Raw genomic sequence first — 57,260 nt, 5'->3', positions numbered from 1 at the left:
GTTCGAGGCTGCTGAGCAACTCAAACATAGGGTCTTTAGATTCCATTTTGGACTCCTAATCACACAGCGGGATCGTGAACGTCTAAGAAGCTTCTTAATCATAGTTCGGAAAAAACCAAACCGCGGGCAGCGTAATCAAAGATTTTGCGCTTGTTGACTGGCGAGCGCCGGTGTTGGCCGTTCGATGGTGGAATATAGCGTGATAACGCTTTGATATTAGGATTAATCTCAGGAAAGTATAGTTTTGTAAAAGATCCCCGTGCGATCCTGTAGCCTGTGAAGGATCACAGGATGTGCCAGGCATTTCAGAACGCGCATAGCACTGTTCAGACGCTCGCCTACACGGCGCCCGGCTGCTTCTGGGAAAGCGCCCATGTCGGTTTCTGAAAAGCACCGAATCACGTTCTGGCAGGTTAAAAAGGCGGCGTAGAATGACCCCGGCGCTTGAGGCTTTTTGCCTCCGGCAACCGGCAGTGTTACCGCTATGGCGGATGGCAGAAAGAAGAAAGCCCCGAAGGTCAATTTTCATTAACCAACGAGGCTGTCTCCATACCAAACATATGCAGATTAGCCTCTTACCCGTCGCAAGACAAGGAAAAGAAGCTGATGAAACTACCGCGAAATGCGCTTATCTGGTGCGTATTAATCGTCTGTATCACACTATTAATATTCACGCTCCTTATACGAAAATCGCTGTGCGAAATTCGTTATAAGGACAGATATCGGGAGGCCGCTGCGTTTCTGGCTTACGAATCCGGTAAGTAGCGTCTGGAGGGCGGGGGAAACCCCGCCTTTTCAGGCCTGGTGAGGCTGTGTGTTGGTAGGGTTGCGAGCGTCTTTATTAAGGGTCGTCAGCGCAGGCTGGCGGCCCTTTTTTACGTACGGCGCATCGCCTTTCGCATAATCGCTTTTGCAGCGCAATAAAGGGTATCCTGCGCGACGCGTCTGAACTATCCTTGTGGGCGTTGAAGCACACTGGCAGTGGTGTGCGCGTTGATGAGTGAAAGGAGCAAAAAAATGGCGACAGGTAAGTCCTGCTCTCGCTGGTTCGCGCCGCTGGCGGCGTTGTTAATGGTATTCAGCCTGAGCGGGTGTTTTGATAAAGAGGGCGACCAGCGCAAAGCGTTCGTCGATTTTCTGCAAAACACGGTGATGCGTAGCGGCGAACGTCTGCCAACGCTGACCGCCGATCAGAAAAAACAGTTCGGTCCGTTTGTTTCCGACTATGCCATCCTTTACAGCTACTCTCAGCAGGTGAACCAGGCGATGGACGCCGGTATCCGCCCGGTAGTGGATAGCGTAAATAGCATTCGCGTACCGCAGGATTATATGACCCAGCGTGAAGCGCTGCGCCAGGCCAACGGCTCGCTGGGTGTGATGAGCCAGCAGTTGCAGAACGCGAAAATGCAGGCGGACAGTTCTCACGCGTCGCTGAAGCAGGCGGATGATCTGAAGCCGGTATTTGATAAAGCCTATGAAAAAGTGGTGACCGGCCCGGCCAATGCGCTGCAACCGCTGATCCCGGCCGCGCAGACGTTCACGCAGCAGCTGGTGCAGGTGGGCGATTTTATCGCGCAGCAGGGCACGCAGGTGGGCTTTGCGGCCAATGGCATTCAGTTCCCGACCTCGCAGCAGGCCAGCCAGTATAACGCGCTGATAGGTCCGCTCGCCGAGCAACATAAAGCCTTCACCCAGGCTTACACCGCCGCGACCAACGCGATGCAGTGAAAAAAAACGGCTCTGACGAGCCGTTTTTTATTGTCATCCCTGAACCACCTCCAGAAGAGGTGGTTTTTTATTTAACCGCTTGCGGATTCACACAGTTTTGCGACACGTCGCCATTGAGCGCGTTGATAAGATTATCCACCGCGCAGGCGGCCATGTTATAGCGCGTCTCGTGGGTGGCGGAGCCGATATGCGGCAGCGCCACCACGTTCTTCAGCGTCAGCAGCGGAGAGTCTTTCGCCAGCGGCTCCTGTTCAAATACATCCAGTCCTGCCGCGTGGATCTCGCCGCTTTGCAGGGCGGCGATTAGCGCATTTTCGTCCACCACTGGGCCGCGACCCGCGTTGATGAAAATCGCGGATTTTTTCATTTTGCGGAACTGCTCTTCGCCAATCATGTGATGCGTCTCGTCGGTCAGCGGCAGAATGATGCAGACGAAATCGGATTCGGCGAGCAGGGTATCCAGATCGCAGTAGCGCGCGTTGAAGCGCGTTTCCGCCTCGCTGTGATGACGGCGCGCGTTGTAGAGAATCGGCATGTTAAAGCCGAAATGCGCGCGCTGCGCCAGCGCCAGGCCAATGCGGCCCATGCCGACGATGCCCAGCGTTTTGTGGTGGACGTCGCAACCGAACCAGTCCGGGCCAATGCTGCCGGTCCATTCGCCCGCTTTGACCCGCTCGGCCACTTCCAGCGCGCGGCGCGCGGTCGTCAGCACCAGCGTCATCAGCGTATCAGCGACCGTTTCGGTCAGCACGGTAGGCGTGTGCATCAGCGCTATCTTTTTCGCGCTCAGCGCGTCCACGTCGAAATTGTCATACCCCACAGAAACCGTCGAGGCCGCGCGAAGCGCGGGCATTTTCTCGAGCAGCGCGGCGTCCACTTTTTCACTCGAACCCAGCAGCCCTTGCGCCTCGCTAAATGCGCTGGCGTGAGCTGTGACGGTCTCCGGGCTCAGGTCTGACACGCGGGTCACGTTAAAGTGGCTCTCCAGGCGGGCAAGCAAATCATCGGGCAGGGATTTGTAGAGAATGATGGACGGCTTCATGCAGGTCTCCAGCGTTGAACAAAAGAGAAAGAATAGACAAGCGGACGGCATCACGCCGCCCGCCGGGCGTTACGCGTGGCGCGCCCCCACCGGCAGTTGCTGGTTGGTGGTCGGTTTGACTATCAAAGTGAGCCACACGGAGGCGAAAAGCGCCACCCCCATAAAAATGTACGAGGCGGACGGGTTGCCGGTCGCGCCGTTGAGATAGCCGACCACCCACGAACCGACAAACGAGCCGAGCGCGCCCATGCTGTTGATAAGCGCCATCGCGCCGCCCGCCACGTTCTTCGGCAGCATCTCCGGGATAATCGCAAAGAACGGGCCATACGGGGCGTACATCGCCGCGCCGGCAATCACTAGCAGGGTGTAAGAGAGCCAGAAGTGGTTCGCGCCGAGCGCCCAGGAGCCGATAAATGCCAGCCCGCCAATCAACAGCAGCGGCCAGACGAACAGTTTGCGGTTCTGCATTTTATCGGAAGCCCAGGAGACGATAATCATGGCGATGGTCGCGGCCAGGTACGGTACGGCGGAGAGCCAGCCCACTTCTACCATCCCCATATTTTCGCTGCCGCTGCGGATGATTGACGGCAGCCACAGCACAAAGCCATAAACGCCGATGCTCCATGCGAAATATTGCGCGCACAGCAGGATAACGTTGCGCGAGCGAAAGGCTTCGCCGTAATTGCGTACCGCTTTGATACCTTCCTGCTCTTTATTCAGTTGCGCCTGGAGCGCCGCTTTTTCGTCATCCGCCAGCCACTTCACCTGCGACGGTTTATCTTTCACCAGCGCCCACCAGCAGAAGGCCCAGATAACCGCCGGAATACCTTCGAAGATGAACATTTCACGCCAGCCGAACGCCTGGATGAGGTAGCCGGAAACCACCGACATCCACAGCACCGTGGCCGGATTACCCAGGATCAGGAACGTGTTGGCGCGCGAGCGTTCCGACTTCGTAAACCAGTTACTGATGTAAATCAGCATGGCGGGCATCACGGCGGCTTCCACCACGCCAAGGATAAAGCGGATCGCCGCCAGCATCGGGATATTACTGACCACGCCGGTCAGCGAGGCGCAGCCGCCCCAGAGAATAAGGCAGATGAAAATGAGCTTACGCACGCTGCGGCGCTCGGCATAAATGGCGCCGGGGATCTGGAAAAAGAAGTAGCCGAGAAAGAACAGGGCGCCGAGCAGCGACGAGATGCCTTTGGTAATGCCGAGATCGTCATTGATACCGGCCGCTGAGGCGAAACTGAAGTTTGCGCGATCGAGGTACGCCAGGCTGTACGTGATAAACACGACCGGCATGATGTACCACCAGCGTTTTGGAGCGTTAGTCGGACTTTTCATCGTATTCCCTCTATGGTTGAGGTGGATGCGTCTCGTCGGTGTAGGGGACGACGGAAGCTGTTCATACTGTTTGTTCGGGGTCAGGTTTTACCCTTCACCCTGTGCTTTTCCCGGCGGGGAAAGGCGTAAAAACCTTGTCTTGTTATAAATCTCCCTGAAACCACCGGGCTTTTCTTTAAGAATAGGACTGGGGCGAGGAAGACTACTCGCCCAGTTGTTCGCGGGTCGGTAGCCCTTCACTGTCGCCCTGCACCTGGATCGCCAGCGCGCCAATCTTGTTACCGCGGGTCGCCGCCTGGTGCAGCGTTTTGCCTTCCAGCAGCGCGCTTATCACGCCTACCGCAAACCCATCGCCCGCACCCACCGTATCGACCACGTTTTCGACTTTCACGGCCGCCACCGTACCCTGCTCGCCGCTGGCGCTCTGATACCAGGCGCCATCGGCACCCGTTTTGATAACGACCGCTTTCACACCGCGCGTCAGGTAGAAATCGGCAATACCTTCCGGGCTCTGCTGGCCGGTCAGGATCTGGCCCTCTTTCAGGCCCGGCAGCACCCAGTCCGCCATACAGGCGAGCTGGTTGAGTTTCTCTGTCATCTCCGCCTCGCTTTTCCACAGCACCGGGCGCAGGTTCGGATCGAAGGAGATCGTCTTGCCCTGGGTTTTCATGGCGCGCGCGGCGTGATCCAGAAGTTCATACGACGTCGCGGAAAGCGCCGCCGCCACACCGCTCAGATGCAGGTGACGGGCGCTGTAAAACAGCGGCGCGTTAAAATCTTCGCCGCTCAGATGGCTCGCGGCGGAGCCTTTGCGGAAATACTCCACGCTGGGATCGGTTCCATCGACAACCTTCGATTTCATCTGAAAACCGGTTGGATAACGGTCGTCGATCGTCACGCCGCGCGTAGCGATGCCTTCTTTTTCAAGCTGGCTCAGCACGAAGCGGCCAAACGAATCGTTGCCGACGCGGCTTACCCAGCTCACGTTGAGACCGAGGCGCGCCAGGCCGGTGGCGACATTCAGCTCCGCCCCCGCGACGCGTTTAAAAAAATGCTCCACCTGCGCCAGGTCGCCGGGCTCGGTCGCGACAAACATCGCCATCGCTTCGCCGATGGTAATCACATCCAGTGGCTGTTCCATGTTCACTCCTCGCGCAGCAGGTTGACGTAATGACGGGTCACGGCGGTCAAATCGCGCCCTTCCAGCGGAAACTCAATGCCGCGCGGCGCGTCCGGCGGCAGCATCTCCAGCAGCGTACGCCAGCGCGGCCCGGCGTCATCCAGTGCGATGGCGCGATAGTGGTAGTGGTGCGCGGTGGCGGCTTTGACATGGATATAGCTGACGCCTGTGCGAAGCGCGCGGGCGGCCTCTTCCGGCGCATCGTCCACCCACAGCCAGTTGGCCATGTCGAAGGTCAGACGAATGGGGAGATTGAGCGTTTTGCTGGCGGCGAGGAAACGGCGCATCGGTTCAAGACGCCCGCAGTCGGTCTGATCGTTTTCCACGACCAGCGCGACGTCGCTAAGCGCCAGCAGCCCGGCGAGCGGTTCCGCCTGGTGTGGATGACTGAAGTGCCCGAGCGAGAGTTTCAGCCAGCGGGCATTAAGTTCATGGGCTTCGGCCAGCAGCGAAGGCAGGCGGGCATTGATTTTGCCGTCGTGTTCAAACAGCGGCTCGGGCGCGGAATAACAGGCCTTCAAATGGTGATCTGCAATGGCCTGCGCCAGCGCGGGCAGGGCGTCGATCTCTGCGGGATCGAGCAGCTCGCGGCGGATCTCCACGCCGTCGGCGCCCGCGCCGGCGATGATCGGCAGCACGGCCTGCTGGCCGCCGAGGGCTTTGATTTTGTCGATACCGTAAGCGGCGGTGACGACGATAATTTCTCTCTCCATTGATTTCTCCGGAGTGATTACATCTGCATAACATAGTTAATACGCTAGATGGAACCGGTTCCAAAGAGAAGTCCAGGATGGCGAATTTATGATCGGGGTCACGAACCGTCGTTCAGCGCGCCGTCGAGCCGCGCACGATCAGTTCACCGGAGAAAACCTGCTCCCGCACCGCCTGCGACTGGCCTTCGATACGCTTCACGACTTGCTCCAGCGCGGCGTAGCCAATCTGCCAGGTGGGCTGTTTGAGCGTCGTAATGCCCACCCCCGCCAGTTCCGCCCACTCCAGCTCGTCAAAGCCGAGCAGGCCGATATCGGCGCCCCAGTTAAGCCCGATGCGTTTGAGCGAGCGCGCCACCTGAAGCGTCAGCGCGCCGTTGGCGGAGATCACCGCTTTGCGCATTCCGCGAAAACGGGTGTGGAAGTGGCGCAGGGTATTATCGAGACGATCGGCCTCGTGTAACGGCGTTTCAGCGTTTTCGGCGACGACGCCGGAATACCGGGCGGCGGTGGCGCGAAAGGCGGTCAGGCGCTCGCGGCGGGTGTTGACCGTTCCGAGTGGCTCGCTTAAAAACAGCAGCGCCTCAAAACCCTGTTCGATGAGGTGCTCCGTGGCGGTGGTGGCCGCCTGGGTGTTATCGAGCCCCACTACGTCGCAGGCGAAATCCGGGATTTTACGGTCGATGAGCACCATCGGCAGCGCCGACTGTTGCAGCCGGTTCAGCCCCTCTTCGCGCATGCCGACCGCGTTCACCACGATGCCTTCCACCTGATAGCTGCGCAGGAGATCCAGATAATGTAGCTCCTGGTCGAGCTCGTTATTGGTGTTACAGACCAGCGGCGTAAAGCCTTTCTCCCGACAGGCGGCCTCTATGCCGCTTAATACATTGACCGAATAGGGGTTAGTGATATCGGCGATGATAAGGCCGATTAACCGGGTGCGCCCCCGCTTCAGGCCGCGCGCCATCTGGTTAGGACGGTAATCGAGCTGGGCTATCGCCTGCTCGATGCGCGCCAGCAGATCCCCTGAAAGCAGGTGTTTTTCGCCGTTCAGATAGCGGGAAACGCTGGTTTTACCGGTTTTCGCGGCGCGGGCGACGTCGCTGATGGTCGGGCGTGAGGCTTTGATGGTCATGAGGCTTCCTTCTCAGGCTTAAACGCCGGTGGGGCAGGTGACTGTTTTTATTATTAGATTATTTCGGTGGCTGTCGTAAAGCAGACGTTTGCCTGACGGGCATTATCGTCGCCCGTAATCTTTTCCCTGTCTCAATGTGTGGCGCTGTTTTTAATTATGTTATAACGTATCAATTGATGACTAACGCGTACACAGGAGAGTGACAGAAATGAAGAAGTTAGCCTTATTACTGGGAATGGGGCTGCTGCTGGCAAGCGCTCAAAGCGCGGCGCACGGGCATCATCACGGCAAGCCGTTGACCGAGGCGGAGCGGCAGGCCAGCGAAGGGGTATTTAACGACAGCGACGTCAAAGACCGCGAGCTTAGCGACTGGGACGGCGTCTGGCAGTCGATTTATCCGTACCTTCTTAATGGCGATCTCGATCCGGTGCTGGCGAAAAAAGCGAAAGCAGCCGGTAAAACCGTGGAGGAATATCGCGCCTACTACCAAAAAGGGTATGCCACGGATGTTGAGATGATTGGCATTGAAAACAACGTGATGGAGTTTCACGTCGGGCAAACTGTGAATGCCTGCGCGTATAAATATAACGGGTTTAAGATTTTGCAGTACGCCTCCGGCAAGAAGGGCGTGCGCTACCTGTTTGAGTGCACCGACAGCGCGTCAAAAGCGCCGAAATTCGTGCAGTTCAGCGATCACACCATCGCGCCGCGCAAGTCCGCGCATTACCACATTTTTATGGGCAATACCTCGCATGAGGCGCTGCTGAAAGAGATGGATAACTGGCCGACCTACTATCCGTACCAGTTAAGCAAAGCGCAGGTGGTGGAGGAGATGTTGCATCACTAAAGCCTGATGCTGCCTCATCGGGATCGCGCCCGATGAGGCAATCGCCCGTTACTGTAACGGACTCAGCGTGATTTCCACGCGACGGTTCTGCGCTTTACCCTCTTCGGTGCTGTTGCTGGCAACCGGGTTCGCCGGGCCCATGCCGCTGGTGCGGATGCGGTTAGCGGCCACGCCCTGGGTGATGAGCGCGCTGGCGACGCTTTCCGCGCGCTGCTGCGACAGCTTCATGTTCAGCGCCTGTCCGCCGGTGCTGTCGGTGTAGCCCACCACGTTCACCGCGGTTTTCGGGTACTCTTTCAGGACCATCGCCACGCCGGTCAGGGTGTTGGCGCCCGCCGGTTTCAGGTTCGCCTGGCTGCTGTCGAAGGTCACGTTATTCGGCATATTCAGGATGATGTTATCGCCGCTGCGGGTGACGCTCACGCCGGTGCCCTGCATTTTCTGGCGCAGTTTCGCTTCCTGCACGTCCATGTAGTAACCCACGCCGCCGCCGAGCGCCGCGCCCGCCGCCGCGCCAATCAGCGCGCCTTTGCCGCGATCCTTTTTCGAGGAAGAAAGCACGCCGACGCCCGCGCCGACCAGCGAGCCAATGCCCGCGCCAATGCCTGATTTACCCGCTTCGCGTTCGCCGGTGTAGGGATTCGTGGTGCAGCCTGAAAGGGCCAGTGCGCCGCTGACGATAGCGGCGACAAAAATGATGCGTTTTTTCATCGCATATCCTTATTCAATTTAATTCTGGTTCGCCTGGAGTGGCGGAGGTTGATTATGACGGGGGAATGTGATGAAAATTCCGGGAAGTGTTCTGATTTTTTATCCATAACGAATCGAGCGGCGACAAAGTAGCCATACTCACGCCGCCTCATCTGCAAACGCCAGTCAGGAGCCCGTTTTGGCTAACCCATCTGCTTTAAAACGCATCGTTACCGCCGCCCACTGGGGGCCAATGGTTGTCGAGACCGACGGTGAAACCGTTTTGTCCTCTCAGGGCGCGCTGCCGACGCGCCACCCGAACTCGCTGCAAACCGCCGTCCCGGACCAGGTGCATAGCAAAGCGCGCGTGCGCTACCCGATGGCGCGTAAGGGGTTTCTCGCCTCGCCGGACCGCCCGCAGGGCGTGCGCGGGCAGGATGAGTTCGTGCGTATCAGCTGGGATGACGCGCTGCGCCTGATTGACCAGCAGCACCGGCGCATTCGTGAAAGCTATGGCCCGTCGTCGATTTTCGCCGGCTCCTACGGCTGGCGCTCCAACGGCGTGCTGCATAAAGCCGCCACGCTCCTGCAACGCTACATGAGTCTCGCGGGCGGCTACACCGGCCATCTGGGCGATTACTCAACGGGCGCCGCGCAGGTGATCATGCCCTACGTGGTGGGCGGCAACGAAGTCTATCAGCAGCAGACCAGCTGGCCGCTGGTGCTGGAGCACAGCGACGTGGTGGTGCTGTGGAGCGCCAACCCGCTCAATACGCTGAAAATCGCCTGGAACGCCTCTGACGAACAAGGCATCGGCTATTTCGAGAAGCTCAAAGAGAGCGGTAAAAAGCTTATCTGCATCAACCCGATGCGCCCGGAAACCGCCGATTTCTTTGGCGAGCGCATGGAATGGATAGCCCCGCACATGGGCACCGACGTGGCGCTGATGCTCGGCATCGCCCATACGCTGGTGGAAAACGGCTGGCAGGATAACGACTTCCTCAACGCCTGCACGCACGGCTATGCGCAGTTTGCGGCCTACCTGACCGGCGAGCGCGACGGCACGCCGAAAGACGCCGACTGGGCGGCAGCGATTTGCGGCGTCGACGCGACCACTATCCGCGAGCTGGCCCGCCTGTTCAGCCAGAACCGCACCATACTGATGGCGGGCTGGGGCATGCAGCGCCAGCAGTATGGCGAGCAGAAACACTGGATGCTGGTGACGCTCGCGGCCATGCTTGGCCAGATTGGCCTGCCGGGCGGCGGTTTCGGGCTCTCTTATCACTTCGCCAACGGCGGCAACCCGACGCGCCGCGCGGCTGTGCTGGCCTCGATGCAGGGCAGTGTGGAAGGCGGCATTGATGCCGTCGATAAAATCCCGGTGGCGCGCATTGTCGAGGCGCTGGAAAACCCTGGCGGCGAATACCCGCACAATGGTCAGCAGCGCATTTTCCCGGATATTCGTTTTATCTGGTGGGCGGGCGGCGCCAACTTTACGCATCATCAGGAGACGCACCGCCTGATTAAGGCGTGGCAGAAGCCAGAGCTGGTGGTGATTTCGGAATGCTTCTGGACGGCGGCGGCCAGGCACGCCGATATCGTGCTGCCGGTGACCACGTCATTCGAGCGCAATGACATGACCATGACCGGCGACTACAGCAACCAGCATATGGTGCCGATGAAACAGGTCGTGCCGCCGCAGTATGAAGCGCGTAATGACTTCGATATTTTCGCCGAGCTGTCGGAGCGCTGGGAAGCCGGCGGACAGGTGCGTTTCACCGAAGGCAAAAGCGAGCTGGAGTGGCTGGAAACCTTCTATAACATCGCCCGCGAGCGCGGCGCGGCGCAGCAGGTAACGCTGCCGGATTTCGCCGATTTCTGGGCAGCGAATGAGATAATCGAGATGCCGGAGAACCCGAAAAACGCCGAATTTGTTCGCTTTGGCGCGTTTCGCGACGATCCGGCGGCCAACCCGCTCAGCACGCCGAGCGGTAAAATCGAGATCTACTCAGAGCGCATTGCCCGCTTCGGCTATGCCGACTGCCCGCCGCACCCGACCTGGCTTGAGCCGGACGAGTGGCACGGCAACGCGCAGCCGGACGAGCTGCAACTGCTCTCGTCGCACCCGGCGCACCGCCTGCACAGCCAGCTTAACTATTCCACGCTTCGCGAGCGCTACGCGGTAGCCGGGCGTGAGCCGGTGACGCTGCACCCGGACGATGCCCGTAAACGCGGCATCGCCCACGGCGATCTGGTGCGGGTGTGGAACGCGCGCGGCCAGGTGCTGGCAGGCGCCGTGGTGACGGAGGGCATTAAGCCGGGCGTGATTTGCCTGCATCAGGGCGCATGGCCTGATTTCGACTGGGGCCAGCAGGGGCTTTGCAAAAACGGCGCGGTGAACGTGCTGACGCGCGATATCCCCACGTCCCGGCTTGGCAACGGCTGCGCGGCGAACTCGTCGCTGGTGCGCGTGGAGAAGTACAGCGGGCCCGCGCCGGACGTTACGGCGTTTGATCCGCCTGCCAGCGCATAATCCAGGTCGGGTGGCCGGTCTCTTCCTGCCACGCGCTCTCTTCAATACGGAAACCCCGGGCGTGATAGAAATTCACCGCCCGGGTGTTTTTCTGATAGACCTCAAGATTCAGGGTATCGTACTGCGACTGCACCTGCGTCAGCAGCGCGGTGCCGATGCCTTGTCCCTCGCAATCAGGCGCCACGAACAGTGCGCCGATAAAATTTTCATGCATAACGCTGATAAACCCGCGCAACGCGCCGTCGTTTTCCTCCACCCACGTACAGGCGCCGGGCAGATAGACATCGCGCACTATCGGCAGGCTGGCGCGCCAGTAGTCAGGCTGAATGAACGGATGCCCGGCGGTGGTGCTGGCAAGCCACAGCGTCAGGATAGATTCGCGGTCAGAAGGCCGCTGCGCGCGGATCACGGGTGATTCTCCGGGTGGCAGCCGCAGCCAGTGAGATGATCGTTCACCAGCCCGCAGGCCTGCATAAAAGAGTAACAAATCGTCGGGCCGACAAACTTAAAGCCGCGTTTTTTCAATGCTTTTGAGAGCGCCTGCGCCTCCGGCGTTGTTACCGGCACCTGCGCGAGCGTCTGTGGGGAATTCACTTTTGGCTCGCCGCCCACGAACGACCAGACAAACGCTGAAAAATCTTCGCCCTGCGCCTGCATGGCGAGATACGCCCGCGCGTTAGCGATAATCGCCTCGATTTTGCCGCGATGGCGAATAATGCCCGGCTCAAGCACCAGCGCGTCGATTTCTTCCGGCCCCATCTGCGCCACGGCATGGGGATCGAACCCGTGGAAACAGCGGCGGTAGTGCGCGCGTTTTTTGAGTACGGTTATCCATGACAGGCCCGCCTGCTGGCCTTCGAGACAGATCATTTCAAACAGCTTGTGGTTGTCTTTCTGAGGTTCGCCCCACTCTTCGTCATGGTAGGCGAGATAAAGCGGGTCCTGGGTGACCCATCCGCAACGTTCCATCCTGCATTCCCTCATTGTAATAAACACCCTGGCGATTTTCCGAAGCGGCTTGACGTTGCGAATAAAGAGACAATAGTTAATTCAGGGTTACTCGCCCATCCGCTAATAACGTCAATAAAAACTGCCGGAACCGGCTCTCTTCTGGAGTCGCTTGATGATGATAACTATCTCTGGACGCCATGCGTTGCGACGCGCGGCGGTGCTGTTGTGGTCTCTGGTTTTTACGCAGGCGGCGCACGCCTGGCAACAGGAATATATCGCTGTTGACCCACAAAGTAACACCTCTGAACGTTATACGTGGGATAGCGATCGCACACCGAGTTATGACGAGATCCTGGCCGAGCGCGTGGCGCAGACGCAGCGCGACGAGGCGGCGATGTCTGTAATGCCCGCAGGCCTGAGTCTGTCATGGCCGTTGCCCGTGGTCGCGCGCCCGGTGGCGGGCTGGCGGCGTGAAGCAAGCGGCCTCCCTTTGCAGGAGAACGGCGTCAGCACGGACGACGCGTACTGGCATGCGAGCGTCGGCTCGCTGGGCTGGCGGCTTGATTCGCGTCTCGGCGCTGTCCGTCCGTGGGCGCAGGTGAGCTATAACCAGCAGCACGGCGATCCTCTGTGGAATATGCAGCCGCTGCTGCCCGGTAGCCAGTACGGCTCGTGGATGGATGTCTCGTTCGGCGCGGATATGCCGATTAACAAGCATCTCGCGGCATGGGCGTCGTTCTCGCAGGCGGAAGGGCGGCTTAGCGAAAACGACGCGCAAATGTACAACCTCGGCGTCAGCGCGACATTTTAGGGCGCGTCATTCGCGCCCGTTCAAGGCCATCCATGCCTTCGCAGCGGCAGTTCATTCCGCGCCTGCGGCATCTCATGCCGTTTTCCCCCGAAAAAGTAGGGGCTTCGCTATCGTTGCAGGTAGTGAAGCTTTCTTCTTATCAGTGGGACAACAACCATGAATACCTCCATTCAACAGCGTACCCGGTGGCTCACCCTGGTGGGCACCATTGTTACCCAGTTCGCGCTGGGCTCGGTGTATACCTGGAGCCTGTTTAACGGCGCCCTGTCGCAGAAACTCGACGAGCCGGTCAGCCAGGTGGCGTTTTCCTTCGGGCTGCTGAGCCTGGGACTGGCGCTGTCATCATCGGTCGCCGGGAAATTGCAGGAGCGTTTCGGCGTTAAACGCGTGACGATCGCCTCTGGCGTGCTGCTGGGGTTAGGGCTGGTGTTAACGTCCCACGCCAGCAACCTGATGATGCTCTGGCTGAGCGCTGGCCTGCTGGTGGGGCTCGCGGACGGCGCCGGTTATCTGCTGACGCTCTCTAACTGCGTAAAGTGGTTCCCGGAGCGTAAAGGGCTTATCTCCGCGTTTTCAATCGGCGCGTATGGTCTTGGCAGCCTCGGTTTTAAATTTATCGACAGTCATCTGCTGGCGTCCGTCGGGCTTGAGCGCACATTCATTATCTGGGGCGGCATGGTGATGGTGATGATCATCGGCGGCGCGCTGCTGATGAAAGACGCGCCGAATCAGCCTGCGCGTACCGGCAACAGCGCTGGCGAAGGCGATTACAGCCTCGCCGAATCGATGCGTAAACCGCAGTACTGGATGCTGGCGCTGATGTTCCTGACCGCCTGCATGAGCGGTTTGTATGTGATTGGCGTGGCGAAAGATATCGCCCAGGGCATGGTGCGCCTCGACGCCGCCACCGCCGCCAACGCCGTCACCGTGATTTCCATCGCGAACCTGACGGGCCGCCTGGTGCTCGGCATTCTCTCCGATAAAATGCCGCGCATCCGCGTGATTACGTTCGGGCAGGTGGTGTCGCTGGTCGGCATGGCCGCGCTGCTCTTCGCGCCGCTCAATGAAATGACCTTTTTTGCCGCCATCGCCTGCGTGGCGTTTAACTTCGGCGGTACCATTACGGTCTATCCGTCGCTGGTCAGCGATTTCTTCGGCCTTAACAATCTTGCGAAAAACTATGGCGTGATTTATCTGGGCTTTGGGATCGGCAGCATCTGCGGGTCTATTATCGCCTCGCTGTTCGGCGGCTTTTACGTCACCTTCTGCGTTATCTTCGCGCTGCTGATTGTCTCGCTGGCTATCTCCACCACTATTCGCCAGCCGCGCCGCGAATCCTGGGAACACGCCCGCGCCTGATGCCGGATTGTCGCTTCGCCGTCGCTTTCTGCGGCGGCGCTTTTCCCCCGAATGTTCTCACTTTCTCCCCAGTTCGCTCAGACGTTCTATGCTTACTAGCTGTGATTGCCAACACAAAGGAGAACAAGATGTCCTTAGAAAAAGTGGTTTATCGCGCAAAAGCGAAAGCGACTGGCGGCCGTGATGGCCGTGCGACTTCCGATGACGGCGTGCTGGACGTGAAACTGGGCGTGCCGAAAGAGATGGGCGGCCAGGGCGGTCAGGTGACCAACCCGGAACAGCTCTTCGCGGCGGGCTACTCTGCCTGCTTCCTGGGTGCGCTGAAACATGTCGCCTCTCAGGAGAAAAAGAAAGTGCCGCAGGAAGCCTTTATCGAAGGTCAGGTGGGGATTGGGCCGCTGCCGACCGGTTTTGGTATCGAAGCGCAGCTGGATATCCATCTGCCGGGCATGGACCGTGCAGAAGCCGAAGAACTGGTGCAGAAAGCGCACATCGTCTGCCCGTACTCCAACGCCACGCGCGGCAACATTGACGTTAAGCTGAACGTTATCACCGACTAACGGGTTATCCCGCTTCGTAAAATGCGGTACCGGCCTCATATTTTTGTAAATACGAGCCGGACCGCCCTAAAAGCCCGCACTTTTTCTTATCCCTGTGGTCTACTACTCCGCGTCTGAGTTAAGAATCTCCTGATTCCCTCGTATTGCTACGTATACACTCTTTTTTCATTTTTGTGGGTAAAGGGTTTTAGTCCTTGTTTTGCCTGGGCGGCTTGCATGAAATACATTCTCTCGATGACCCAGCAGAAACTGAGCGTTCTGCTGGCGGTCTACATCGGCCTCTTTTTTAACTGCGCGGTTTTATATCGTCGCTTTGACGGATACGCGCAGAACCTCTCCTGGGTTAACGCCGTGTCGATGGTTGTTGAACTGGCGGCCACGGTTCTCGTCACATTCTTCCTGTTTCGCGTCCTGTCGCTGTTAGGGCGACGCGTCTGGCGCGTGCTGGCATCGCTGGTGGTGGTGTTCTCCGCCGCGGCCAGCTATTACATGACGTTTATGAACGTGGTGATCGGCTACGGGATTATCGCCTCGGTGATGACCACCGATATCGATCTCTCCAAAGAAGTGGTGGGCTGGGAGTTCATCGCATGGATGGTGCTGGTGTGCATCGTGCCGCTGACGCTTATCTGGGGCAACCGCTGCCGCGATACGCTGCTGCGCCAGCTGCGCACCCGCGATCAGCGCCTGAAAAGCGCGGCGGTGGTGATCGTGGCGGGGCTGCTGGTCTGGGCGCCGATTCGACTGCTGGATTTGCAGCAGAAGAATGAAGAGCGCACCTCCGGCGTCGATATGCCAAGTTACGGCGGCGTGGTGGCGAACTCTTATCTGCCGTCTAACTGGCTCTCCGCCCTGGGGCTGTACGCCTGGGCGCAGGTGGATGAGTCGAGCGATAATAAATCGCTGCTGAACCCGGCCAAAAAATTTACCTGGCAGGCGCCGCAGGGCATTGATGACACTTACGTGGTGTTTATCATCGGCGAAACCACGCGCTGGGACCATATGGGCCTGCTCGGCTACGACCGCAATACCACCCCGAAACTCGCGCAGGAGAAAAACCTGGCGGCGTTCCGTGGCGAGTCGTGCGATACGGCGACCAAACTCTCGCTGCGCTGCATGTTTGTGCGCGAAGGCGGCGCCGACGATAACCCGCAGCGTACTCTGAAAGAGCAGAACGTCTTCGCGGTGCTTAAACAGCTGGGCTTTAGCTCAGATCTGTACGCGATGCAGAGCGAAATGTGGTTCTACAGCAACACGATGGCGGACAACATTGCCTACCGCGAGCAGATTGGCGCCGAGCCGCGCAACCGCGGCAAGCAGGTGGACGACATGCTGCTGGTTGATGAGATGAAAAACTCGCTGGCGGGGCACGATAAGGGCAAGCACCTCATCATTCTGCATACCAAAGGCTCGCACTATAACTATGTGCAGCGTTATCCGAGAAGCTTTGCGCGCTGGCAGCCGGAGTGTATGGGCGTCGATTCTGACTGTAGCCGTCAGGAACTGATTAACGCGTATGATAACTCGGTACTGTACGTCGACAGCTTTATCTCCGATGTGATTGATCAGGTGCGCAATAAGAAAGCGATTGTGTTCTACGCGGCGGATCATGGCGAATCGATCAACGAGAAGGAGCATCTGCACGGCACGCCGCGCAATATCGCGCCGCCGGAGCAGTTCCGCGTGCCGATGATGGTCTGGATGTCCGACAGCTATCTGGCGGACCCGCAGCACGCGCAGGCGTTCGCGCAGCTTAAACTGCAGGCGCAGCAGAAGCGCCCGCATCGTCACGTTGAGCTGTTCGACACCATTATGGGCTGCCTCGGTTATCAGTCGCCGGACGGCGGTATTAACCAGAATAACAACTGGTGTCATGTTCCTTCTGCCGCAAAATAGCCATATCGCTGGCTTTTCAGCCGATCGACAGGCTTTTTTAAAGTAAGGGATTGACGAGGATTAGGGTGCGCAGTAATATGCGCCCCGCATTCGGTGATTGGCGCAGCCTGGTAGCGCACTTCGTTCGGGACGAAGGGGTCGGAGGTTCGAATCCTCTATCACCGACCAAATTCTAAAAAGCCCTGCTCAACGAGCAGGGCTTTTTGCTTTCCGGCATTCGCGCTTTAAGGTTGCACCTGCGCCATTAATGCGTTCAGCTCGTCGATACGCGCCTTATTCATATTGATTTCGCACTGGGTGGATAGAACCCAATAGTTGGGGGTTTTAGCACTGATCTGGGAACTGGCCACCTGACAAAACAGGGCCTTATGTTTTTCCCATGCCGCCTGATCGTTTTTCAGCGCATTGGCCGTATCTACAACGATTTGTGAATCTTCATCCTCGTAATCCGCATTAGCCTCCAGCCAGTCTTCCGACTCTACCTGCTTCAGCGCCGCCGCCAGCGTCTGTTGTAGCGCCTGCTCCGTTTGCTTGCGCTGCCTCTCAAGACATCGCGTTCCGGCGGCATAATCCGCACTCTTCGCACACATCTTTGCTGCCTCTCCATAAATGACGGACGAGGCAGCAACGCAGGTGGTCGGTAGCAACAGAAAGGGCAGAAAAAAAACTAACTTATAACCCATTGATATATTGCAACCTTTTTAAGTTTCTTCCGTGCGAGTTCATCTGTGCGCGATCTGTTTTCAGATATAAACGCACCGATTTCAGATCGTCGAGTAAAATCAACCGGGCAAATTCACCTGCTGACTCACATCCCTGATACAAACTATCGATGTATATATCTTTTAATCTGACACGCATCTTTTCCCAGCTTATGGCAGACATCATTTTCGCTTTGCGTCCATTAAAGATCCTTTTCGCCTCGGAAATATAAAATTGTATAGCAATTTCAAACAGTCTTATCTGTTGCTGGTGCGTAATCTCACCGAAAAGCGGCCCATAAACTTTCACGAAACAGGCAGCATCTCGTCCTTTCAGAAAAGCAGCTTTAGATGCCAGAATGGCTTTGTATTCTTCTATTCCCGCTTGTCTTAGTGTCGCAAAAATCTCACCTGAGCTTCGCCTTCCCATATCGTAGCCACGTCCAAGCGTAACACCAGAAGCAGCAGAATGAGGCCAGTGTAAGATGCGTGAGAACCACGGATAAGGGTGCGGACGGAAAGGATTTGTAGCTGTAATATAATCAGTCCCTTCATTGTCAAAAGTAAATTGCGCTTCCCGTACATGTAGCGGCCCGGAAGTCATCCGTGGACACCACTCGGGTTGGCTGGCATTTTTTAATGTTTCAATGAACCATTGATCAAATGGCTGTACCAGGCCTGATCGGGACAGTGTTAACAAACGTTGATACCAGATAATGGCTTCTTTGGTTTCGTTGTTGCAAACGCCGTCCACTTTTAAGGAACGCCCTGTCGCTGTCTGATAGCCAGCTTTCATCATCAATTCTTGTAGCGCTTTTACGTCATCAGCATAATTTACGCCGCAAACGCCTACCGATGACTGCAAGCGCAGCACGCGTGGCTCATGAAAATTCCTTTTCATATACCTCAATACCTTTTGTCAGTTCGTAAGGGTTTCCATTTTTTGTCGACATGGCAGAGAAGATAGCGAACCCCTCAGGCGTGACGCGTTACAGAAACCAGAGCTGAAATCGTATTAAAGAGGCCCTCCATAAAACCGTAAGCAGCCAGAGGTTATTGCTTTTCACTCCCCACATTCAGACTCTGTTCCAGGGAATACCTGAACGGACGTATTCACCCGCTTAATTCGTTAGTCTTATTTAGCTTCGATTTTCTCGCGCGAACGCGATTCTGTGACATATTTCATTGAAAATAGTTATGAAACATCCCGCATACTTTCCGCTCTGCTTATATATCGCCTCAGCATTTTTTGCTGCAGGGTTAACAAATCGCGCCATAAACCGTTCATAAGTTCGCCACAAGCCCAGAAATTTTGCATTAAGCGGATAAAACATAAGCGCTGGATGTTACAAAATATCAAGATGATTATTCTGCGACTGGGGGCGTAGCATAAATTTCCGTGCTGAAAACATGTCCATGAGGTTTTTTTAATCTTTGTTTGCCGTTTCTCACCCCGGTTGTAAATCCCGGATAGCTGTATTGACGTTTGCGTGTTCTGTTGACAGATTGTAGGGCGTGAGGGTCATTTTACGGACAATCTGTACTGCAACTCAGTCTCCCTTGCGAAAGGAATCCCCAGCCTCACATTTACCGATCGGACCGGGCAAAAAATAAAAAAGGTCTGACGGAATAACACAACACCTATCACATTGGAGCAGAAGAATGAGTATTTCCTTGAAGAAGTCAGGGATGCTGAAGTTTGGTCTGAGCCTGGTGGCTATGACCTGCGCCGCAAGCGTACAGGCCAAAACCCTGGTTTACTGTTCAGAAGGCTCGCCGGAAGGCTTTAACCCACAGCTCTTCACCTCTGGCACCACTTATGACGCAAGCTCTGTGCCTATCTACAACCGCCTGGTCGAATTTAAAATCGGCACCACGGAAATTATTCCAGGCCTCGCGGAGAAGTGGGACGTCAGCGACGATGGTAAAACCTATACTTTCCATCTGCGTAAAGGCGTGAAATGGCAGGACAATAAAGAATTTAAACCGACGCGCGAATTTAACGCCGATGACGTCGTGTTCTCGTTTGATCGTCAGAAAAATGCGCAAAACCCGTACCATAAAGTTTCTGGCGGCAGCTACGAATACTTTGAAGGCATGGGCCTGCCGACGCTGATTAGCGAAGTGAAAAAAGTCGACGACCATACCGTGCAGTTCGTACTGACGCGCCCGGAAGCGCCGTTCCTCGCGGATATGGCCATGGACTTCGCGTCGATTCTTTCCAAAGAATACGCCGACAACATGCTGAAAGCGGGCACGCCGGAGAAAGTCGACCTGAACCCGATCGGCACCGGGCCGTTCCAGCTTCAGCAATACCAGAAAGATTCCCGCATTCTGTATAAAGCGTTCCCGGGCTTCTGGGGCACTAAACCGAAGATTGACCGTCTGGTCTTCTCCATTACGCCGGATGCGTCCGTTCGTTATGCCAAACTGCAGAAAAACGAGTGTCAGGTGATGCCGTACCCGAACCCGGCAGACATCGCGCGTATGAAGCAGGACAAGAGCATCAACCTGATGGAGCAAGCGGGCCTGAACGTGGGCTACCTCTCTTTCAACACCGAGAAGAAGCCGTTTGACGACGTGAAAGTGCGCCAGGCGCTGACCTACGCGGTGAATAAAGAGGCTATCATCAAAGCGGTTTACCAGGGCGCCGGCGTTGCCGCGAAAAACCTGATCCCGCCGACCATGTGGGGCTATAACGACGACGTGAAGGATTACACCTACGACGTCGAGAAAGCCAAAGCGCTGCTGAAAGAGGCGGGTCAGGATAAAGGCTTCACCGTTGAGCTGTGGGCGATGCCGGTACAGCGTCCGTATAACCCGAACGCGCGCCGCATGGCCGAGATGATCCAGGCTGACTGGGCGAAAATCGGCGTTCAGGCGAAAATCGTGACCTACGAGTGGGGCGAATACCTGAAGCGCGCCAAAGCGGGCGAACACCAGGCGGTGATGATGGGCTGGACCGGCGACAACGGGGATCCGGATAACTTCTTCGCCACCCTGTTTAGCTGCGATGCCGCGAAAGATGGCTCCAACTACTCCCGCTGGTGCTACAAGCCGTTTGAGGATCTGATCCAACCGGCGCGTGCGACCGATGACCACAACAAACGTATCGAGCTTTACAAACAGGCTCAGGTCGTGATGCACGATCAGGCGCCAGCGCTTATCGTCGCGCACTCCACCGTCTATGAGCCGGTGCGTAAAGAAGTCAAAGGCTACGTGGTCGATCCGCTGGGCAAACACCACTTCGAAAACGTCTCCGTTGAATAATTAAAACCATCAGGGGCGTGTGAGCGCCCCATGTCCGGCGACGCTGCGCTTATATCGGTCTACACTTCCAGACCGGGCAAGCGCAGCGCACCCGGCAGCAGTGCTTTATTCCCTCGCTGAAAGGGGAGGGAATGAGATTTGTGAGCAATACAGACCACATCCCCTGGTTGTGCGTCACTACAGAGAATCCGGGTTATGTTGCAGTTCATCCTCCGACGTCTGGGGCTTGTTATCCCGACGTTTATCGGTATCACCCTTCTCACTTTTGCCTTCGTTCATATGATCCCCGGCGACCCGGTGATGATCATGGCGGGCGAACGTGGTATTTCCCCTGAGCGTCACGCGCAGCTGCTGGCCGAGCTGGGTCTCGATAAGCCGCTGTGGGAGCAGTATCTCCACTATATCTGGGGTGTCCTGCATGGCGATTTAGGCCTGTCGCTCAAAAGCCGCCTCCCGGTCTGGGACGAGTTCGTGCCGCGCTTTAAAGCTACGCTGGAACTGGGCATCTGCGCGATGATTTTCGCGGTCGCCGTCGGCATTCCGGTCGGCGTGCTGGCTGCTGTAAAACGCGGCTCTATCTTCGATCACACGGCGGTAGGCCTGGCGCTGACCGGCTACTCCATGCCTATCTTCTGGTGGGGCATGATGCTGATCATGCTGGTGTCGGTGCAGTGGAACCTGACGCCGGTGTCCGGGCGCGTCAGCGACATGGTGTTCCTTGACGATACCAATCCGCTCACCGGCTTTATGCTTATCGACACCGCCATCTGGGGCGAAGAGGGCAACTTTATCGATGCGCTGGCGCATATGATTCTGCCCGCCGTGGTGCTCGGCACCATCCCGCTGGCGGTCATTGTGCGTATGACCCGCTCGGCGATGCTGGAAGTGCTCGGCGAAGATTACATCCGTACCGCGCGCGCCAAGGGCCTGACCCGTATGCGCGTCATCATTGTTCACGCGCTGCGTAACGCCATGCTGCCGGTCGTGACGGTGATTGGTCTTCAGGTGGGCACGCTGCTGGCGGGCGCCATCCTGACGGAAACCATCTTCTCCTGGCCGGGCCTGGGCCGCTGGCTCATCGACGCGCTGCAGCGCCGCGATTATCCGGTCGTGCAGGGCGGCGTGCTGCTGGTGGCGACGATGATTATTCTCGTCAACCTGCTGGTCGATCTGCTCTATGGCGTGGTGAACCCGCGTATTCGTCATAAGAAATAAGGGGCCATCATGACGCAAATGACTGAAAACAAAGTGGTGGCCGCACCGGTGCCGATGACGCCGCTGCAGGAGTTCTGGCACTACTTCAAACGTAACAAAGGCGCGGTCGTCGGGCTGGTGTATGTCGTCATCATGATCCTGATTGCGGTCTTCGCGAACGTCGTCGCGCCGCATAACCCGGCGGAGCAGTTCCGCGATGCGCTGCTGGCCCCGCCGGTCTGGCAGGATGGCGGCAGCTGGGCGCATATTCTCGGCACCGATGACGTGGGCCGCGATGTGATGTCGCGCCTGATGTACGGCGCGCGCCTGTCGCTGCTGGTCGGCTGTCTGGTGGTGGTGCTGTCGCTGGTGATGGGCATTGTGCTCGGCCTGGTGGCGGGCTATTTCGGCGGTATTGTCGATACCATTATCATGCGTGTCGTCGATATCATGCTGGCGCTGCCGAGCCTGCTGCTGGCGCTGGTGCTGGTGGCGATTTTCGGCCCGTCTATCGTTAACGCCTCGCTGGCGCTCACCTTCGTGGCGCTGCCGCACTACGTGCGCTTAACCCGCGCGGCGGTGCTGGTGGAAGTGAGCCGCGATTACGTCACCGCCTCCCGCGTGGCGGGTGCCGGCGCGATGCGCCAGATGTTCGTGAACATTTTCCCTAACTGCCTTGCGCCGCTGATAGTCCAGGCGTCGCTCGGTTTCTCGAATGCCATTCTCGATATGGCCGCACTGGGCTTTCTCGGCATGGGCGCGCAGCCGCCAACACCGGAGTGGGGCACCATGCTCTCCGACGTGTTGCAGTTCGCGCAAAGTGCCTGGTGGGTCGTGACCTTCCCTGGTCTCGCTATCCTGCTGACGGTGCTGGCATTTAACCTGATGGGTGACGGCCTGCGTGACGCGCTCGACCCCAAACTCAAGCAGTAAAGAGGCACGAGATGGCGTTACTGAATGTAGATAAATTATCGGTGCACTTCGGCGACGAAGGCACCCCGTTCCGCGCCGTAGACCGCGTGAGCTACAGCGTGAATCAGGGCGAAGTGGTCGGCATCGTGGGGGAATCAGGTTCCGGTAAATCGGTCAGCTCGCTGGCGATTATGGGCCTTATCGATTACCCGGGCCGTGTGATGGCGGACAAACTGGAATTCAACGGCCAGGATTTACAGCGTATTTCGGAAAAAGATCGCCGTAATCTGGTGGGCGCCGAAGTGGCGATGATCTTCCAGGATCCGATGACCAGTCTGAACCCCTGCTACACCGTGGGGTTCCAGATTATGGAAGCGATCAAAGTGCACCAGGGCGGCAATAAAAAGACCCGCCGCCAGCGCGCGATTGACCTGCTCAATCTGGTGGGTATTCCGGATCCGGCGTCGCGTCTCGATGTCTACCCGCATCAACTCTCCGGCGGGATGAGCCAGCGCGTGATGATCGCGATGGCCATCGCCTGTCGTCCGAAGCTGCTGATTGCCGATGAACCGACGACCGCGCTCGATGTCACCATCCAGGCGCAAATTATTGAACTGCTGCTGGAGCTTCAGCAAAAAGAGAACATGGCGCTGATCCTTATCACCCATGACCTCGCGCTGGTGGCCGAAGCGGCGCACAAAATCATCGTGATGTACGCAGGCCAGGTGGTGGAAACCGGCGAAGCGCGGGATATCTTCCGCGCGCCGCGTCACCCTTATACTCAGGCGCTGCTGCGCGCTCTGCCGGAATTCGCGCAGGATAAGGCCCGTCTGGCGTCGCTGCCGGGCGTGGTGCCGGGGAAATATGACCGCCCGACGGGCTGTCTGCTCAACCCGCGCTGCCCCTATGCGACCGAGCGCTGTCGCGCAGAAGAACCGGCGTTAAATCTGGTGGACAACGGCCGCCAGTCGAAATGCCATTACCCCCTCGATGATGCCGGGAGGCCAACCAATTATGAGCACGCATGAGGCCGCCACGCAGCAACCGCTGTTACAGGCTATCGACCTGAAAAAACATTACCCGGTGAAGAAGGGCTTCTTCGCGCCGGAGCGTCTGGTGAAAGCGCTGGACGGCGTCTCGTTTACGCTGGAGCGCGGCAAAACGCTGGCGGTGGTGGGCGAATCGGGCTGTGGGAAATCCACGCTGGGCCGCCTGCTCACCATGATAGAAACGCCGACCGGCGGCGAGCTCTACTATCAGGGCCAGGATCTGCTGAAACCGGATGAAACGGCGGAGAAACTACGCCGTCAGAAAATCCAGATCGTGTTCCAGAACCCGTATGGTTCGCTGAACCCGCGCAAAAAAGTGGGGCAAATCCTTGAGGAGCCGCTGCTGATTAACAGCTCGCTCAACAAAGAGGCGCGCCGCGAGAAAGCGCTGGCGATGATGGCGAAAGTGGGGCTGAAAACCGAGCACTACGACCGTTATCCGCATATGTTCTCTGGCGGCCAGCGCCAGCGTATCGCCATCGCGCGCGGGCTGATGCTTGACCCGGACGTGGTGATCGCCGATGAACCGGTCTCCGCGCTGGACGTCTCGGTGCGCGCGCAGGTGCTGAACCTGATGATGGATCTGCAGCAGGATATGGGGCTTTCGTATGTGTTTATCTCCCACGATTTGTCGGTGGTGGAACACATCGCCGATGAAGTGATGGTGATGTATCTCGGCCGCTGCGTGGAGAAAGGCACGAAAGACCAGATTTTCTCGAATCCGCGTCATCCGTATACCCAGGCGCTGCTCTCCGCGACGCCGCGCCTGAACCCGGACGACCGCCGCGAGCGTATTAAGCTCACCGGCGAGCTGCCGAGCCCGCTGAATCCGCCGCCGGGGTGCGCCTTTAGCGCCCGCTGCCGTCGCCGCTTCGGCCCGTGTACGCAGATCCAGCCGCAGCTTAAGGAATATAACGGCCAGCTGGTCGCCTGTTTCGCCGTCGATCAGGATGAAACCGGCGAGCCGCGCATTCCTTAACGCGCGCGCCACGTAAAAAGCCGACGCCATGCGTCGGCTTTTTTATGGGCCTAGCGGTGCAATGCGGTGGATGCGCTGCGCTTATCCACCCTACAAAATATGCGGCCTGTGTAGGGCGGGTAAGCTTTGCGCACCCGCCGGGTGGCCGGTGGTGGATGAGGTTTGTGTAGGGCGGGTAAGCCTGCGCACCCGCCGTGCGAAAAAGAAAAAGCCGACGCTTACGCATCGGCTTTTTTATCGCGGCCTGAACACTTATTGCGGGTAAGGCACCCAGTCGCCGCCGCTTAAGCGCACCCACGGTTTGCCCTGATACTGCACCACCACGGCGTTGGCGTTCTCGGAGACCGGCGCGCTCTGCGGCAGGTTACTGGTCAGCCCCTGCCAGTCCACGTTATCGGCCACAAAATTCTTACCATCCAGCATCCGCACTACCAGCTCGGAAATCGCCAGGAAGCTGCTCGGCTGGTCGATATCGATAGCCGCGCCCTGATGCGGCGCTTTCATACCGATAAACTTAATGCCGACCGGCACATGGGTGATAGACGGGCTTGGGATATCGCGCAGGCCGGACACCTGCATTCTGTCGCCCTGCAGCGCCGCGCCGTGTTCCGGCACCATCACCACCATCACTCTGCGGTTCTCTTTCTCAAGCTGCGTCAGGAACGCATCCAGCTCGTCAAACAGCTTCTGCGCGCGCGCTTTGTAATCGGCGGTTTTGCTGTTGCCCGGATAGTGGTTGCCGTCATGCAGCGGCAGCAGGTTAAAGAACGTGGCGCTGCGCTCGCCGCCCTCGCTCTTCACGGTTTGCTGCCAGCGGTTGAGCACCGCCGTATCGTCATATACCGGCGAGCCATCAAACGACAGCAGATTCACCGGCAGCCCGGACTGATCCATCAGCGGCTCCTGCATATTGCCGTTTTCGCGCACTTCTTTAAGGAAGTTACCGAACTCGCCGTTATGGTCCATCATCAGGTGGCGCTTAAAGCCGAGCTTCGCCAGGTTATCAAACAGATAGCACTGTTCACCGGCAGGCTGGTACAGGTTTTTATGCGACGGCTGACCGCAGCTTGCGCGCAGCAGGCGAATTGCCGCCGGGCCGCTGTACGATGTGCCGGAGTTAAAGTTCTTAAACACGATGTCGAAATGCGACCACAGCGGGTGCGACATCAGGCCGGTGGCGTCTACATCAGACCAGGCCAGCGAACAGATGTTAATTACCAGCAGATCGAACGGCTGCGCATCCGCCGGCAGGCTCGCCGGGAAAGGCGTCTGGCGTTTGGATTCGCTGGTATAGAAGCTGTTCAGCCAGTCGTTAATGCTCTGGTTGTTCGCAGGCGCGGTTTGCAGCGGAATATCGCCCGCCACCACCGTACCCGCGGCGTTCGCGACGGTTGGTGCCGCGCCGCCGCCGGTCGTGGTGACCGTCGCCGCCGTGGTATTGCCGGCAGGCCACAGCGAGACGACCGGGCCGGTCACGGTCAGCACGTTAAGCCAGACCATAATCGCCACCACAAACACCGTCACCCGCACCCACTGGGAGAGGAACATCCACGCGACCAGCAGCACAAAAGCGGCGCCAATCATCTGCCAGTTAATAAAGCGCGTCACGAGATCCAGCACATAATCGGTGCTGAAGCCCGCCACCTGCGAGCCCTGACTCATAATGCTTTCAGGGCCAGGCAACCAGGTGTCGTGCCAGAACAGGCCGATGCCGACAGGAATCGCTATCCAGTGGCGCAGGCGATGCAGGCGCAGGTTCGGAATAGGGAACAGCAGAAACGCCATAAACACCAGGTTGGCGAGCGGGTGGAAATTCAGATAGCCCGTCCAGAGCAAGCCGAATTTCAGCAAAAAATAGTAGTTCCAGCCGGAAAGACCGCGCCAGTTTTGCCAGCCCGAGCGGGCAAGGGGAGCGGAATGAACGTGATTAGTCATGTTTTACATTTGCCTTGACGGTGGAGCGGCGGCGCAGCGTACCAGCGGGTTTAACAAATCGGGGGCGAAACAGCAGCGGGCGCAGCGCTTTCATCATGCGACGCTTGCCCACGCACAGCGCGTATCCCAGCGGGATAAAAATCAGCGCGCACAGGGCGATAAGCTGAAGAATATCGCTAATCGACATCATAACGCGCGCTCCTGTGCGGTGTCGTTAAGCAGCGTAATGGGCGTCGGCACCTGGCGCGCGCGCGTTTTCGGCGCGTCGGCGAGCAGCGCGGCCGTCTCGCTGGCCTTGCGGGTCATCTCAAGCGGCGCGGCCCACTGTTCCGGGCGCATCGCGCTCATTTGCAGGATCTCTGCCGCTATCTGTTTATCTTCATGCCACACCATACGGTTGGAAAACAGCTCGCTTATCGGCAGCGGGAAAATATGGCTCAGCGCGGTGTCGAGATCGGTGATACGGCAGAACGATAAAAACAGCACCAGCCGGTTTTCGCCAAGCGTCACGATATCGCCCATGCGGCCCGGACGACAGAGCGTCAGCGCCTGTTCGACGCGAATGCCCGGCACCGGGCGCAGCGCCACCAGAATTCCTTTGTTATCCTGCGGGATAAGCACGTTGTTCATCAGCGCGCCGACGGCGTTGCAGAACATATCCCACGGCTGATAGCCGCGCATTTTCAGCGGCTGCATCGCCTCCAGCAGCATATTCACATCTTCCGGCACAAAGCGGGTGAACTGCTGGTTCTGCACGCTTTCAATCAGCGTCAGGCAGCGGGAGAGCGGGGCGTTCCAGGGGATCACCATATTCGCGCCGCAGCCCAGCAGCAGCCGTTCGTCGGTAGCGCGCACGCTGGCTTTGTTTTCACGCACGATGATTTTCAGCGCGCTGCCGCGCTGGCGGCGTAGCGCGTGCACGTGACGCGCCAGTCCTTCTATCTGACTGTTTTGCGAAAGCGAGAAAATCACCGTCGCGGCCTGCGCCTGGCGCGCCTCGTTAAACAGCGCGTCGTTACTTTCAAAGAGCGTCCAGTTTTCAGAAAGCGGCGGCGCGCCTTCGAGCACGGCGATATGGCTCAGCACGCGGCGTTCGTCGCTGCGCGCCTGTAACGACACTTCCTGGCGCGGCACCAGCGAAAGGCGCTCGTTAATGAATGTCACCGGCAACTGCTGGCGCGCGCTGACGCCTTTATCGTTAAACCAGAACGCCACGTCATACAGCCAGGCGTCGCCCTGATAGCGTAAGGTGGCAAGCCCGGAGAGCTGCTGATATTCGGTCATCAGCATCGAGGTTTGCTGGTCAGCCTGCGCGCCGGAGTTAATAATCAGCAATGTGCATCGATGTTCCTGCGCCCAGCTTTGGCTTTTTCTTATCCAGGCTTTAATATGAGCGGGCGCTACGCCTTGCCAGGCGTTTTCCGCACACAGCAGCACAATGAAATAATGTTCAGGTTCAAAACTGCAAAGCAAATCGTGATGCAGACGATGAAAGGCATTCTGGCTTTTCGGCATGGTAAACAGGCGTACTTCATTCGGGCCTTGCGGCGCGGCCGGAAGCGGCGCAATCACGGTTTCTGGCGCGGCGTCCATGGTAATGACAGCCACTTTTGTCTCGGGTGTTTGCGCAAGAAGCGTTTGATTGACGAACGTAATTGCATCGCTGTGGCGGTCGCAATTTATCCAGCCTGTTCCGCCTGCCGAAATATGGCGCAGTTCATCCCAGAGCGAATCAATGCCAATTGAAAAAACAAGAGCCATGGCGCCCTCAATATATAAAGAGTATGACTGTCAGTTTACTAGCGAAAGCCAGGAAATAAACCTAACATTGAAATTAAAGAACATGATCATTAGCATGCAAACCGGGATTGCGCAGGTTCACGGTTTTTCGTTTGCTGGCTTTAGTGATATTGCTCTAAGGAAAAATAGAATATATGCCTGAGAATGACGCTAAGGCCGCACGCCAGCCCGATCGTGGCTATACCTTCCAGAATGATTTTGAAGCGCTCAGCCGGGTGTTTTCACTTCCAGATCTCGACTACACCGATATATCGCAACGTGAACAACTCGCGACGGCAATTGCACGCTGGCCGTTGCTGGCGGAATTAGCGCGTCGTGACGCAGGAGCGCAAGGATGACCGTTCTGGCATTACAGGGCGTACGTGGCGGCGTAGGGACCACCTCCTTAACGGCGGCGCTCGGTTGGGCGCTGCATCAGCTGGGCGAAACGGTGCTGGTGATTGACGCCTCGCCGGATAACCTGTTGCGCCTCTCTTTTAATATTGATTTCGACCACGCCGATGGCTGGGCGCGCGCGCTGCTGGACGATAAACCCTGGCAGTCCACCGCCTGGCGTTACGCGCCAGGGCTGGACGTTCTGCCATACGGCGCGCTGCGTCAGGCGGAGCGAGAAAATGATGTGTCGCCTGCGCTCGGCGCGTTCGCGCAGCATCTTCAAACGCTAAAAGCGAGCGGCCACTGGCGCTGGGTACTGCTCGATCTGCCATGCGGTTTTGACGCCGTGACCCGCAGCCTGTTGCAGGTGGCCGACCGCACGCTCTGCGTGGTGCAGCCCGACGCCAACTGTCACGCGCGATTACATCAGCAGGCGCTGCCCAACGGCTGCGATCTGCTGGCCAATTTCCGCCTGATTTCAAGCCAGGTGCAGAACGACATCTGGCAGCTCTGGCTGCAAACGCAGCGCCATCTGGTGCCGGTCGCGGTGCATCGCGACGAGGCGATGATGGAGAGCTTCGCCGCGAAACAGCCGGTGGGCGAATACCGCCCGGATTCGCTGGTGGCGGAAGAGATTGTCACGCTGGCGAACTGGTGTTTGCTGCATTACGGGAGTGAAGGCGCATGATAAGCCTCTCCGCGCTGGTGCTCGCGCCGCCGGTTCGCGCGCGGCTGCGCGAGCGTTATATTACCTATCGCCGCAATGGCGCGCCGCCGTTCAGCGCGGCGCTGGGCTGTCTGTGGCTGACGCTCGCCTGGCTGCTGCTGCCGCTGGAAAACCCGCGCTGGCAGGCCATCCGCGCGCAGCACGCGCTGCTGTTCCCGCATATTCATCCTGACCGTCCGCGTCCGCTGGATACGGTGCGTTATCTGCTGCAGGCGTTATGGCTGGTAGCGCTGCGTCCCTGGCGCGCCGTCGGTGCGCCGCGCTGGCGGCCCGTCTCGGCGCTGCAAATCTGGCGCGAGCGCTTTAACCTCTGGCTGGAGTCGCTCCCGCAGCGCTTCAGCGATGAAACCGACCACCTGAACGAGCAGAAAGAGCTGGGCCATATTAATGAGCGCCTGCGGCGCGTCGTGCTTGGCGTGGTGGTCTTTTTCTCGCTGGTGCTGGCGCTCCTGTGCGTGACGCAGCCGTTTAACCCGCTGTCGCAGTTTATTTTCCTGATGCTGCTCTGGGGCGTGGCGCTGCTGGTGCGCCGCCTGCCGGGCCGTTTCTCGGCGCTGATGCTGATTGTGCTGTCGCTGACCGTCTCCTGCCGCTACATCTGGTGGCGCTACACCTCGACGCTGAACTGGAACGATCCGGTAAGCCTGGTGTGCGGCCTGGTGCTGCTGGTGGCGGAAACCTACGCGTGGGTGGTGCTGGTGCTCGGCTACTTCCAGGTGATCTGGCCGCTCAACCGCCAGCCGGTGCCGCTGCCAAAAGATCTGAAAACGTGGCCGTCGGTCGATATTTTCGTGCCGACCTATAACGAAGATCTACACGTGGTGAAAAACACCATTTACGCCTCGCTTGGCATCGACTGGCCGAAAGACAAACTCAAAATCTGGATCCTCGATGACGGCAACCGCGAGGAGTTTCGCCGCTTCGCCGAATCGGTCGGCGTGGAGTATGTGGCGCGGCCAACCCACGAGCACGCCAAAGCGGGCAATATCAACAACGCGCTGAAGCTCGCGAAAGGCGATTTCGTGTCGATTTTCGACTGCGATCACGTCCCGACGCGCTCGTTCCTGCAACTCACGCTGGGCTGGTTCCTGAAAGACAAAAAGCTCGCGATGATGCAGACCCCGCACCACTTCTTCTCGCCGGACCCGTTTGAGCGCAACCTTGGACGTTTTCGTAAAACGCCGAACGAAGGGACGCTGTTCTACGGGCTGGTGCAGGACGGCAACGACATGTGGGACGCGACCTTTTTCTGCGGCTCCTGCGCCGTCATTCGCCGCGGCCCGCTGGATGAGATCGGCGGCATCGCCGTGGAAACCGTCACCGAAGACGCCCATACCTCGCTGCGTCTGCACCGGCGCGGCTACACCTCCGCCTATATGCGTATCCCGCAGGCGGCGGGGCTGGCCACCGAAAGCCTCTCGGCGCATATCGGCCAGCGTATCCGCTGGGCGCGCGGCATGGTGCAGATTTTCCGTCTCGATAACCCGCTTTTTGGCAAAGGGCTCAAGCTCGGCCAGCGCCTGTGCTACGTCAACGCGATGCTGCACTTCCTCTCCGGCGTGCCGCGGCTTATCTTCCTGACCGCGCCGCTGGCGTTCCTGCTGCTGCACGCCTACATCATCTACGCCCCGGCGCTGATGATTGCGCTGTTCGTGTTGCCGCACATGGCGCACGCCAGCCTGACCAACTCCAAAATCCAGGGCAAATATCGCCACTCGTTCTGGAGCGAAATCTACGAAACGGTGCTCGCCTGGTACATTACGCGGCCTACCATGGTGGCGCTGTTCAACCCGCACAAAGGGAAGTTCAACGTCACCGCCAAAGGCGGGCTGGTGGAAGAAGAGTATGTCGACTGGGTGATTTCGCGCCCGTACCTGATGCTGGTGTTGATTAACCTGCTCGGCGTGCTGGTCGGCGTCTGGCGCTACTTCTACGGTCCGGCTAACGAGATGCTGACGGTTATCGTCAGTATCGTCTGGGTCTTCTACAACCTGATTATCCTCGGCGGCGCGGTGGCGGTGTCGGTGGAGAGCAAACAGGTGCGTCGCGCCCATCGCGTGGAGATGGTGATGCCGGCGGCTATCGCCCGCGAAGACGGTCATCTCTTCTCCTGTACGGTGCAGGATTACTCCGACGGCGGCCTTGGCATTAAAATGCATGGCGGCGCGCAACTGTTGCAGGGGCAGAAGGTGAACCTGCTGATGAAACGCGGCGCGCAGGAGTATGTCTTCCCGGCGAAAGTCGTGCGCGTCTTCGGCGACGAAATCGGCCTCAACCTCGACGGTCTGACCACGCGCCAGCATATCGATTTTGTACAATGTACCTTCGCGCGCGCCGACACCTGGGCGCTCTGGCAGGACAGTTTCCCGGAAGACAAACCGCTGGAAAGCATGCTCGATATCCTCAAGCTCGGCTTCAGAGGGTATCGCCACCTGGCGGAATTCGCGCCAGCATCACTAAAAATTGTCTTTCGCACCCTTACCACGCTGGTTTCCTGGATAGTGTCGTTTATCCCCCGTCGTCCGGACAGGACGGCTTTGGGGGAGCGTGCGCTCCCGGTTATGGCTCAACAATGATGAATATGCGATGAAAAGAAAACTCTCCTGGATGTGCGCTGTGGCGGTTGGAATGAGCCTGTTGCCTGGCGCCTACGGCGCGCCTGAAGCCACCGACGATCCCAACGCCACCGCCGCGCCGACCGCGCCGGTCGTCGCCCCTGCGACACAAGGCGTGATGACCGCTACCCCTGCGCGCACCGAGGCGTTAACGCCCGCCACGCCGCCTGTCGCGGGCACCGAGCCTGCGCCTGCGACGGAAGGCGCGGTACTCGGCCAGGTGATGCCGGGCGTGGAAGGCGCTGGCGCGCCCGTCGTTCAGGATGGCGCGCCTGCGCGCAACGTCACGCTGAGTTTCGCCAGCATCGCGCCGCCGCCGGGCAGCATGGTCCTTAAAGGACTCAGCCCGGACGGGTTTGTCGAATTCGGGATGCGCAGCGATGAAATTATCTCTAAAGCGACGCTGAACCTGACCTACACGCCGTCGCCGTCGCTGCTGCCGGTACAGTCGCAGCTGAAGGTTTATCTTAACGATGAGCTGATGGATGTCCTGCCGGTGACCAAAGAGCAGCTCGGCAAGAAAACCACCGCCCAGGTGCCTATCGATCCGCTCTATGTCAGCGATTTCAACCGCGTGCGTCTGGAGTTTGTCGGCCACTATCGCGACGTGTGCGAAAACCAGGCCAGCAACACGCTGTGGATGGATATCGGGCGTAACAGCGCGCTGAATCTCACCTTCCAGACGCTGCAGCTGCAAAACGATTTGTCGCACTTCCCGGTGCCGTTTTTTGATTCACGCGATAACCGCCCGCTGGAGCTGCCGATGGTGTTTGCCGCGGCGCCGGATCTCGCGACCCAGCAGGCCGCGAGCATCGTCTCTTCCTGGTTCGGCTCCCGCTCCGGCTGGCGCGGCCAGCGCTTCCCGGTGCTCTATAACGCGCTCCCGACGCGCCACGCGGTGGTGTTCGCCACCAACGATAAGCGCCCGGATTTCCTGCGCGATCTACCGCCAGCCAAAGGCCCGATGGTGCGTATGATGAGTCACCCGCAAACCCCGTGGGTGAAGCTGCTGGTGATTGAAGGACGCGACGAGAAAGACCTTATTCAGGCCGCTAAAGGCATTGCGCAGGGTAGTCTGCTGTTCCGCGGCGACAGCGTCGAAGTGGGCGAAGTAAAACCGCTGCTGGCGCGCCAGCCTTACGATGCGCCGAACTGGGTGCGCACCGATCGCGCCGTCACGTTTGGCGAGCTGAAAGGCTATGAGGAGCAGTTGCAGGCGACCGGCCTTGAGCCGAACCCGATTTCGCTGACGCTGAACCTGCCGCCGGATCTCTATCTGTTGCGCAGTAACGGCATCGACATGCGCCTGAACTACCGCTATACGTCGCCTGCCACGCGCGATAACTCGCGGATGGATATCAGCCTGAACAACCAGTTCCTACAATCCTTCACGCTGTTGCCGAAAGATGAAACCAACCGTCTGATGCTGCGCCTGCCGCTGCTGCAGGGGCTGCTGGATGGCAAGACCGAAGTGACGCTGCCGACGCTGCGCCTCGGCGCGGCGAACCAGCTGCGCTTTGATTTCGAATACACCAACCCGCTGCCGGGCGGCACGCTGGATAACTGCGTGACCTTCCAGACCGTGCCGAACCGCGTGGTGGTGGGCGATGATTCCACGCTGGATTTCTCGAACTATCATCACTTTATCGCAATGCCGGACTTGCGCTCCTTCGCTAACGCCGGTTTCCCGTTCAGCCGTATGGCGGATCTCTCCGATACGCTTATCGTGATGCCGAAACAGCCGAACCCGGCGCAGCTCACCACGCTGCTGGGCGCGGCGGGCACCATCGGCGCGCAGACCGGTTTCCCGGCGATTAACCTCACGATCACTAACGATGGCGGCGACATGCAGAACAAAGACGCCGATATTCTGGTGATCGGCGCGCTGCCGGCGTCGCTGAAAGATGATAAACGCATCGATATGCTGGTGAACGCCACGCAAAGCTGGGTGAAAACCCCGACGCGCGACGTGACGCTTATTGATACCGATGCCCGCGACCGTCAGCCGCAGATGCAAACGCAGGTGACTTCTTCCGGGCCGATGGCCGCCGTGGTGGGCTTCCAGTCGCCGTATCACGATCAGCGCAGCGTCGTGGCGCTGCTGGCGGACAGCCCGCGCGGTTACGAACTGCTGAACAATGCGCTTAACGACAGCGGTAAACGCGCCGCGATGTATGGCTCTGTCGCGGTTATCCGCGAATCGGGCGTCAACAGCCTGCGCGTGGGCGACGTCTACTATGTCGGTCACCTGCCGTGGTTCGATCGCATCTGGTACGCGTTGGCAAACCACCCGATTCTGCTGGCGATTTTCGCGGCCATTAGCGTCGTGTTGCTGGCCTGGGTGCTGTGGCGTCTGCTGCGTATCCTGAGTCGTCGCCGTCTTGATCCGGGCAACCATGAGTAACGCGTCATGAAGAATCTGTGCAGATGGCTTACGGCGGGGCTGCTACTGGCGACGGTGTCAGCCCACGCCGCCTGTAGCTGGCCCGACTGGGACCGCTTTAAAGGCGGCTACATCAGCGAAGAAGGGCGCGTGATTGACCCGAGCGATCCGCGCAAAATCACGACGTCCGAAGGGCAGAGCTATGCGCTGTTCTTCGCCCTCGCGGCCAATGACCGCGAGGCGTTCGACAAAATTCTGCTGTGGACCGAAAACAACCTCGCCGAAGGCTCGCTGAAAAACACGCTGCCTGCCTGGCTGTGGGGGATGAAAGGGCCGGACGACTGGGCGGTGCTCGATACCAACTCCGCCTCAGACGCCGATCTGTGGATAGCCTGGAGCCTGCTGGAGGCCGGGCGTTTATGGAAAGAGCAGCGTTACAGCGACACCGGCAAAGCGCTGCTGGACCGCATCGCCAAAGAAGAAGTGGTGAATGTGCCGACGCTTGGCGACATGCTGCTGCCGGGCAAAGTCAGCTTCGCCGAACCGACGCTCTGGCGCTTTAACCCGAGCTATATGCCGCCGCAGCTTGCGCGCTATTTCACCCGTTACGGCAAGCCCTGGACGACCATCCGCGACACCAACCTGCGTCTGCTGCTGGAAACCGCGCCGGAAGGTTTTTCACCGGACTGGGTCAGCTTTGAGGCGAAAAAAGGCTGGGTGCTCAAACCTGTGGCGCCACAAAAACCGCTGATTGGCAGCTACGATGCGATCCGCGTTTATCTGTGGGTCGGCATGATGAACCCGGCGGATGAACAGCAGGCGCCGCTGCTCAAAAAACTTAGCCCGATGGAAACCGCCACCACCAAAGCGGGCCTGCCGCCGGAAAAAGTGCGCGTTATCGACGGCAAAACCCAGGGCAACGGGCCGGTGGGCTTCTCCGCCGCGCTGCTCCCCTTCCTGCAAAACCGCGATATCCAGGCGCTGCAGCGCCAGCGGGTGGCGGACGACTATCCGCAGCAGGACGCCTACTTTAGCTATGTGTTAACCCTGTTTGGCCAGGGATGGGATGAACACCGTTTTCGCTTCACCGTCGACGGTGAGCTGCAACCCGCCTGGGGAGAGTCATGCACAAGTTCGCGTTAAGTATTACCGCGCTGGCGCTTGGCGTCGCCCTCTGCGGGCAGGCGCAGGCGCAGTCGGATATCAGGCAGCAGTTGCTCGAACAGGTGCGGCTTGGCGAATCCGCCAAACGTGACGATCTGGTGCGCCAGTCGCTCTACCGTCTGGAGTTAATGAGCCCGGACGACCCGGATGTCGTCGCGGCCAAAATGCGCTATCTGTTGCGTCAGGGCGATAACGCGGGCGCGCAACAGCAGTTCGCGCGCTTAGGCAAGCTCGCCCCGCAATCCCCGGCTTATCAGCAGGCGCGCATTACGCTCGCGCTGGCGTCGCCGGAAGGGCGGCAGCAACTGCAACAGGCCCGTCTGCTTGGCACGACCGGGCACACGCAGGAGGCGCTGGCGGCGTATCAGAAACTCTTTAACGGCGCGCCGCCGGATGGCGATCTGGCCGTCGAATACTGGGCGCTGGTGGCGAAAGATCCAGCGCAGCGCGACGAGGCCATCCGCCAGATGCAGGCGCTGAACGCCCGCGCGCCGGGCAACGATCAGCTACGCACGCAGCTGGCGTTACAGCTCTTTTCCGCCAACCGCCAGCAGGAGGGCTTCAGCGTGCTGGAGCAGATGGCGAAATCGGGCGGCGGGCGCGAAACCGCGGCGGATCTCTGGTATCAGCAGATTCAGGGCATGCCCGCGAGCGATAACAGCGTCGCCGCGCTGGAGCGTTTCCTGCAGGTATTCAGCAGCGGCGAAACCGCTGATAAAGCCAAAGGGCTGCTCGCCGAACAGCAAAGCAAACTCGCCGATCCGGCTTATCGCGCCAGAATGCAGGGCATGGCGCGGGTGGAAGAGGGCCAGGGCGCGAAAGCCGTTTCGGAGCTCACCACTGCCGTCAAAGCCAACCCGAATGACAGCGAAGCGCTGGGCGCGCTCGCGCAAGCGTATTCCCAGCAGGGCAACCGCGCCCGCGCCGTACCGCTGCTGGAGCAGGCGCTGAAACAGGATCCGAACAGCCCCAACAGCGGCCGCTGGCAGAGCCTGTTGCAGGTGAATCGCTACTGGCTGTTGATACAGCAGGGCGACGCGGCGCTGAAAGCCAACAATCTGGCGCAGGCGCAGCAGAAGTATCAGCAGGCCGCGACGGTGGATAACACTGACAGTTACGCGGTGCTTGGCCTGGGCGACGTCGCTGTGGCGAATAAAAACGACGCGGCGGCCGAGCGCTATTACCGTCAGGCGCTGCGCATGGATAACACCAACAGCAACGCGGTGCGCGGGCTTGCCAATCTGTATCGTCGTCAGTCGCCGGAGCGGGCAGACGCCTTTATCGCCACGCTCTCCGCCAGCCAGCGGCGCAGCATTGAGGATATCGAGCGCAGTCTGACCAACGATCGGCTGGAGCAACAGGCTGCCACGCTTGAGGCTCAGGGACGCTTCGCCGAGGCTGCCGCGCTGCAACGCCAGCGCCTGGCGCTCGACCCGGAGAGCGTCTGGATAACCTACCGGCTGGCAAACGATCTGGCCGCTGCCGGAGCGCGCCGCGACGCCGATATCGTGATGGGGCAACTGGCGCAGCGTAAGGCGGGCGACCCGGAGCAGGTCTACGCCTACGGGCTTTATCTCTCCGGTAGCGATCGTCAGCGCGCCGCGCAGAGCCATCTCAATACGCTGGCGCGCGACAAATGGACGCCGAATATTCTTGAGCTGTCGCAGCGCTTGCAGACCAATGAATTGATGGAGACGGCCAACCGCCTGCGCGACAGCGGGCAGGAGTCGCAGGCCATCGCGCTGTTGCGCCAGCAGCCCGCCTCTGACCGTATCGATTTAACGCTCGCCGACTGGGCGCAGCAGCGTGGCGATAACGCCGCGGCGCGCGCGCAGTATCAGACGGTATTGAAACGCTCGCCTGCCAGCGAAGAGGCGTGGCTGGGGCTTGCGGAAGCGCTGATCGCCGACGGTGATAATGCGGCGGCGCGCGAACAACTCGCGGCGCTGCAAACGCCTGGCGCGGGCGGCGAGCCGCGCTCCCCCGGCACGCAGCGGCGCATTGCCAATGCCCAGGCGGCGCTTGGCGACACCGCGCGCGCGCAGCAGGCTTTTGCCGTGCTGGCCGCCACCGCCAGAACGCAGCCGCCTTCGCAGGAAACCGCGCTAGTGCTGCGTGATGCGGCGCGCTTTCAGCGCCAGAATGGGCAGCACCAGCAGGCATTGCAGACCTATCGCGACGCGATGGTCGCCTCGGGTATCGCCCCGACGCGGCCCGCTGATAACGACGCCTTTACGCGTCTTACCCGCAACGACGCCAGCGACGACTGGCTGAAGCGCAGCGTGCGCGGCGACTCGGCGGATCTCTATCGCCAGCAGGATTTGAACGTGACGCTCCAGCACGACTACTGGGGCTCCAGCGGCACGCCGGGGTATTCGGATCTGAAAGCGAATACCACGATGTTGCAGGTGGACACGCCGCTGCGCGACGGGCGACTGTTCCTGCGCACCGACGCGGTGAATATGAATCCGGGCAGCTTTAGCGACAGCAGTTATAAAGAAAATTTTGGCACCTGTGCTACGACCTTCTGCTCCGGTAATACGAAACAGCGCGCCTCCGGCGTGAGCGTGGCGGCGGGCTGGCGCAACGACACCTGGGATATGGATATCGGCACCACGCCGATAGGCTTCGACGTCGTCGACGTGGTGGGCGGCTTAAGTTACAGCAGCGATCTGGGGCCGATTGGCTATACGCTTAACGCGCACCGCCGACCGATTTCCAGCTCCATGCTTGCCTTTGCCGGGCAACGCGACGCGCCGTCCAACACCGGCACGACGTGGGGCGGCGTGCGCGCCACCGGCGGCGGAGCGAGCCTCAGCTACGATCGCGGCGAGGCGCATGGCGTCTGGGCCAGCCTTAATGCCGATCAGCTCACCGGTAAAAATGTCGCCGATAACTGGCGGGTGCGCTGGATGAGCGGCTATTACTACAAGCTGATTAATGAAAATAATCAGCGCCTCACCATTGGGCTCAACAATATGGTGTGGCACTATGAGAAAGATTTGAGCGGTTATTCTTTAGGCCAGGGCGGTTACTACAGCCCGCAGGAGTACGTCTCTTTCGCGGTGCCGGTCGCCTGGCGGATGAGAACGGAAAACTGGTCATGGGAGCTGGGCGCGTCGGGCTCGTGGTCGCACTCCCGCACCAAGGCGCAGCCCCGTTACCCGCTGTCGGGGCTTATCCCGACGCCTGTAATTAACACGCAAAACCCGGCGTTAAGCCGTTATGCCGATAAGTACGAGCCCGGAGACGGCGGCAGTAGTAATGGCTGGGGTTATACGGCCAACGCGCTGATTGAAAGACGCATTACCTCGAACTGGTCGGTAGGCGCCGCAGTCGATATTCAGCAGGCGAAGGATTACACGCCAAGCAATTTCTCGCTGTTTATCCGCTATTCGCAGGGCGGCTGGCAGGGCGATATGGATATGCCGCCGCAGACGCTGACGCCTTACGCCGACTGGTAATAAGATTAATGCGCGTTCGGCCCGGCAGCGCGGTTAAATTCCACAACAATGCAGTATACTCCCGCCCGCAATGATAATTATGAGTGATTATCATGCGGGCAGTGGCATCAGTGGAGAATCAAGTTGCGAGTCAGTCGTTCCCTCACGATTAAACAGATGGCGATGGTTTCGGCCGTTTCCGTCTTTTTTCTTTTTATTTTCAGCGTCGTTTTGCTGTTTCATTTCGTGCAGTCGCATCGCTACCACACCGCCATGCAGATGGAGAGCATCGCCCGCTCGGTGCGCCAGCCGCTCTCTGCGGCTATCCTGAAGGCCAATATTCCCGAGGCGGAGGCGATCCTTCGCGAAATCAAACCCGCCGGCGTGATAAGCCGCGCCGATGTGGTGTTGCCCAATCAGTTCCAGGCGTTGCGCATGCGCTTTACGCCGGAGCGCCCCATTCCGGTGACGCTCGCTCGCGTCTTTGAGCTGCCGGTGCAAATCTCCCTGCCGCTCTACTCGCTGGAGCGGCCCGCCAACCCGCAGCCGCTTGCTTATCTGGTGTTGCAGGCCGACTCCTGGCGTCTGTACCGTTTTATCATCAACGCGATTTCGACGCTCCTGACGACGTTCCTGCTGCTGGCGCTGATCCTCTCGGTGGCGATCACCTGGTGCATCAACCGTCTGATCCTCCACCCGCTGCGGGATATCACGCGCACGCTGAACGCGCTGGATGCCCACGAACTGGCGCATCATCAGCTCACCATTCCGCGCCTGCATCAGGATGATGAGATCGGCATGTTCGTGCGCACTTATAACCGCAACCAGCAGGCGCTGGCGCGGCAGGTCGACGAGGCGCGCACCAGCGGCACCCGTTTTCCGCTCACCGGTTTGCCGAATCAGGCGCTGCTGACGGCGCTGCTTGAGCAGGCCGTCGCGGGCGGCGGCGCGACCGCATTACTGTACGTGGCCTGTGAGCCGCTGCGTGAGAGTAACGAGTCGCAGCGGGACGCCCTCCAGCACGCGCGCGTGGATAAGCTGCGCTCGGTGCTGACCCCGCGTATGGTGCTGGCGCAGATAAGCCAGGACGATTTCGCGATTATCGCGCACGGGGTGAAAACGCCGGAGCACGCGGTGACGCTGACGCAACAACTTCTGGCGGCCCTGAACGAGCCGCTGGAATCGCCTGCCGCCGCGCAAACGGGCGGGGCAAGCATCGGCGTGGCGATGTTTGACGGTCGCCAGAGCGCCTCGACGCTGTACCAGAGCGCGATTTCCGCCGCCCTGGACGCCCGGCGCAGCGGCATTAATCAGGTGGCGTTCTTCGGCGAAGCGTCGGTCAACGCCCAGGAAAGCGCGATGCAAAACGCGCTGGCGCGCCGCCAGTATGCTATCTGGCTGCAGCCGCAGGTGGATATGCGCAACGGCAATATCGTCGGCGCGGAAGCGCTGCTGCGTGAGCGCCAGCCGGACGGCGACTGGACGTTACCGGTGGGGTTTATCGATAACATTGAGTCGAGCGGGCTTATCGTCACCGTGGGCGACTGGGTGCTGGAAGAAGCGTGCCAGTTACTGGCGCGCTGGCAGGCGCACGGCATTACGCTGCCGCTGTCGGTTAACGTGTCCTCGTTGCAACTGTTAACGCGCGATCTGGTGCAGACGATGCTGCAACGGCTGGAGCGTTACGCCATCGCGCCCGGTACGCTGGTGCTGGAGATGACCGAAAGCCAGCGCATCGACGATACCGAAGCCGCGATCGCCATTCTGCGCCCCTTGCGCGAGGCGGGCGTGCGCATCGCGCTGGATGATTTCGGCATGGGGTATTCCAGCCTGAGTCAGTTGCAGAAGATGAAAGCGCTGCCGGTGGACAGCCTTAAAATCGACAAGAGCTTTATCGGCAGCCTGCCGGACGATGACAGCGTGGTCTCGGCCATCATCAGTATGGCGAAAAAGCTTAACCTTGAACTGGTGGCGGAAGGCATTCAGAACGAGTCGCAGCGCGACTGGCTGCTGAACGCGGGCGTCACGGTGGGCCAGGGATATCTTTTCGGCAAGGCGACGACGCCCGCGGCGTTTGAAGACGCGTGGCTTCCGACACCCTGAGCCCGCTGCAAAGGGTGTAAGGCACCAGGAGCTGACGCGTTTCAGCTCATAGATCTTAACATTTATGTTTCCTATTTGATGCTCTGATATTTCTGGCATGTTTTACGGGTGTTACTTTTAGCGCTACAGGCGGGATTTTCACACACAATTCCTGTGGTTATTACCTTCAAGGACACCCCTATGAAACTCTCTATTTTCAAAAGCCTTTATTTTCAGGTATTGACCGCAATAGCCATCGGGATATTGCTCGGTCACTTCTACCCGGAGCTGGGCGCGCAGATGAAACCGCTGGGCGACGCCTTCGTGAAGCTGATTAAAATGATTATCGCGCCGGTGATTTTCTGTACCGTCGTGACCGGCATCGCGGGTATGGAAAGTATGAAGGCGGTGGGGCGCACCGGGGCGGTCGCGCTGCTCTATTTTGAAATCGTCAGTACCATTGCGCTGATCATAGGCCTGGTGATTGTGAACGTGATTCAGCCGGGCGCTGGCATGAACGTCGACCCGGCGACGCTCGACGCGAAAGCCGTCGCGGTCTATGCCGAGCAGGCGCAGCAGCAGGGCATCGTCGCGTTCCTGATGGATGTCATCCCTTCAAGCGTTATTGGCGCGTTCGCCAGCGGCAATATCTTACAGGTCCTGCTGTTCGCCGTGCTGTTTGGTTTTGCGCTGCACCGCCTGGGCCGCAACGGCCAGCTGATTTTTAACGTGATTGAAAGCTTCTCGCAGGTCATCTTCGGCATCATCAACATGATCATGCGTCTCGCGCCCATCGGCGCGTTCGGCGCCATGGCGTTCACCATCGGTAAATATGGCGTCGGCACGCTGGTGCAGCTCGGCCAACTGATTATCTGCTTCTACCTCACCTGTATTCTGTTCGTGGTGGTCGTGCTGGGGAGCATCGCCCGCGCGACGGGCTTTAACATCTTTAAATTCATTCGTTATATCCGCGAAGAGTTGCTGATCGTGCTTGGCACATCGTCGTCCGAATCCGCGCTGCCGCGTATGCTCGATAAGATGGAAAAACTGGGCTGCCGTAAATCGGTAGTGGGGCTGGTTATCCCGACCGGCTACTCGTTTAACCTCGACGGCACCTCGATTTACCTGACGATGGCGGCGGTGTTTATCGCCCAGGCGACCAACAGCCATATGGATATTTTTCATCAGATAACGCTGCTGGTGGTGTTGTTGCTGTCGTCAAAAGGCGCTGCGGGCGTGACGGGCAGCGGATTTATTGTGCTGGCGGCCACCCTTTCCGCCGTCGGGCATCTGCCGGTCGCGGGGCTTGCGCTGATCCTCGGCATCGACCGCTTTATGTCTGAAGCACGCGCGTTAACCAACCTGGTGGGTAACGGCGTCGCGACGGTCGTGGTCGCGAAGTGGGTCAAAGAGCTTGATGAAAAACAGCTGCATGACACCCTGAATAACAAGAATTCCGCCGCTAAAACGCAGCAAATCTCCTCCTGATCTCACTCTTTAGCCCGCCGCTGCTTGCTCTGGCGGCGGGTGCCTGCGCATAATTAACTTTTATTTCACGCTATTGCGCGACATTTCCGCATTTTTGCGGTCTTACGAAAAGTTTAAGCGCTCTCTTTGGCGACGGGCCGCAGCAGCCTTTTGTCGCCATTTAACTGTTTTTAACCAGGAATGTTGATCAGGGGTATACATGCAGGGCACAAGAATCCGACTCATCGCTGGCGGCTTACTGATGGTAGCCGCCAGCCTCGTGCAGGCAGAACCGCTCCAGCCCGACCCGGCCTGGCAACAGGGCACGCTGAGCAATGGCTTTCAGTGGCAAATCCTCTCCACGCCGCAGCGCCCTAGCGACCGCGTTGAAATTCGTCTGACCATTAATACCGGCTCGCTGGCGGAAAATACCCAGCAGAGCGGCTATACCCGCTTTCTGCCGCGTCTGGCTCTGACCCAGAGCGGAAGCCTCCAGGCCGTGCAGGCGCGCTCGCTCTGGCAGCAGAGCATCGATCCGAAGCGCCCGATGCCGCCGGTGGTGGTCTCTTACGATTACACGTTGTTCAACCTGAGCCTGCCGAATAACCGCAACGACCTGCTGAAAGAAGCGCTGACGTATCTCTCCGATACCGCCGGGCGGGTCGCGATTACGCCGGAAAGCATTACCAAAGCGCTGCAAACGCAGGATATGGTCGCCACCTGGCCGGATACGCAGGATGGCTGGTGGCGTCAGCGCCTGAAAGGCTCCACGCTGCTGGGCCACGATCCTTCCGTCGACCTGAAACAGCCGGTCGATGCGAAACAGCTCGAAGCCTACTACAAGAAGTGGTACACCCCGGACGCGATGACGCTTATCGTGGTGGGCAACGTCGACAGCCGCGCCGTGGCGGAACAAATCAACAAAGCGTTCGGCGAGCTGAAAGGCAAACGCGAAACTCCGGCCCCGGTGCCGACGCTGTCGCCGCTGCGCCGCGAGCCGGTCGCCATCATGACCGACAGCGTGCGTCAGGATCGCCTCTCTATTATGTGGGACAACCCCTGGCAGCCGATTCGCGAATCTTCCGCGCTGCAACGCTACTGGCGCGCGGACCTGGCGCGCGAAGCGCTGTTCTGGCACGTGCAGCAGAATTTAAGCAAAAACAATATCAAAGACATCGGCATCGGCTTTGACTGCCGCGTGTTGTTCCAGCGCGCGCAGTGCGCCATTAACGTCGAATCGCCGAACGATAAACTCGACAGCAATCTGGCGCTGATCGCCCGCGAGCTGGCTGGCGTGCGCGAAAAAGGCCTGTCGGTGGATGAGTTCAACGCCCTGATCGCCCAGAAAAAACTGGAGCTGCAGAAGCTGTTCGCCACCTATGCGCGCACCGATACCGATGTGCTCATCAATCAGCGGATGCGCTCGCTGCAAAATCAGGTGGTGGATATCGCGCCGGAGCAGTACCAGAACCTGCGTCAGAGCTTCCTCAATAATCTGACCGCCGCGGAGCTGAACCAGGATTTACGCCAGCAGTTATCCCAGGAGATGGCGCTGATTCTGCTGCAACCGAAGGGCGAAGAAGAGTACAGCGTGAAGGCGCTCCAGGAGACGTGGGATCGCATCATGATGCCCGTAACGCCAGCGCCTGCGCAGGATGAACCGCGCCCGGATGTCACCGACATTCCGCCAGCCCGCTGATAACCGCACATGATAAACCCGGCACTGGCCGGGTTTTTTTATGCCCCGTATCAATAAAAAGCCCGGCGCAGGGGCCGGGCTCATCAGGCGGTGTGGTTTACTGCGGCATCGCCTCGCGCGGGATGATCGCGCCGCGATACTGAATCACCGTGCTGGCGGTCAGGTGGCCGCGTTTTGCCGCCGCTTCTGCGCTGCCGCCCGTCAGGCGTACCGCCAGATAACCGGCGCTGAATGAGTCGCCCGCCGCGGTGGTGTCGATGACCTTCTCTTTCGGCAATTTCACGGCGGGCACTTCACAGAGCGCCTCGCCCTGTACCGCCACCAGGCATGATTCGGCGCCGCGCTTAATCACCACTTCACGCACGCCTGCCGCCTGGGTGCGTGCAATAACGTCTTCGACAGGTTTCTCGCCCCACAGCGCATCTTCGTCATCCAGCGTCAGGAAGGCGATATCGGTGCAGCCGAGCATCTGCTGGTAAACCTGCTGCGTCTCCTCACGGCTCGCCCACAGGCGCGGGCGATAGTTGTTATCGAAAATCACTTTACCGCCGTTCGCCCGGCAGGCTTTCAGCAGGCCGAGCAGCTTCTCGCGGCTCTGCGGGCTTAAAATCGCCAGGCTGATGCCGCTCAGGTAAAGATAATCAAACTGCGCCAGCTGTGCGCAGATGGCATCGGCCTCGTCGCTCTCCAGCCAGAAACGGGCGGCCGCCTCGTTGCGCCAGTACCAGAACGTGCGTTCGCCGCGCGCGTCGGTTTCGATGTAATAAAGCCCCGGCAGCCGGTTATCCATGCGCTGGGTGAGTTCGGTGTGCACGTTTTCGGCCTGCCAGGCGTCGAGCATCTGCTGGCTGAAGTTGTCTTTGCCAAGCGCGGTCACATAGTGCACCGACAGCGCCTGCGGGCTTACCTGACGGGCGACATAAACCGCGGTATTGAGCGTATCGCCGCCAAAGCCGCGGCTTACCTGCACGCCTTTTTCCGACAGTTCAATCATGCATTCGCCAATCACGGCAATCTTTTGCTCTGACATAGTGACTCACCTGAAAACGAGAAGATGGGCGTTAGTGTGTGCCGCCGCGATCGCGCAGTCAAATCTTTTAAAACGCTGTTCCAGTATTTTTTGAGCTGCACCAATATTCCTGAGGAAAAGCGTTATTCCTTATTAACCTGCGGGTCGGACAACTGTGCATAAAGTTCTCAATTCTGGAGCCGATAATTCCTGGACGAGTCCCGGTAAGCCATCACACAACAGGACCATTTACCATGAATTTAAAACAGGTCACTCACCGGTTGGCGTTGCCGTCGGCGAGTGTCGAAAGCCTGCACGAGCGGCGCTACTGGCTGCAGTGCGAGCGCACCTATACCTATCAGCCGATATACCGGACTGACGGGTGCCTGCTGGCGGTTGAGTTGCTGACGGTCGTCACGCACCCGAGCGATCCTGCGCGTCGCATCGCGCCAGACCGTTATTTCGCCGGGCTGCCGGTACGTTATCGCGTTGACGTTATCGAAGAACAGTTGCAGGTCCTGTCATCGCGCGCACCGTTTTTTATGGAGAATAATATTCTGGCGTCCGTTAATGTCGACGGCCCGACGCTGATGGCCATGCGCGACATGCCGCAGATCCGCGCCCTGACTGAATCGCTGCCGTGGGTGCGCTTTGAACTGGTGGAGCATATCAGCCTGCCGCAGGATTCAACGTTCGCGAGCTTCTGCGAATTCGGCCCGCTGTGGCTGGACGATTTCGGCACCGGTATGGCGAACTTCTCGGCGCTGAACGAAGTGCGTTATGACTACATTAAAGTGGCGCGCGATCTGTTCATCATGCTGCGTCAGAGCAGCGAAGGCCGCAATTTGTTCACGATGCTGCTGCAACTGATGAATCACTACTGCGAAGGCGTGATTGTCGAAGGCGTGGAAACGCTGGAAGAGTGGCAGGATGTACAGCAGTCGCCTGCGCTGGCCGCGCAAGGGTATTTTCTGTCGCGCCCTGTGCCATTCGAAACGCTGGAAAAGGTAATACTCAGACTCTCCTGATGAGCTTTGCGCTGTCGTCAACTATCTTTAGTAGAGGCAGGCATCATCAGGACGAGGTGTGAGGATGACAAAAACAACCAAAATTATCAGCGTGGTAGCAGGGGTTTTCTTGTTGCTGGTCGTAGTCGCAATCATCATTATCGCGACGTTTGACTGGAATCGGCTTAAGCCGACCATCAACCAGAAGGTCTCCACGGAGCTAAACCGCCCCTTTGCCATACGTGGCGATCTGGGCGTGGTATGGGAGCGAAACAAAGAAGAGCCCGGCTGGCGAAGCTGGGTACCCTGGCCGCACGTACATGCTGAAGATGTTGTCCTCGGCAACCCGCCCGATATTCCGCAAGTCACCATGATCCACTTGCCCCGCGTGGAGGCGACCCTCGCCCCGCTGGCGCTGCTCACCAAAACGGTCTATCTCCCATGGATTAAATTCCAGAAGCCGGACGCGCAACTGATCCGCCTGTCGGAAAAGACCAATAACTGGACGTTCGACATGAAGCAGAGCGAAGGCGAGGAGGCGCAGCAGCCGTCATCCTGGTCTTTCCGGCTCGATAATATTCTGTTCGATCAGGGCCGGTTGCGGGTGGATGATAACGTCAGCCGCGCCGATGTGGAGATCCTCATCGATCCGCTCGGCAAACCGCTGCCGTTTAACGAAGTGACTGGTGAAAAAGGCAAAAAAGGGAACGATAAGGTTGGCGATTATGTGTTCGGCCTGAAGGCGCGCGGCACCTATAACAACCAGCCGCTGCGCGGCGACGGGAAAATCGGCGGGATGCTGGCGCTGAAAAGCAAAGGCACGCCATTCCCGGTGCAGGCGGATCTGCGCTCCGGCGACACCCGCGTGGCGTTTGTCGGGACGGTCAACGATCCCATGAACATGGGCGGCGTCGATTTACAGCTGAAATTCGCCGGTAATTCACTGGGCGATCTCTACGAGCTGACCGGCGTGCTGCTGCCCGATACGCCGCCCTTTGAAACCGACGGCCGCCTGGTGGCGAAAATCAACAGCGATAAAGGCTCGGTCTATGACTACCGCGGCTTTAACGGGCGCATTGGCGAGAGCGATATTCACGGCTCGCTCACCTACAGCCAGGGCAAACCGCGGCCGAAGCTGGAAGGGGATCTGGAGTCGCGCCAGCTGCGGCTTGCCGACCTCGGTCCACTGATCGGCGTCGATTCCGGCGCCGGGGCGGAGAAGAGCAAAAATTCCGAGCAGAAAAAAGGCGAAAAACCGGCACAGCCGGGCGACAAAGTCTTGCCGCACGACACGTTTGAAACCAACAAGTGGGACGTGATGGATGCCGACGTGCGCTTTAAAGGCCGCCGCATTGAGCACAGCTCGCGCCTGCCGATTAGCGATCTCACCACCCATATTCTGCTCGCCAGCGGTGATTTGCGTCTTAAGCCGCTGAAATTTGGTATGGCGGGCGGCACTATCGACGCCAACATTCATCTCGACGGCGACAAGCAGCCGATGCAGGGCGCGGCGGACATCCAGGCGCGACGCCTGAAGCTTAAAGAGCTGATGCCGGATGTGGAACTCATGCAGCGTACGCTTGGCGAACTGAACGGCGATGCGAAACTGCGCGGCACCGGCAACTCTGTGGCGTCGTTGCTCGGCACCAGTGACGGCAACCTGAAGCTCCTGATGAATGACGGCGTCATCAGCCGCAACCTGATGGAAATACTGGGGCTTAACGTGGGTAACTTTATCGTCGGGCAGATTTTCGGCGACGATGAAGTGCGGGTGAACTGCGCGGCGGCGAACCTGAATCTGACCAACGGCGTGGCGCGTCCGGAGATTTTCGCCTTTGATACCGAAAACGCGCTGATTAATATTACCGGCACCACCAGTTTCGCCGACGAGCGGCTGGATCTCACCGTTAACCCGGAAAGCAAAGGGGTGCGCATCGTGACGCTGCGCTCGCCGCTGTACGTGCGCGGCACCTTTAAAGATCCGGATTATGGCGTGAAACCGGGGCCGTTGATTGCCCGCGGCGCCGTCGCGGCGGCGCTCGCGACGCTGGTCACCCCCGCCGCCGCGTTGCTGGCGCTGATTTCGCCGTCTGAAGGCAGTGAGAACCAGTGCAGCACGATCCTTGGGCAGATGAAGAAGTAATGGTCTAAGCGTATTCGTAAAAGGCAGGGATGCGTCGCGTGCGGATTGAACGAAAAACCGCCAGGTTTATAATGCTGCCACCCGTGTTAATAACACGGGTGGATCACGAGGGTGATATGAACGTAGCCGTAAAACAGCCAAAAAGGACGGTCAGCGTGACCATAGATGAAGCGTTATATCAGCGCTCCAGGGCGCACGGCATTAATCTCTCGCAGCGGCTAAGTCTGGTGCTGGAAGACGATCTGCGTGAGCTTGAGCGTCAGCAATGGAAAGATGACAACCGCGAAGGGTTGCTGGAATTGAATCGGATCGCCGGGGAGTGCGGTCATTTTGGGGATGAACACCGGAAGTTCTGATATGCAATACCAAATCTATCGCAACACCAGCGCCAATAAAAAATATCCGTATCTGATAGATATACAAAGCGATCTGGTTGATGTGCTGACCACACGTATCGTTATCCCGCTGGTGCCACGTTTTATGGCGCAAAAATCGTTGCCTGAGCGAATGTGCCCGGTTGTTAACGTGGACGGTGATGAGTACATCGTGATGACGCATGAAATGGCGAGCGTGGGTAAAAACGTACTCGGCCAGCATACCGCCAGCGCGTTGCCCTGGCGTTAGCAGATTAAAAACGCCGTCGATTTTGTGTTCGACGGATTTTAAGCTCTACGGCGTGTGCCACCATGCCGGCAAGGTGGGTGCGCTACGCTTACCCACCCTACATCGTCTCTCCCCCGGCACGCAGCCTGTAGGGCGGGTAAGCGCCGCGCACCCGCCAGACCCACAGTTTTACCCCATAAAAAAGGCCGCCCGCAGGCAGCCCTTTTATTAACACGCTTCAATCACAGCGACTGATGACGTGTCTCTTTGGTAGCGATCAGCGCGATAAGCGTCAGCGCCGCCATCGCCGCCAGATAAATTCCCACGTAAAACAGCCCGTAATTCGCCTGCAGCCAGGTGGCGATATACGGCGCGACCGACGCGCCGAGAATCGACGACACATTGTAGGAGAACGACGCGCCGGTGTAGCGCACTTCGGTCGGGAACAGCTCCGGCAGCAGCGCGCCCATCGGGCCAAACGTCAGGCCCATCAGGCTCAGGCCAATCAACAGATACGCCATCACCATCGTCTGGCTGCCGGAACCCAGCAGCGGCGGGAATACGAACAGCGCGAACAGCAGAATCAGCGTGGTAATAACGATCATGCTCTTACGACGCCCGAAACGGTCCGCCAGCAGGCCCGCGATCGGCACCATCAGGCCAAAGCCTATCACCGCCATCATCAGCATCCACAGCACGTCGTTACGCGGGAAGCCCAGTCCGCCCTGCGCCGCAGGCGTGGTGCTGAAGGTCATCGAATAGACCGTCATGATGTAAAACAGCGTATACGTGGCGAGCATAATGAACGTGCCAAGCACCGTGACGCGCATATGTTTCGTCAGCAGCGTGCCAAGCGGCACTTTCACCTGCTTCTTCGCTTTGGCGATTTTGGCGAAAACCGGCGTTTCATGCAGCGACACGCGCACATACAGGCCAATCAGCACCAGCACGGCGGAGAAGATAAACGGCACGCGCCAGCCCCAGCTCATGAACTGCTCGTCGGTCAGCAGCCACGACAGCAGCAGGAACGTGCCGTTGGCAAAGAAGAAGCCGATAGGCGCGCCGAGCTGCGGGAAGGAGCCATACAGCGCGCGTTTATGCGCCGGGGCGTTCTCGGTGGCCAGCAGCGCCGCGCCGCCCCATTCGCCGCCCAGGCCCAGGCCCTGACCGAAGCGCGCCAGCGCCAGCAGCAGCGGGGCCATAATACCGATTGATTCATAGCCTGGCAGAAGGCCGATCAGGACGGTTGAAATGCCCATGGTCAGCAGCGAGGCCACAAGCGTGACCTTACGGCCCACGCGGTCGCCGAAATGACCAAACACCGCGGAACCGATAGGGCGCGCCACGAAGGCGATGGCAAACGTCGCCAGCGACTGTAGCGTCGCGGCGGTCGGATCGCCCTGCGGGAAGAAAATGTGCGGGAACACAATCACCGCCGCGGTGGCGTAAATGTAGAAATCGAAGAACTCAATGGCGGTGCCGATGAGCGAGGCGATGACGACCTTACTGCGCGAATTAACGGGCGTGGCGTCTTGTTCGTTGTCGATGCTGGTGGCGATGGATGCTTGCATAGAATTTTCTTATTTTAGTACCGTCGAAACCCCATATTAGCCACAGCAAAAACGACATTTCAATTCAGCAGACGCCGCCAGGGTGTGCAAAAAACAGGCAAAAAGCGGATAGTTTTAGCGCCAGCTGATTCTCTTCTATGAAATGCTTCACGGAATTTTATATTCAGTCGATAAAACTGGTTTTAGGTTAAATAAAAGTTACACCCTGGATTTTTATTCTGAAAGGAAAGCGGCGGGCTGAAAAAATGCGTTTTCCGGCCCGCGCGAAGGCGTCAGGTATCGCTTTTACCGGGCATCTGCGGGTCGTTTTTATACTGCGCGGTGGCTATCCAGGCGGAGCAGAACAGCGTCAGGCGCGCGAAGAAATAGAAGAACGCCATCAGCCCCAGCACCGAGCCGAACGCCGCGCCGGAGGGCGATTTCACCAGCGACGGCAGCGTATAGGTCATAATGATTTTGATAACTTCAAAGCCAATGGCCGCAATCACGGTGCCGCGCAGCAGCGCTTTTTTGCGCGGGCGATGACGTGGCAGACGCCAGAAAATCCAGAAGAAAAGCAGATAGTTGGCGCAGAAGGAGACCGCAAGCCCGATCATATGCCAGACCGGTTTCAGCCAGCCGATGGCGTCCAGGTGCAGCAGCCGGATAATCGTCTCCTGGGCCGAGCCCGCCACAGAGGTAATAGACATCGTGATGACCAGCGCCACCAGCAGGCCAATCAGCGAAATAAAATCGCGCAGGTATTTCAGCCAGAACTTTTCTTTATCTTCAACCGCGCCGCGCTCCCAGTCGTCACGGAACTGCGCGCGGATAGCCTCGCGCAGATACCCCATCCAGTTCACGCCGGAATAGAGCGCGACGGCAAAGCCGACAATCCCGACGGTGGTGCGCTGCTCCACGGCGGCGTTAATGCTGCTGCTGAGCGTTTTCGCAAGCGTCGGATCGCTGACACTTTGCAGGATTTTATTAAAAATGTCCTGGAGCAGCGTCGGGTGCGAGGCGAGCACAAAACCCGCGACCGCAAACGACACCATCAGGATCGGGATCATCGATAAAAACGAAAAATAGGTAATGGCGGCGCCGAACTGGTTCCCCATACGTTCGTTAAACCGTTCAAAGGCGCGGATCAGATGAGCGACCGCCGGACGGCGCTCCACGTTCTCGACCTTCTGTTTCACGGCGCCGATGACGCCCTCAGCGGGTTTGTCATCGGTTTTTTTCTCTTCAGGGCGCGTATCCAGCTGCGGGACAGGCTGGTATTTCAGATCTTCGGTCGGGCGTTTAGCAGGCTGCTCCGGCGTGGTCATTAGCGTTGATTCCTTTTATTTTTTACAACTTGCTTCCAAGTATAGCCCGCTGCTAGTCAACGTAACCTTTCATGACGGTCGCCAGCCACTCCATAAACAGGTGTACGCGGCGTGAGAGATGCCGCCGGTGCGGATAAATCAGCGAGACCGGCATCGGCGCGGCGCGATATTGCGGCAGCACTTCCACGAGTTTTCCGCTGCGCAGCGCTTCTCGTACGCCGATGCGCGGCACCTGAATAATCCCCAGCCCGGCGAAACAGGCGGCCTGGTAGGTTTCCGTGCTGTTCACCGTCAACACGCCGCCGGTTTGTATCCACTCACTTCCGTTCTCACGCCCGATTTCAAAGCCCGCCGGTCTTGTGCCAAGCGTGGGCGTGTAATGCACCAGCGCGTGCGAGGCGAGATCGTCGAGCGTTTCCGGGCAGCCGAAGCGCGCCAGATAGTCCGGGCTTGCGCAGTTAACCTGGCTTAATTTGCCAAGCGGGCGCGCCACCAGCCCGGAATCCTTCAGCTGGCCGACGCGCACCACGCAGTCGAAGCCTTCGCGCACCACATCCACCAGACGGTCGCTGCTGCCCAGCTCAAGGGCGATGCCGGGGTAGTGGTGAAGAAACTCCGGCAGACGCGGGATCACCACGCTTTGCGCCACCGCGACCGGCATATCAACCCGCAGCCGCCCGCTGACGCTCGCCGGATCGTGCAGAAAGAGCCCATCGAGTTCATCAAGATTCGCGAGCAGATCGCGTGCGCGCTCGTAATAGACCTGGCCGTCCTGAGTAAGATGCACCCGTCGCGTCGTGCGGTGCAGCAGACGCGTGCCGAGCGCGCTCTCCAGCGCCTGCACCTGTCGCGACACGCTGCCTTTCGGCAGGCTCAGGGTCTCGGCGGCGCGGGTAAAGCTCTCCAGCTCCGCGACTCGCACGAATAAACGCATTGCGTGAATTTTATCCATCGCTCACCCTCATTGTTGTTACTAATGAAACAGTAAAGCTTATTTTGCGCTCTTTATCGTTACGGTGTCAGCTAATAAGCTCTTTTTAAATCATCACCCTGACCCAGAAGAGGTATTTATGACGCAACGTATCGCAATCATCACCGGTGGCAGCCGCGGGCTTGGTAAAAACGCAGCGCTGAAGCTCGCTGAGCGTGGAATTGGCGTTTTGCTGACGTACCAGAGTCGGCGGGAAGATGCCGAGGCCGTCGTGCGTGAAATTGAACAAAAAGGCGTGAAAGCAGCGGCTCTTGCATTGGATGTCGCCGATAGCGCATCTTTTAAGACATTCGTTTCGCAGGTGAAGGCGCAGCTGCAACAGACCTGGCAGCGCGACAGTTTTGATTATTTAATCAACAATGCGGGGATTGGCATTTATGCGCCGTTTGGCGAGTTCAGCGAAGTGCAGTTTGATGAGTTAGTGAACATTCACTTCAAAGGACCGTTCTTCCTGACCCAGCAACTGCTGCCGCTGATCAACGATGGCGGGCGCATCCTCAACGTCTCCAGCGGACTGACGCGCTTTGCCCTGCCGGGTTACTCCGCGTATGCCTCGATGAAAGGCGCGATGGAAGTGCTGACGCGCTATCAGGCAAAAGAGCTCGGCAGCCGGAATATTGCGGTGAATATCATTGCGCCAGGCGCGATTGAAACTGATTTCGGCGGAGGGCGGGTGCGCGATAACGAGGAGCTTAACCGCTTTATCGCCTCGCAGACGGCGTTGGGGCGCGTGGGCCTGCCTGATGATATCGGCGCGGCGATAGCGGCGATTATCGGCGACGATCTGGGCTGGATGAATGCGCAGCGAATTGAAGTTTCCGGCGGGATGTTCCTGTAAAAGACCGCCTTGCCCGGCGCAACCGGGCAAGGCAGGGTGGCGTTACTCTTTCTGGAAATGCGTCACGCGAATGCGGTACGGCTGCTGTTTTTTATCCAGCGTGCCGCTGATCCCCACCAGTTCATCCGGGCTGACATCTTTGCCTTCAAAAACCGCCTGCGGGATCATGACGTCGATATCGCCGCCTTTATCGCGGAACTGATAGACATCATCGCCTTTCTTCTTAATCAGATAGCCACGCAGCGTTACGGACGCGCCGTCGTGCATCTCTTTCGCCTGTTTAACGTCTATCGAACGGGCATCCGTGATGCCGCGATAGCCTTCTTTAAGCTGATGCGGCGGCGGCGGCGCTTCGTCGTTTTTGAAGCCACCTTTCTCTTCCGCCAGCGCAGGCAGCGCTAATAACGCGGAAAGCGTTGCGATAATCACTGTTTTTTTCATACGTCTCCCTGTGTTTTTTCAGGTGAATGTCTTTTAAGCCTGGCACAAGGAAGCAAAAACGTCTTTCAGCGTAGTCGCATGTGGAGACCAGGCGGCGGGTGGTTCAGGAGGTCAGACGGCGGGTGCGCTGGCGCTTACCCGCCCTACAGGAGGTCGGTGGTCAGACGGTAGGGCGCTGCGCTTACCCGTCCTACGGGAGGCTGGTGGTCAAATGGCGGGTGCGCTGTGCTTACCCGCCCTACCAAATTACCAAACGGGGCTTCGTAGGGTGGGTAAGCGCCAGCGCACCCACCGTTGCGTCATGGATAACGCTCCGGTGAATAGTCGCGCGCCAGCAGGCCGAACAGCCAGTCGTCATGCCACTGACCGCCAAGAAAATAGCTTTCCCGCAGCGTGCCTTCCTGAAGAAAACCCGCTTTTTCCAGCGTTTTCTTCGAGGCGATGTTGCCGCCGGTCACCGTCGCCGCCAGACGCCTCAGGCCGCAGCCTTCAAAGGCGAGACGGCAGAGCGCGCGCAGCGATTCATAGCCGTAACCCCGCCCCTGAAAGGCGCTGCTCAACAAAAACCCTACCTCCGCGATATCCTCACCGCGCATCACAAAGCCCGTCACGCCGACCGGCTGGCCGCTGCGCTTCTCGCTTATCAGCAAACAGAGCCAGCGGGCGCTTGCGGGCGTCCAGGGCGGCAGACGCGCCGCGAAATCCTGCATCCGCTGCGCGTCAGGGCGCGGGTCAGTCACAAAGCGCATCACATTGTCGTCACGTTGCAGGCTTAAAAAGAACGGCCAGTCGTCGGGCGAGAGGGGCCGGTAGACGAGATGGGCAGAGTCAAACGTCAGCAGGGCGTCGTTAAAAGGCGTGTCGGGGTGCATAGGGTCTCCACGTGGTAAGAGCAGCAAACAGTGTTGCCTGAAAAGCGCGCCGCTGTCATTCCCGCCGCCGCTTCCCCGCTAATTCAGGCAGGGAACGGCGATTTTTCATGCAAAATTCGATGTGTCACTTTTTTTCCGGCCATTTTCAGCTATGTTGTTTCACTGCCCGTCAGCGCAGACAAAAAAATTCAGAAATAACAATATACTTAAGTGAAATTTCGCCCGCTCCGTTTGCGTTTGTGTCGGAGCGTTGAGCGTGAAAAGGATGCAACATGGCCCGCTCCACACAGCCTCTGGTAAGAGAAACATTTGAAACTGCGCTCACGGTTATTCGCCAGGCGTCGGTTGAAATTCTGGTTTTGCTTGGCGTTAACGTTGCGGAGGGCAAAGATCCGCAGTGGTTTTTACAGCAGCTCGATCAGGCGCGTCTGAATCTTGGCAACTGGGCGACCGTCGCCCGACGCCTGAACCTTAACGACGCCGATATGTCGCAGTTCACGTTACAGCTGCGCCATTTACAACAACTGGTGCCGCAGTATGAGAGCGGCCAGGATGTCACAGAAAACCAGCTCCTCGCAGCGCTGCGCTTTGTGACCTGTCTTGAAAAGGTGCGTAACCAGCAGCCGAAACTGGGTTACTCCACCGATATGGATGTGGATAAAGCGCAGATGCAGCCCGACGCGCTGCGCCAGCTGCGCGCGCTGGATCTGACGCTGCGCGGCATGGTGCGCGAAGCCTGGCCGGATGAACAACAGCGCGTTAACCAGCTTAAACAGCTGTGCGGCGGCGATAAAGTACGTCGCTGGCTGAAGATGGGCGACAAGGGCGATATCCTGAGCGGCATGTTATTCAGCGAACTGGCGATGCTGGTGGTGGATAAAAAGCTCTTCGCCCGTCACTACGACAAACTCTTCCAGGGCGCGACCTCGCTGACGCTGTTCGTTGAGCCGCGCAAAACGCTGCAAACCTTGCTGGATGATATTCGTGAGATCCGCAACGACGCCGCGCTCGGCAAACCGCTTTCCGGCGCGCAGGAAGTGATGCTGGATAACTATTTCAACGCCATCAGCGCGCCGCTGCATAAAGCCTGCGGCGAAGGACGCACGCGCGTGAACCCGGCGGCGTTGATGAAAGCCGATGACATGCAGCTGAAAGCGTTTATCGAGCATGCCGCGAAGAAAAACAGCGTAGTCGGCGGCGATATCTTTGAGGTGCGCGACGCCATCGAAAGCCCGAGCCGCCGTCAGGACGGGAAAAAGCAGGAGACGCGCCAGCTGGTCATGGGCGCGGTCTGGGGCGCGGTGGGTCTCGGCGCCATCGCAATGGTCGTGGGCGCGCTGTTTATCGCCAGCGATGCGCTCAGGCCGCCTTCCGCAGAGCGCGAAATGTCCGCGCCCGTCGCCACGGCCATGGCCGCCGAGCCGGAGAATAGCGACGATAGCCCGCGCCATAAGCTCAGCAATATGGGCATCACCTGGGATGAAGAGAACCTGCGGGCGGCTATCGATCGCGATGACAAACTGGTGACGCATCTCTTTCTCGAAGCCGGGATGAACTGGAAAGTCGCCTGGACCGAACAGGCGCTTGCGAAAAACCATGAAGAGACGCTGGAGATGCTGCTGCGCTATCGCCTTCAGATGGACGAGAAAAAACCGTGCCGCCGGATGATCACGACCTTAAGCCACGCGCTGTCGCAGGGCGAGAAAATGACATCCATGCGTAAAGAATATCTTCAGGCGTTTTGTACCTTGCCGGTAGTGGTGGAGCGCCAGAAGTATGAGCTTGAGCAGGCGCAGCTGCGCGCGCAGGCGAACCCGAGCGATGAAACGAAGAAATGGGTGAAGATCCGCGAGACGATTTACCAGTCGATTCGGTAATTTTGCGGCAGCAA

At 58.8% G+C, this 57,260-nt stretch carries 48 protein-coding genes, 1 tRNA gene and 1 pseudogene (1 of these 50 running past the window's edge); 30 read left to right on the top strand and 20 right to left on the bottom strand.

What is annotated here, in order from left to right:
* Window positions 1–46, bottom strand: partial view of an HTH-type transcriptional regulator gene (locus tag AACV31_RS18480; protein ID WP_015742884.1) — the 5' end (the start) only. Its footprint begins 248 nt before the window's first position; the window shows 46 of its 294 coding nt (coding positions 1–46); it begins with the start codon at window positions 44–46; the stop codon falls past the left edge of the window.
* 385 nt (window positions 47–431) lie between these two features.
* On the opposite strand from AACV31_RS18480, the pseudogene AACV31_RS18475 reads away from it, so the two are divergent.
* The 3 genes and pseudogenes from AACV31_RS18475 to AACV31_RS18465 form a co-directional block, all read left to right on the top strand.
* Window positions 432–647 (top strand): annotated as a pseudogene (locus AACV31_RS18475) (DUF5431 family protein); the annotation flags it as partial.
* Window positions 607–765, top strand: a complete 159-nt coding sequence (locus AACV31_RS18470) for a type I toxin-antitoxin system Hok family toxin (RefSeq protein ID WP_038858649.1) — start codon at window positions 607–609, stop codon at window positions 763–765. The pseudogene AACV31_RS18475 and the gene AACV31_RS18470, both read left to right, overlap by 41 nt.
* Window positions 766–1,017: 252 nt before the next feature.
* Complete coding sequence (locus AACV31_RS18465) at window positions 1,018–1,728, top strand: DUF3053 domain-containing protein (RefSeq protein WP_007765358.1); 711 nt, start codon at window positions 1,018–1,020, stop codon at window positions 1,726–1,728.
* 67 nt (window positions 1,729–1,795) lie between these two features.
* On the opposite strand, the gene ghrB is transcribed toward AACV31_RS18465, so the two are convergent.
* From ghrB to AACV31_RS18440, 5 genes are all read right to left on the bottom strand, one after another.
* A complete protein-coding gene (ghrB, locus tag AACV31_RS18460) occupies window positions 1,796–2,770 on the bottom strand; it encodes a glyoxylate/hydroxypyruvate reductase GhrB (RefSeq protein ID WP_165155139.1) in 975 nt (324 codons plus the stop codon).
* Window positions 2,771–2,839: 69 nt separating this feature from the next.
* Window positions 2,840–4,120: an MFS transporter gene (locus tag AACV31_RS18455; protein ID WP_007765356.1), complete on the bottom strand. Its 1,281-nt coding sequence runs from the start codon at window positions 4,118–4,120 to the stop codon at window positions 2,840–2,842.
* Between the two features lie 202 nt (window positions 4,121–4,322).
* Entirely contained in the window at window positions 4,323–5,261 is a 939-nt protein-coding gene (locus tag AACV31_RS18450) for a sugar kinase (RefSeq protein WP_041924044.1), read from the bottom strand.
* 2 nt (window positions 5,262–5,263) lie between these two features.
* The gene (locus tag AACV31_RS18445; protein ID WP_165155141.1) at window positions 5,264–6,013 is read right to left on the bottom strand and encodes a sugar phosphate isomerase/epimerase family protein; all 750 of its coding nucleotides are present in this window, start codon (window positions 6,011–6,013) and stop codon (window positions 5,264–5,266) included.
* A 112-nt stretch (window positions 6,014–6,125) separates the two neighbouring features.
* Window positions 6,126–7,145, bottom strand: coding sequence for a LacI family DNA-binding transcriptional regulator (locus AACV31_RS18440; protein WP_165155143.1), 1,020 nt, complete (start codon window positions 7,143–7,145; stop codon window positions 6,126–6,128).
* A 208-nt stretch (window positions 7,146–7,353) separates the two neighbouring features.
* On the opposite strand from AACV31_RS18440, the gene zinT reads away from it, so the two are divergent.
* The gene (gene zinT, locus AACV31_RS18435) at window positions 7,354–7,992 is read left to right on the top strand and encodes a metal-binding protein ZinT (RefSeq protein WP_075197191.1); all 639 of its coding nucleotides are present in this window, start codon (window positions 7,354–7,356) and stop codon (window positions 7,990–7,992) included.
* Between the two features lie 48 nt (window positions 7,993–8,040).
* Here zinT and AACV31_RS18430 read toward each other — a convergent pair whose 3' ends face one another.
* Window positions 8,041–8,703: an OmpA family lipoprotein gene (locus AACV31_RS18430; protein WP_015742874.1), complete on the bottom strand. Its 663-nt coding sequence runs from the start codon at window positions 8,701–8,703 to the stop codon at window positions 8,041–8,043.
* A 178-nt stretch (window positions 8,704–8,881) separates the two neighbouring features.
* Between AACV31_RS18430 and AACV31_RS18425 the strand changes: the two genes are divergently transcribed.
* Window positions 8,882–11,215, top strand: coding sequence for a molybdopterin guanine dinucleotide-containing S/N-oxide reductase (locus AACV31_RS18425; protein WP_165155145.1), 2,334 nt, complete (start codon window positions 8,882–8,884; stop codon window positions 11,213–11,215).
* On the opposite strand, the gene AACV31_RS18420 is transcribed toward AACV31_RS18425, so the two are convergent.
* Together AACV31_RS18420 and AACV31_RS18415 are read right to left on the bottom strand one after the other, a co-directional pair.
* Window positions 11,184–11,624 (bottom strand): N-acetyltransferase, encoded by a 441-nt coding sequence (locus tag AACV31_RS18420; RefSeq protein WP_161589839.1) that lies wholly within the window; start codon window positions 11,622–11,624, stop codon window positions 11,184–11,186. The two genes, AACV31_RS18425 and AACV31_RS18420, sit on opposite strands and share 32 nt — an antisense overlap.
* Window positions 11,621–12,184: a DNA-3-methyladenine glycosylase I gene (locus AACV31_RS18415; RefSeq protein ID WP_075197189.1), complete on the bottom strand. Its 564-nt coding sequence runs from the start codon at window positions 12,182–12,184 to the stop codon at window positions 11,621–11,623. The genes AACV31_RS18420 and AACV31_RS18415 overlap by 4 nt, the downstream gene beginning before the upstream one ends.
* Before the next feature lie 154 nt (window positions 12,185–12,338).
* Between AACV31_RS18415 and AACV31_RS18410 the strand changes: the two genes are divergently transcribed.
* From AACV31_RS18410 to AACV31_RS18390, 5 genes are all read left to right on the top strand, one after another.
* Window positions 12,339–12,977, top strand: a complete 639-nt coding sequence (locus AACV31_RS18410) for a lipase (protein ID WP_165155147.1) — start codon at window positions 12,339–12,341, stop codon at window positions 12,975–12,977.
* Window positions 12,978–13,133: 156 nt separating this feature from the next.
* The gene (locus AACV31_RS18405; protein ID WP_075197187.1) at window positions 13,134–14,336 is read left to right on the top strand and encodes an L-lactate MFS transporter; all 1,203 of its coding nucleotides are present in this window, start codon (window positions 13,134–13,136) and stop codon (window positions 14,334–14,336) included.
* Window positions 14,337–14,464: 128 nt separating this feature from the next.
* Complete coding sequence (locus tag AACV31_RS18400) at window positions 14,465–14,896, top strand: organic hydroperoxide resistance protein (RefSeq protein WP_007703048.1); 432 nt, start codon at window positions 14,465–14,467, stop codon at window positions 14,894–14,896.
* A 216-nt stretch (window positions 14,897–15,112) separates the two neighbouring features.
* Window positions 15,113–16,792: a kdo(2)-lipid A phosphoethanolamine 7''-transferase gene (gene eptB, locus AACV31_RS18395; RefSeq protein ID WP_105538189.1), complete on the top strand. Its 1,680-nt coding sequence runs from the start codon at window positions 15,113–15,115 to the stop codon at window positions 16,790–16,792.
* Window positions 16,793–16,883: 91 nt separating this feature from the next.
* Window positions 16,884–16,960, top strand: a tRNA-Pro gene (locus AACV31_RS18390).
* Between the two features lie 56 nt (window positions 16,961–17,016).
* Here the strand turns inward: AACV31_RS18390 and AACV31_RS18385 are convergent.
* Both AACV31_RS18385 and AACV31_RS18380 read right to left on the bottom strand, forming a co-directional pair.
* On the bottom strand, window positions 17,017–17,475 hold the full coding sequence (locus AACV31_RS18385; protein WP_075197186.1) for a lysozyme inhibitor LprI family protein: 459 nt from the start codon (window positions 17,473–17,475) through the stop codon (window positions 17,017–17,019).
* Complete coding sequence (locus tag AACV31_RS18380; RefSeq protein ID WP_075197185.1) at window positions 17,465–18,394, bottom strand: peptidoglycan-binding protein; 930 nt, start codon at window positions 18,392–18,394, stop codon at window positions 17,465–17,467. Before AACV31_RS18380 ends, AACV31_RS18385 begins: the two co-directional genes overlap by 11 nt.
* A 761-nt stretch (window positions 18,395–19,155) precedes the next feature.
* Between AACV31_RS18380 and dppA the strand changes: the two genes are divergently transcribed.
* From dppA to dppF, 5 genes are all read left to right on the top strand, one after another.
* Window positions 19,156–20,763, top strand: coding sequence for a dipeptide ABC transporter periplasmic-binding protein DppA (gene dppA, locus AACV31_RS18375; RefSeq protein ID WP_032806920.1), 1,608 nt, complete (start codon window positions 19,156–19,158; stop codon window positions 20,761–20,763).
* A gap of 195 nt (window positions 20,764–20,958) precedes the next feature.
* On the top strand, window positions 20,959–21,978 hold the full coding sequence (gene dppB / locus AACV31_RS18370) for a dipeptide ABC transporter permease DppB (protein ID WP_075197184.1): 1,020 nt from the start codon (window positions 20,959–20,961) through the stop codon (window positions 21,976–21,978).
* A gap of 9 nt (window positions 21,979–21,987) precedes the next feature.
* Window positions 21,988–22,890, top strand: coding sequence for a dipeptide ABC transporter permease DppC (gene dppC / locus AACV31_RS18365; protein ID WP_075197183.1), 903 nt, complete (start codon window positions 21,988–21,990; stop codon window positions 22,888–22,890).
* Between the two features lie 11 nt (window positions 22,891–22,901).
* Entirely contained in the window at window positions 22,902–23,897 is a 996-nt protein-coding gene (gene dppD / locus AACV31_RS18360; RefSeq protein WP_007765313.1) for a dipeptide ABC transporter ATP-binding protein, read from the top strand.
* Window positions 23,884–24,897, top strand: coding sequence for a dipeptide ABC transporter ATP-binding subunit DppF (gene dppF / locus AACV31_RS18355; RefSeq protein ID WP_041924038.1), 1,014 nt, complete (start codon window positions 23,884–23,886; stop codon window positions 24,895–24,897). The genes dppD and dppF overlap by 14 nt, the downstream gene beginning before the upstream one ends.
* Before the next feature lie 252 nt (window positions 24,898–25,149).
* Here dppF and bcsG read toward each other — a convergent pair whose 3' ends face one another.
* Genes bcsG through bcsE form a run of 3 tightly spaced genes read right to left on the bottom strand, consistent with a single transcriptional unit; the run spans window position 25,150 to window position 28,593 of the window.
* Window positions 25,150–26,832: a cellulose biosynthesis protein BcsG gene (gene bcsG / locus AACV31_RS18350; RefSeq protein WP_075197182.1), complete on the bottom strand. Its 1,683-nt coding sequence runs from the start codon at window positions 26,830–26,832 to the stop codon at window positions 25,150–25,152.
* The gene (bcsF, locus tag AACV31_RS18345) at window positions 26,825–27,022 is read right to left on the bottom strand and encodes a cellulose biosynthesis protein BcsF (protein ID WP_007765306.1); all 198 of its coding nucleotides are present in this window, start codon (window positions 27,020–27,022) and stop codon (window positions 26,825–26,827) included. Before bcsF ends, bcsG begins: the two co-directional genes overlap by 8 nt.
* Complete coding sequence (bcsE, locus tag AACV31_RS18340; protein WP_161589834.1) at window positions 27,019–28,593, bottom strand: cellulose biosynthesis protein BcsE; 1,575 nt, start codon at window positions 28,591–28,593, stop codon at window positions 27,019–27,021. Before bcsE ends, bcsF begins: the two co-directional genes overlap by 4 nt.
* A gap of 173 nt (window positions 28,594–28,766) precedes the next feature.
* Between bcsE and bcsR the strand changes: the two genes are divergently transcribed.
* From bcsR to AACV31_RS18295, 9 genes are all read left to right on the top strand, one after another.
* Entirely contained in the window at window positions 28,767–28,970 is a 204-nt protein-coding gene (gene bcsR, locus AACV31_RS18335) for a cellulose biosynthesis protein BcsR (RefSeq protein ID WP_004387626.1), read from the top strand.
* Window positions 28,967–29,695 (top strand): cellulose biosynthesis protein BcsQ, encoded by a 729-nt coding sequence (gene bcsQ, locus AACV31_RS18330; RefSeq protein WP_075197180.1) that lies wholly within the window; start codon window positions 28,967–28,969, stop codon window positions 29,693–29,695. Before bcsR ends, bcsQ begins: the two co-directional genes overlap by 4 nt.
* Window positions 29,692–32,310, top strand: coding sequence for a UDP-forming cellulose synthase catalytic subunit (gene bcsA, locus AACV31_RS18325; RefSeq protein ID WP_165155149.1), 2,619 nt, complete (start codon window positions 29,692–29,694; stop codon window positions 32,308–32,310). The genes bcsQ and bcsA overlap by 4 nt, the downstream gene beginning before the upstream one ends.
* A 10-nt stretch (window positions 32,311–32,320) precedes the next feature.
* Window positions 32,321–34,753 (top strand): cellulose biosynthesis cyclic di-GMP-binding regulatory protein BcsB, encoded by a 2,433-nt coding sequence (bcsB, locus tag AACV31_RS18320; protein ID WP_165155151.1) that lies wholly within the window; start codon window positions 32,321–32,323, stop codon window positions 34,751–34,753.
* 6 nt (window positions 34,754–34,759) lie between these two features.
* Entirely contained in the window at window positions 34,760–35,875 is a 1,116-nt protein-coding gene (bcsZ, locus tag AACV31_RS18315) for a cellulose synthase complex periplasmic endoglucanase BcsZ (RefSeq protein WP_105538182.1), read from the top strand.
* Window positions 35,857–39,360, top strand: a complete 3,504-nt coding sequence (gene bcsC, locus AACV31_RS18310) for a cellulose synthase complex outer membrane protein BcsC (protein ID WP_165155153.1) — start codon at window positions 35,857–35,859, stop codon at window positions 39,358–39,360. The genes bcsZ and bcsC overlap by 19 nt, the downstream gene beginning before the upstream one ends.
* Before the next feature lie 123 nt (window positions 39,361–39,483).
* Window positions 39,484–41,442 (top strand): sensor domain-containing phosphodiesterase, encoded by a 1,959-nt coding sequence (locus AACV31_RS18305; RefSeq protein WP_221413628.1) that lies wholly within the window; start codon window positions 39,484–39,486, stop codon window positions 41,440–41,442.
* Window positions 41,443–41,622: 180 nt separating this feature from the next.
* The gene (locus AACV31_RS18300) at window positions 41,623–42,909 is read left to right on the top strand and encodes a dicarboxylate/amino acid:cation symporter (protein WP_041924034.1); all 1,287 of its coding nucleotides are present in this window, start codon (window positions 41,623–41,625) and stop codon (window positions 42,907–42,909) included.
* A 199-nt stretch (window positions 42,910–43,108) separates the two neighbouring features.
* The gene (locus tag AACV31_RS18295) at window positions 43,109–44,587 is read left to right on the top strand and encodes a M16 family metallopeptidase (protein ID WP_075197174.1); all 1,479 of its coding nucleotides are present in this window, start codon (window positions 43,109–43,111) and stop codon (window positions 44,585–44,587) included.
* A 97-nt stretch (window positions 44,588–44,684) separates the two neighbouring features.
* On the opposite strand, the gene AACV31_RS18290 is transcribed toward AACV31_RS18295, so the two are convergent.
* Entirely contained in the window at window positions 44,685–45,617 is a 933-nt protein-coding gene (locus AACV31_RS18290) for a sugar kinase (protein WP_165155157.1), read from the bottom strand.
* Between the two features lie 233 nt (window positions 45,618–45,850).
* Here AACV31_RS18290 and pdeH point away from each other — a divergent pair, with 233 nt between their 5' ends.
* The 4 genes from pdeH to AACV31_RS18270 all read left to right on the top strand — a co-directional run bounded on the left by pdeH (window position 45,851) and on the right by AACV31_RS18270 (window position 49,370).
* Entirely contained in the window at window positions 45,851–46,624 is a 774-nt protein-coding gene (gene pdeH, locus AACV31_RS18285) for a cyclic-guanylate-specific phosphodiesterase (protein ID WP_165155159.1), read from the top strand.
* A 64-nt stretch (window positions 46,625–46,688) separates the two neighbouring features.
* Window positions 46,689–48,746 carry an AsmA family protein gene (locus AACV31_RS18280; protein WP_165155161.1) on the top strand — a complete coding sequence of 686 codons (2,058 nt, stop codon included), beginning with the start codon at window positions 46,689–46,691 and terminating at the stop codon, window positions 48,744–48,746.
* A gap of 29 nt (window positions 48,747–48,775) precedes the next feature.
* Window positions 48,776–49,102: a type II toxin-antitoxin system CcdA family antitoxin gene (locus tag AACV31_RS18275; protein ID WP_339379917.1), complete on the top strand. Its 327-nt coding sequence runs from the start codon at window positions 48,776–48,778 to the stop codon at window positions 49,100–49,102.
* 1 nt (window position 49,103) lies between these two features.
* Window positions 49,104–49,370, top strand: coding sequence for a CcdB family protein (locus AACV31_RS18270; protein ID WP_165155165.1), 267 nt, complete (start codon window positions 49,104–49,106; stop codon window positions 49,368–49,370).
* A 221-nt stretch (window positions 49,371–49,591) separates the two neighbouring features.
* Here the strand turns inward: AACV31_RS18270 and AACV31_RS18265 are convergent, their stop codons facing one another.
* The 3 genes from AACV31_RS18265 to AACV31_RS18255 all read right to left on the bottom strand — a co-directional run bounded on the left by AACV31_RS18265 (window position 49,592) and on the right by AACV31_RS18255 (window position 53,179).
* Window positions 49,592–50,920, bottom strand: coding sequence for an MFS transporter (locus tag AACV31_RS18265; RefSeq protein ID WP_007765262.1), 1,329 nt, complete (start codon window positions 50,918–50,920; stop codon window positions 49,592–49,594).
* A 272-nt stretch (window positions 50,921–51,192) separates the two neighbouring features.
* Window positions 51,193–52,227, bottom strand: a complete 1,035-nt coding sequence (gene yhjD / locus AACV31_RS18260; protein WP_105580501.1) for an inner membrane protein YhjD — start codon at window positions 52,225–52,227, stop codon at window positions 51,193–51,195.
* A gap of 52 nt (window positions 52,228–52,279) precedes the next feature.
* Window positions 52,280–53,179 carry a LysR family transcriptional regulator gene (locus tag AACV31_RS18255; protein WP_007765246.1) on the bottom strand — a complete coding sequence of 300 codons (900 nt, stop codon included), beginning with the start codon at window positions 53,177–53,179 and terminating at the stop codon, window positions 52,280–52,282.
* A 118-nt stretch (window positions 53,180–53,297) separates the two neighbouring features.
* On the opposite strand from AACV31_RS18255, the gene AACV31_RS18250 reads away from it, so the two are divergent.
* Window positions 53,298–54,056 carry an SDR family NAD(P)-dependent oxidoreductase gene (locus AACV31_RS18250; protein WP_165155167.1) on the top strand — a complete coding sequence of 253 codons (759 nt, stop codon included), beginning with the start codon at window positions 53,298–53,300 and terminating at the stop codon, window positions 54,054–54,056.
* Window positions 54,057–54,098: 42 nt separating this feature from the next.
* On the opposite strand, the gene AACV31_RS18245 is transcribed toward AACV31_RS18250, so the two are convergent.
* On the bottom strand, window positions 54,099–54,497 hold the full coding sequence (locus AACV31_RS18245) for a YdeI family stress tolerance OB fold protein (protein WP_165155169.1): 399 nt from the start codon (window positions 54,495–54,497) through the stop codon (window positions 54,099–54,101).
* Window positions 54,498–54,796: 299 nt separating this feature from the next.
* A complete protein-coding gene (locus tag AACV31_RS18240) occupies window positions 54,797–55,369 on the bottom strand; it encodes a GNAT family N-acetyltransferase (RefSeq protein ID WP_165155171.1) in 573 nt (190 codons plus the stop codon).
* A gap of 272 nt (window positions 55,370–55,641) precedes the next feature.
* On the opposite strand from AACV31_RS18240, the gene AACV31_RS18235 reads away from it, so the two are divergent.
* Window positions 55,642–57,246, top strand: a complete 1,605-nt coding sequence (locus AACV31_RS18235) for an STY4199 family HEPN domain-containing protein (protein ID WP_165155173.1) — start codon at window positions 55,642–55,644, stop codon at window positions 57,244–57,246.
* The last annotated feature ends 14 nt before the right edge of the window (window positions 57,247–57,260 follow it).

Source organism: Cronobacter sp. EKM101R, from assembly GCF_963888145.1.
GTDB lineage: Bacteria > Pseudomonadota > Gammaproteobacteria > Enterobacterales > Enterobacteriaceae > Cronobacter > Cronobacter turicensis.
The sequence above is the reverse complement of the archived record's forward strand: the minus strand, read 5'-3'. Positions and strand labels throughout refer to the sequence as shown.

What these genes read in the sequence shown, in the direction of transcription:
- AACV31_RS18470 (WP_038858649.1), top strand. Translation starts at nt 607, where the DNA reads ATGAAACTACCGCGAAATGCGCTTATCTGGTGCGTATTAATCGTCTGT.
- AACV31_RS18465 (WP_007765358.1), top strand. Translation starts at nt 1,018, where the DNA reads ATGGCGACAGGTAAGTCCTGCTCTCGCTGGTTCGCGCCGCTGGCGGCG.
- ghrB (WP_165155139.1), bottom strand. Translation starts at nt 2,770, where the DNA reads ATGAAGCCGTCCATCATTCTCTACAAATCCCTGCCCGATGATTTGCTT.
- AACV31_RS18455 (WP_007765356.1), bottom strand. Translation starts at nt 4,120, where the DNA reads ATGAAAAGTCCGACTAACGCTCCAAAACGCTGGTGGTACATCATGCCG.
- AACV31_RS18450 (WP_041924044.1), bottom strand. Translation starts at nt 5,261, where the DNA reads ATGGAACAGCCACTGGATGTGATTACCATCGGCGAAGCGATGGCGATG.
- AACV31_RS18445 (WP_165155141.1), bottom strand. Translation starts at nt 6,013, where the DNA reads ATGGAGAGAGAAATTATCGTCGTCACCGCCGCTTACGGTATCGACAAA.
- AACV31_RS18440 (WP_165155143.1), bottom strand. Translation starts at nt 7,145, where the DNA reads ATGACCATCAAAGCCTCACGCCCGACCATCAGCGACGTCGCCCGCGCC.
- zinT (WP_075197191.1), top strand. Translation starts at nt 7,354, where the DNA reads ATGAAGAAGTTAGCCTTATTACTGGGAATGGGGCTGCTGCTGGCAAGC.
- AACV31_RS18430 (WP_015742874.1), bottom strand. Translation starts at nt 8,703, where the DNA reads ATGAAAAAACGCATCATTTTTGTCGCCGCTATCGTCAGCGGCGCACTG.
- AACV31_RS18415 (WP_075197189.1), bottom strand. Translation starts at nt 12,184, where the DNA reads ATGGAACGTTGCGGATGGGTCACCCAGGACCCGCTTTATCTCGCCTAC.
- AACV31_RS18410 (WP_165155147.1), top strand. Translation starts at nt 12,339, where the DNA reads ATGATGATAACTATCTCTGGACGCCATGCGTTGCGACGCGCGGCGGTG.
- AACV31_RS18405 (WP_075197187.1), top strand. Translation starts at nt 13,134, where the DNA reads ATGAATACCTCCATTCAACAGCGTACCCGGTGGCTCACCCTGGTGGGC.
- AACV31_RS18400 (WP_007703048.1), top strand. Translation starts at nt 14,465, where the DNA reads ATGTCCTTAGAAAAAGTGGTTTATCGCGCAAAAGCGAAAGCGACTGGC.
- eptB (WP_105538189.1), top strand. Translation starts at nt 15,113, where the DNA reads ATGAAATACATTCTCTCGATGACCCAGCAGAAACTGAGCGTTCTGCTG.
- AACV31_RS18385 (WP_075197186.1), bottom strand. Translation starts at nt 17,475, where the DNA reads ATGGGTTATAAGTTAGTTTTTTTTCTGCCCTTTCTGTTGCTACCGACC.
- AACV31_RS18380 (WP_075197185.1), bottom strand. Translation starts at nt 18,394, where the DNA reads ATGAAAAGGAATTTTCATGAGCCACGCGTGCTGCGCTTGCAGTCATCG.
- dppA (WP_032806920.1), top strand. Translation starts at nt 19,156, where the DNA reads ATGAGTATTTCCTTGAAGAAGTCAGGGATGCTGAAGTTTGGTCTGAGC.
- dppB (WP_075197184.1), top strand. Translation starts at nt 20,959, where the DNA reads ATGTTGCAGTTCATCCTCCGACGTCTGGGGCTTGTTATCCCGACGTTT.
- dppC (WP_075197183.1), top strand. Translation starts at nt 21,988, where the DNA reads ATGACGCAAATGACTGAAAACAAAGTGGTGGCCGCACCGGTGCCGATG.
- dppD (WP_007765313.1), top strand. Translation starts at nt 22,902, where the DNA reads ATGGCGTTACTGAATGTAGATAAATTATCGGTGCACTTCGGCGACGAA.
- dppF (WP_041924038.1), top strand. Translation starts at nt 23,884, where the DNA reads ATGAGCACGCATGAGGCCGCCACGCAGCAACCGCTGTTACAGGCTATC.
- bcsG (WP_075197182.1), bottom strand. Translation starts at nt 26,832, where the DNA reads ATGACTAATCACGTTCATTCCGCTCCCCTTGCCCGCTCGGGCTGGCAA.
- bcsF (WP_007765306.1), bottom strand. Translation starts at nt 27,022, where the DNA reads ATGATGTCGATTAGCGATATTCTTCAGCTTATCGCCCTGTGCGCGCTG.
- bcsE (WP_161589834.1), bottom strand. Translation starts at nt 28,593, where the DNA reads ATGGCTCTTGTTTTTTCAATTGGCATTGATTCGCTCTGGGATGAACTG.
- bcsR (WP_004387626.1), top strand. Translation starts at nt 28,767, where the DNA reads ATGCCTGAGAATGACGCTAAGGCCGCACGCCAGCCCGATCGTGGCTAT.
- bcsQ (WP_075197180.1), top strand. Translation starts at nt 28,967, where the DNA reads ATGACCGTTCTGGCATTACAGGGCGTACGTGGCGGCGTAGGGACCACC.
- bcsA (WP_165155149.1), top strand. Translation starts at nt 29,692, where the DNA reads ATGATAAGCCTCTCCGCGCTGGTGCTCGCGCCGCCGGTTCGCGCGCGG.
- bcsB (WP_165155151.1), top strand. Translation starts at nt 32,321, where the DNA reads ATGAAAAGAAAACTCTCCTGGATGTGCGCTGTGGCGGTTGGAATGAGC.
- bcsZ (WP_105538182.1), top strand. Translation starts at nt 34,760, where the DNA reads ATGAAGAATCTGTGCAGATGGCTTACGGCGGGGCTGCTACTGGCGACG.
- bcsC (WP_165155153.1), top strand. Translation starts at nt 35,857, where the DNA reads ATGCACAAGTTCGCGTTAAGTATTACCGCGCTGGCGCTTGGCGTCGCC.
- AACV31_RS18300 (WP_041924034.1), top strand. Translation starts at nt 41,623, where the DNA reads ATGAAACTCTCTATTTTCAAAAGCCTTTATTTTCAGGTATTGACCGCA.
- AACV31_RS18295 (WP_075197174.1), top strand. Translation starts at nt 43,109, where the DNA reads ATGCAGGGCACAAGAATCCGACTCATCGCTGGCGGCTTACTGATGGTA.
- AACV31_RS18290 (WP_165155157.1), bottom strand. Translation starts at nt 45,617, where the DNA reads ATGTCAGAGCAAAAGATTGCCGTGATTGGCGAATGCATGATTGAACTG.
- pdeH (WP_165155159.1), top strand. Translation starts at nt 45,851, where the DNA reads ATGAATTTAAAACAGGTCACTCACCGGTTGGCGTTGCCGTCGGCGAGT.
- AACV31_RS18280 (WP_165155161.1), top strand. Translation starts at nt 46,689, where the DNA reads ATGACAAAAACAACCAAAATTATCAGCGTGGTAGCAGGGGTTTTCTTG.
- AACV31_RS18275 (WP_339379917.1), top strand. Translation starts at nt 48,776, where the DNA reads ATGCGTCGCGTGCGGATTGAACGAAAAACCGCCAGGTTTATAATGCTG.
- AACV31_RS18270 (WP_165155165.1), top strand. Translation starts at nt 49,104, where the DNA reads ATGCAATACCAAATCTATCGCAACACCAGCGCCAATAAAAAATATCCG.
- AACV31_RS18265 (WP_007765262.1), bottom strand. Translation starts at nt 50,920, where the DNA reads ATGCAAGCATCCATCGCCACCAGCATCGACAACGAACAAGACGCCACG.
- yhjD (WP_105580501.1), bottom strand. Translation starts at nt 52,227, where the DNA reads ATGACCACGCCGGAGCAGCCTGCTAAACGCCCGACCGAAGATCTGAAA.
- AACV31_RS18255 (WP_007765246.1), bottom strand. Translation starts at nt 53,179, where the DNA reads ATGGATAAAATTCACGCAATGCGTTTATTCGTGCGAGTCGCGGAGCTG.
- AACV31_RS18250 (WP_165155167.1), top strand. Translation starts at nt 53,298, where the DNA reads ATGACGCAACGTATCGCAATCATCACCGGTGGCAGCCGCGGGCTTGGT.
- AACV31_RS18245 (WP_165155169.1), bottom strand. Translation starts at nt 54,497, where the DNA reads ATGAAAAAAACAGTGATTATCGCAACGCTTTCCGCGTTATTAGCGCTG.
- AACV31_RS18240 (WP_165155171.1), bottom strand. Translation starts at nt 55,369, where the DNA reads ATGCACCCCGACACGCCTTTTAACGACGCCCTGCTGACGTTTGACTCT.
- AACV31_RS18235 (WP_165155173.1), top strand. Translation starts at nt 55,642, where the DNA reads ATGGCCCGCTCCACACAGCCTCTGGTAAGAGAAACATTTGAAACTGCG.